We start from the raw sequence: 57671 nt of genomic DNA on the forward strand, positions 1-57671 counted from the left end.
CAGGTATAATATTGAAAATAGAAACCGATGATCACATGTTTTCTTTTTCAGCGACAAAAATTGAGTTTGTAGAGAATCCTCAGATTAAGATAGCGCCCAAGTATTTCAGCAATCAAATTCCATTTTGGGCCTATGTGAAGTTAGCCAAAAAAGAAATGGCAGAAAATTATAAACAGTTTTTGTCTACTCTGCCTCCAGATCAAAGGAATACAAAATTTGATGTGAAAATCGACAGGCTCGAAATGGTATTTTGAGCCGGAATAATATAACAAAGCTAAATTTTACAATTATGAAATGTCTTAAACAGGTGTTGTCGTTTTGCTTTATCCTTTTGTCGAATGTAGTGGTTGCGCAATCTTCTATCTCAGTTGAATACAAAGAATGGTGTCCGCTTCCTGACTATATTTCTGGTGGTACAAATATTCATAAATTGATTCTTTATCCTACTTATTCGGTTTATTTTCAATCTAAATTCATTAAAAATAATTCGCCCTATTTTGCGGCTTCGGAACCTGAGGATACATTCAAAAAGGCCAATGATTTATTGTTTAAGTTTTACCAAGGCAAGAAGATTCTGTTTCTTTCACCGAAAATCAATAAGGCCTATTTTGTGGTATCTGATTCGTTGAATTTGATGAAATGGAAAATTCAAAAATCAAAACCTATTCGGTATTTGGGATTAGATTGTTATGAAGCTAAAGCGCATTTTAGAGGAAGAAATTATACCGCCTATTTTGCTCCTAAAATAAAGAAATCGGATGGGCCATTTAAGTTTTCTGGACTTCCAGGTTTGATTATTAAAGTTGCTGCTGATGATAATTATACTATTTGGCAAGCGATCAAAATCAATTACAACGAAAAAGCTAATGTAGGAATAACTGAAAAATTCAAGGAAAAACCTGTACCGTTTCATACCTATGCTAGTTGGCAAAAAATGGAAGACAAAAGAGCGATTAAAGATTTGATAAAAAGGTATCCTGCGCCTCCAGGTGAAATACGTATTCATGAATTTCCGCACTTAGAAAAAAACCTTCAGCTTTAAGTTTTATTTATAGCAATTTAGAGGGTTCGATTTTCTATTTATGTAGGTAAGTTCTTTAGGGGAATATTATAAATCGTTTATACAATGACAAAAATTAAAATCATTTGCATTATTGAAAATTCGATTAGTCACTTAAACCCTGTTTTTAATTTATTCCATGCGCTTTTAAGAAGAGGCAATGATCTTGACCCTTATTTTATTTCTCATATTTCTTTTCAATCTAGCATCGAAGAAAATGGTTTTCATTTTATTGAGTGTAAATCATTGAATTTCGGTTTAGAAAATCACGAGATTTTTTGCCAAAACTATTTACAAAAACTTCATTTCTGCTTGAATGAAAATAATTTTGAAAATAGGAGAATTGATCTTTTGGAACATATCGAAAAAATAAGGCCTGATTATGTTTTTGTTGATTCGATGCTTTGGGGAGACCAAGTAGTTTTAGAAAAAATCAAATCTGCAAAACTTGATTTTAAGATTAAAGGAATCCAGACCCTATTTAACGCGGATTTTTCTACAAAAAACTTACCACTTCATTCTAGGTTTGTTCCCACTTCTTTTGACCTCGTAGGAAGGATGTCGATTACCTTAGTTTGGTTAAGGTATTGGATCATCAAATTTGTTAGAAATACTGTATATCAATTTAAGTTTTTGGGCTATACCGAATTTCGAAAAATTAAAACCCAATTAAAAGAAATAAATAAAACCCGAAAAGTTAAGTTGAAAATTAATAAATGGAACTCTTTTAGTCCTCGATTATCAACTATAGAAACCATACTATTACTTCCTAAATCTGTTGAGTTTTCAAGTGAAGGCAGTAGTTTAATTAAGCATTTAGGCTATTTCGAAAATACAGTGCTTAATTCAGATGAGGCAAACTTATTTTTAAAGAATTCCATAAAATATGAAAAAGTAATTTTACTAAGTCAAGGTACATTGCAACGGGAATTAAATTCAGATTTGAATTCATTTTATCAAAAGTTTTTAGAATTGGTAAAATGGTATCCCACGTATTATTTCATAGCTTCTTTTGATCAAACGTTTTTAGAATCGACTGATTTAAGTGCATATGCAAATTTATATGCTACTCATTTTTTACCTCAAAGGAGTTTACTGACTCAGGTAGATCTGTTTATTTCTCATGGTGGTGCGAATTCCATTTTAGAAAGCATCTTAGCCGAATGTCCTATTTTAATCACACTCAATAATTTTATTTTTGATCAAAATGGAAATGCCGCACGAATTAAATATCACGGATGTGGAGAATTTGTAGATTTTAATCAGCCCTTGAATGAATGGACAAATAGGATGGACCTGTTAATTCAACAAAGCAATTCTTATAAAATTAGAATTCAACATTTGAAGAAAAAGATACAGGAAGAAGTTTATGATTTAGAGAATTTACTATTTGCCTAGTTTTAAAATTCTGATTCATTTAATGTGTATTTCGAATATGTGGAAAAAACTTGGAGATTGACTAAGCAGCTTTTTACTTCTTTATCGTTTTGTGTAGTATTTTTTTGCTCATGGCAGGGAATGGCTCAAAATTCTATGTATCGATTTCAGCTTTTAGACGGTGCTACAGGAAAGCCTATTCACAGGGGCATAATTACCTACGAAGATACACTCGGGAATTTTGTCAAATTCACCAAAATAGATTCTAGTATTTCAAAAGATGAGGTTCCCAACAAGGTGCTCAAGCTGTCCATTAATTCAATAAATTATCATACTTATTCAGATGTAATCCATTTTCCTGTGCGCGAGACCCAGTATTTTTTCATGAAAAAAGATACGGCCTATCAGCTTACAGAAGTGATTGTTCGACCTAAAAATTATAATTATTTACCTGATACCGTATCTATCAAGGTGAAAGATTTACGAATCTCAACGGATAAAAAAATAGAAGATCTATTGAGGAGATTTCCAGGAGTCAAAGTGGAAGAAAGTGGTAGGATGACCTATCGAAATAAGCCGGTTGAAACAGTGCTTTTGGATGGAGATAACCTGATGGAATCTAATTACACAATGGCTACTAAAAATATCAATATAGATGAAATTGAAGAAATAGAAGCATATGACCATTTTTCCGAAAATTCCATTGTGGCAGGTTTAGGGTCATCGCAATCTGTTGCGCTTAATCTTAAGTTTGCTAGGAATTTTTCTTACACCCAATTTGGAGAAGCTAATATGGCCGTAGTGGAAGATCAACTGAATGGTTATTCCATTAAATCCAATTCTATAATCAATACAAAATATGTTAAGACCTTCGCCTTGCTTACCTCCAATAATGTAGGGGATAATCAATCATCTATTAATTATTCGGATTACCGGGATATGAGTCCGATGTATGAAAATCTTCCTAGTTTTCCTCTGAACTATGGAGGAAGCTTCCCAAATGAAGGGAAGCTAAAATTGAACAGGAATAAGCAGCTGAATGTGAATGTAAATAATATATTTAAAATCCATAGAAAACTTACCCTTAAATTATTTACTACTTATTTGAATGACGAATTCTCTAATCAAAATGCTAATCATACCGAAATCAAACTGCCAGGATATAGTTTTATTACCTCTGATGTGTATGATTTTCACACCTTACCTAAAAAATGGGGACAATCAGTTAATTTAAAATATCAACCTAATGGGTATGTCATAATGGAAGGAAAGTATTATTTGAATAGAGGTGAAATTCAATATGTCACTAATCAAACAATTAATACCGAATTAGGATTTGAGTCCAATCAAAAAAGTCTAATCAAGGATTATTATGTAGAAACATTGAGCACGATAAAGACTGGGGAAAATTCTGCATTTCAACTGTTGATTCAAAATTTAGCGAGTCAAAATGAGGTCGATTTGCGAATGGCTTACCAAAATCCACTTAACCTAAAAATCAATCAGAATTTGCTTCATCAATATCAAGAGAATAAAAGTACAGGAAAGTGGATAAAAGTATGGATTCCAAGAATTCTAATTGCTGAAACTTCCTATGAAAATTTTAGGCTCACACAAAGCTTACTAAGAGTTCAAAAAGAGGCCTCTAGATTTGAAGAGGAACGGTCTACTGTCCGCCAGGAGTTTAAGGGAAATTTGGATGGGTGGGTTTATCGAATGAGTGTAGAAAATGCTCGCATTAAAGTTTATAACAATAACTTAAGTGGTTCTTTTCAGCGATTTAATTTTGATGCAGCGATTAATTCCAAGTTATTTAAACAGAGCTTTAGTATTGATTACTCGCGCAGAATAAACCCTACTTATCGGAATTATTATTTAAACGACACCTTGTATATAGACAGTAGAAATCAACGGATTGATTCTATCCAAATTGGATTCCCAGTGGTAGAAAAATGGAATTTTAATTTGTCAAATTACTTTTTATCCAAGGTGCATTACGAATTATCGTATTCTGTGAATCATTCAGAAGGAGATTTTTTTAATAATAATTTGGTCTCTAATTTGTTTAGCCTACAGAAAAACCAATGGTTGCAAATTCAGTCGTCGCAACAATTACTTCAAGGCGAACTAGCATTTTACTCGAAAGAGCTAGGTATTACTTTTAAAACGAAAGGAGCGTATTCAATCTATAAATTTGCCAATTTAATTAATGATGGAATCTTACGAAATAATCTTTCTACTAACCAGTCATTAACCCTTAGTGTAAAATCTGGCTACATAAAAGCATTTAATTTTTATCAAGCTTTTACGATTGAGCAAAGTGATTTTCAAAATCAATTTACCGATTTCAAAAACACCTTGTATAGAAATGAAATGCAATTATATTTTGTAAAAAATAGAGTCAATAGTTTTCTACAATTAAACTCTTATCAATTTTATTCAGGGGGACCATTTTTGCATTTTTTAGGAATGGGTTTCGATTTGAAATCGAAAAACAGTCAATTGACTTATTCAATTAATTTGCACAATCTACTAGATGTACGAGAGCGTAATTTTTATGTGATTAACGATTATTCAAGATCTGAATTTAAAAACAATTTGGTAGGTAGAATGATTTCTTTAGGTATTCTCTTTTCATTATAACCTAGTTGAGTTGAATTTTCCAGAGCATAAATAAGTTAAGTTTAGTGGTTTGCAGTAAACGAAATTGTGGAACTAACTCACGAATATTTCAGTTTTATAACTAACTTCGGCATTCGATTTAAAACTAATTTTAATCAGTTAATTGATAATGCGCTAGGCGGTATTTACGCTACATTCACCATTTACCACTTACCATTCACCATTTAAATTATACTATTATGTCATTTACATTAGCCCCATTACCTTATGCAAACAATGCGTTAGAGCCGCATTTCGATGCATTAACCATGGAAATCCACCATGATCGTCACCACAATGCGTATGTGACTAACTTGAACGCAGCGGTAGCTGGAACGGAATTAGAAGGAAAGTCTTTAGAAGAATTATTCACTTCTATCTCTACCTTATCTCCGGCAGTTCGTAACAACGGTGGTGGTCACTTTAACCACGATTTATTCTGGAATATCTTATCGCCAAACGGTGGTGGAGCTCCAGTAGGCGCTTTAGCGAAAGCGATTGATGCGAAATTTGGTTCTTTTGATGCCTTTAAAGAAGAGTTTAAGAAAGCGGGTTTAACGCGTTTCGGTTCAGGCTGGGCGTGGTTAGTAGCGCAGAAAGATGGTTCAGTAGCGGTTTCAAGCACGCCTAACCAAGACAATCCATTGATGGATGTGGCTGATGTAAAAGGCTTCCCTGTGATTGGATTAGACGTTTGGGAGCATGCTTACTATTTGAAATTCCAAAACAAGCGTCCTGATTACATCGATGCATTCTGGAGTGTAGTGGATTGGAACAAAGCAGAAGCGCGTTACCAAGCGGCTCAGAAATAATACAATTGGACGGGAGGATGAAAATTCTCCCGTTTTTTTCGGCTTTCTTTTGCAATATTGGAAGCTTTGCGTATTTTTGCAGTCCCAAATGGCGGTTGTAGCTCACTCGGTTAGAGCACTGGTTTGTGGTACCAGGGGTAGTGGGTTCGAATCCCATCATCCGCCCAGAATGCCTCAGTAGAAATACTGGGGCATTTTTTGTGGTTTTTTTTCTTATATTAGAATGCTCTTAAAATAGTAAATGCCCCACCGAGGCGGGGCATCGGCCCAAAGATGCTATCTTTGGGGGAGCTCAACACAAAGATAAATTTAAGCACAGGCGAATGCAAGCAGATGAAAAGAAAAAATTACGAGTAATGGCCTATGTAGATGGGTCTAACTTGTATTTTGGGATGATTGAATCCGGCGCTCGCAAATGCAAGTGGTTAAATGTCTATCAATTGATGAAGAGCTTTGTTCGTTCGAATCAAGAACTAGTGGGGGTGAAGTTTTTTACCAGTCGAATTACCCATAATCCGCCCAAAGAGAAGCGTCAAACCACTTACCTAGAAGCGCTTGAATCGACAGGTGTAGAGCTGATTTATGGTTCTTATCACGCGAAATTCGAGGATTGCAGGGAATGCGGGCATCAATGGGTCGTACCTTCTGAGAAGATGACGGACGTGAATTTAGCGACTCACTTGATCATGGACGCGCATTTAGATGTGTACGATATAGCCATTGTTGTTTCTGGGGATAGTGACTTTGTCCCCTGCATCGAGGCCGTGAATACGACCTTTTTAGATAAGTCGGTGGTCGTATTTTTTCCTCCGGGACGGCACAATAATTCAGTGGCAGAGGTCGCTCGGGCAAATCAAATCATTGGCCGCCCTAAATTAGTTGAAAGTCAATTTCCCCCTAAAGTGGTGAAAGTAGATGGATATGTCTTAGAAAAGCCGGAAGGCTGGTAAATTAATCCTATGAATCCTGTATTTCTGAAACGTTTTTTGATTGTCTTGTATGCGGCCGGTTTAATCGGGATGCATTTACCTGCAACAGCGGCCTTGTTTACGTCACTCGTTCCATTGACCCTTTGGTTTACGGCCTTCATTTGTCTGGTGTATTTTCCCAAACCTTCGTTTCAAGCCTACCTTTTTCTAGGTGTATTGGCGATTGCGGCTTGGTATTTAGAGGTGCAAGGTGTGAGAACGGGTCAAATTTTTGGTCAGTACTCGTATGGTAAGACCTTAGGTTTTCAAGTATTGAATGTGCCTATTACAATTGGTTTGAATTGGTTAGTGCTGGTAGTAGCAACGAATGCGCTGGTAGAGGAGTGGAACATAGCCGGAAAAATCAGTAAAGCAGCTTTAGGCGCGGGATTAATGACGGCTTTGGATTTCTTAATTGAGCCAGTGGCTGTGCATTTTGACTTTTGGACCTGGGCTGGAGTCCAAGTGCCCACCCAAAATTTTATTGCCTGGTGGTTTGCTTCTTTTGTTTTTCATTTGGCCTATCAAAATACGCCCTTCCCGTCGAAATCTAGCCTATTTAGACTCATTGCTGCCCTGCAATTTTTGTTCTTTTTAGGACATTGGCTATTTTTGCAATTTAATTTCTAAACATTTTCATTAACCTGGTGTTACCACTATAATGAACGTATACTCCATAAAGGATTTAGAGAATTTCAGTGGTATCAAGGCCCATACCATACGTATTTGGGAGCAGCGCTACCATTTGCTGAGTCCTGTGCGTACTGAGACCGGCATACGGACCTATTCTGATGTAGAGTTAAAGCGAATTTTAAATATTGCAACCCTCCAAAATAAAGGAGGAATCAAGATTTCCAAGATTGCCGAATTATCCGAAGCGGAAATTTCCGAGAAAATTTTACAGCTTTCAGGGGGTGATTTAGATTATCCGGAGCACATTCAGGCCATTACGGTGGCCATGATGGATTTAGATGAGTACCGTTTCCAGGAATTGGCGAAGTCCATTACCGAGGCTTATGGTTTTGAGAACTTCATGCTAAAAGTGATTTACCCGTTTTTAACGCGACTAGGCACCTTGTGGCTTTCTGGTTCTGTGGGTCCAGCGCAAGAGCACTTCATTACGCATTTAATTCGCCAAAAAATCATCGCAGCCATCGATTCTCAAATGGCTAAGCCGAAGGCGAATGCCAAGAAATTCTTACTATACCTTCCAGAAGGGGAATTGCATGAAATTGGCTTGCTTTTTGCGAGTTATTTAATCCGTGCACGACAGCATTCAGCGGTTTATTTAGGACAATCTTTACCCTTCGATGAATTGTGTTTGGCCTACGAAATACATCAACCGGATTATGTATTCAGTGTTTTTACGACCGAACCTTCCCAAGATGTTTTGCCCACTTACGTGGCAGACCTAGATAAGCACCTACCAGAGGCTACGATTATGTTAACGGGATATAATGTGTTGCATTCACCTGAGCCCATTCCGGCTAGAATTCAATTGATAAGCGACTTTAATTCCCTGATTCAGTTGATTGAGTCCTAGCTGAAGTTCGGATCTAGCTTTGTCGCATCTTCCACGAATTGTTTCACTTGCTGCTCCTGATCTTTGGGACAAATCATCAACACATTTCCATGTTCCGCTACGATGTAATTCGATAAGCCGTGAATCACCACTAATTTATCCTTAGGCGCCTTGATGATGCAATCGGTCGTTTCATATAGCATCACTTGCGCATCTACAGCATTTTGCAACTCATCTTTTTCATTGATTTCGTGCAAGGATTTCCAGGTGCCTAAATCAGACCAACCGATGTCCGCTAAAATCACTTTCACCTCGCGTGCTTTCTCCATCACCCCGTTGTCCATCGAAATGCTCTTGCAAACGGCATAAACCTTCCGAATAAATTCAGGCTCTTGTTCGGTATAATAAAAGGCGCGACCCTCTTCGAATTGCTCTGCTAAGCGGGAAAGGTATTTTGTTAACTCGTGTTTAAAAGTAGGAATCGAGAAAACGAATAATCCAGCGTTCCATACGTAATCGCCGCTCTCTAAAAAAGCCTCAGCTAATTCTACGTTAGGTTTTTCCGTAAAGGTTTTCACCGTTTTCGCTGTTTCGTTCGACTCTTGGTATTGAATGTAGCCATAACCGGTGTCAGGTCGTGTAGGAACGATGCCCAAGGTCACTAAAACAGGTTCTTTCGCTGCCTCTAAAGCCTCGTTAACACGCGCCTTGAACGCCTCTTCTTTTAAAATGACGTGATCCGCTGGAGCTACGATTATTTTCGCTTTTGGATGCTTTTTGCTGATCTTATAAGCCGCATAGGCGATGCAAGGAGCCGTATTTTTGCGTTGCGGTTCTTTGAGGATTTGGTCTGGACTTAAGAAAGGCAATTGTTCTTGTACGATCCCCGCGAATTCCTCGCTGGTGACGACGTAGATGTTTTCTGGAGCGACAATTCCTTCAAAACGTTCTGCCGTTTGTTGCAGCATCGTTTTGCCCACGCCTAAGACGTCGTGGAATTGTTTAGGATAATTACTTCTGGAGATGGGCCAAAACCGGGTTCCGATTCCACCCGCCATAATGACAAGGCAAGTAGGCATAAGCTTATTTTTGACTGAGGAACGTGTTCACACGTAAGACAGCGTTTTCTCTAATGTTGTGGTAAAATAAATTAATGTCCGCTTTGTGCCAGTTTTTCAACTTAACAAATGCGCGACCGGGTACATAGGGGGTATTTGTCCAAAGAACCCCCAAATGATTCTGTGCATCCGCGAACTCTTTCACGTATTTAAAACCATAGGATACGCCACCGATGTTCTTTTCTTTCGAAACAAAATTCTCATCGGTAGACCACGTCAATGGATTAACGGAGGCTAATTCTGTCACCGTTCCTGGATGCCAAGGTGGTAAATAACCTTGCAAAAAGGTAGTATAAGCGACAAAACATCCAGTTTGTGTAGGTGAACTGCAAACAGGGATATTTTTAAACGTGTTGGTAGGCGTCGCTATCCCAATGATATAGGCCGCCACGAGTTGTTTTCCCAGGTCTTTTCCATCAAAATACTCTTTCAAAAGACGACTAGCATGGACCGTTCCTTGGCTATGGCTGGCGATGATAATGGGTCTGCCTTTATTCTCATGAGTTACATAATAGTCAAAGGCTCTTTTCACATCGGAATAAGCTACGTCTAATGCCGCGTCCTTATCCTCTTTATATTCCGTGACAAAAGCTTGGTAATGTGCCTGGCGGTACCGGGGAGCGAAAATGCGTCCAGCGGCATTAAAAGCGGTGGCCTGATTTAGGATGGTTGAACTATCTACGCTGGTGTTCAATGCCGCATCTGTCATGGAGGCATTCCAAACGTATTCGTTTTCCGGCTTATAAGTGAAAATGGTGGGGTGAATGAAGAAGACGTCCGCTTTCGCATCCGCTTGCCCATCCTGTAGTATTGATTTCCGGGGGACTAAATCTGCTGCATCGTATCGGGATGGCAAGGCAGCCCAAGCGGCTGGGTTTGCATAATCCATTTCAGCTGGCTGGGGAGCGTCTTTCCACCTGGTGCTCAGGACATAAGGCGTCTGGTTGCTTGCGCAAGCGCTCAGGAAAAGTAGACATAAAAAAGCAAGAGCTCTCATAGCAGGAAATTATACACAAAGCTACTAGTTTAATCCCCCTTTTTAAAATTAAATGATTGAGCGGTCGACTTTGTAGATAAGCGATTAAATTATTTTCTGAAAAACTAGTAATTTTTTAATACAAACATAGTGTTGAATACTGAAATCTTCTCTATTTTTGTTGTAATTCGAGTATCCAAAACAAATTGTGTCATTAAAAACACCCATTATGAAAAAAATTATACAACAGATTTTACCTAGCCTTGCGCTTATTCTGTTCTTAAGTGCATCCACTTTTGCTCAGACTAAAATAGGTGGTAAGGTAACGGATGCAGATTCTAAAGAGCCATTAATTGGTGTTAGTATCGGCGTAAAAGGAGCAGTAACGGGAACAATTTCAGATTCCAAAGGTAACTTCTCGCTATCAACGAACAAACCAGGAGCCTTAACGATCGTCGTTTCGATGGTAGGTTATGAGCGCCAAGAAATTCCCGTAAAAGGAAATAAGACCGATTTTCAAATCGCTTTAAAAGAGCAAGCGACTTTGGCTCAAGACGTAGTCGTTTCTGCGTCACGTGTAGAGGAAAGCGTTATGCAGTCACCTGTTTCAGTAGAGCGCTTAGACATTCGGGCGATTCGCGAAACTCCTGCTGCCTCTTTCTACGACGCAATGCGTAACATCAAAGGCGTAGAGGTAAGTGCACAATCGGTGTCTTTCTCGTCTATCGGTATGCGTGGATTTAACAGCAACGGTAACGTTCGTGTGGTTCAAATGATCGACGGTATGGATAACCAAGCGCCAGGTTTGAACTTCTCGGTAGGTAATATCGTAGGTATTTCAGAATTAGATTTACAATCAGTGGACTTATTGCCAGGAGCTGCGTCTGCTTTATACGGCCCTAACGCGATGAACGGTATTATCTTAATGGATTCGAAATCACCTTTCTTATTCCAAGGATTATCTGCTCAAGTGAAAACAGGAGCCATGTATGCTAGCAATCGTACGGAAACGACGACTCCTTATGGAGATATCTCGATTCGTTTTGCCAAAGCCTTTAACAACAAAGTAGCCTTCAAATTAAACTTCAACCAATTGACAGCGGATGACTGGCAGTCAACAGATACACGTGACCAATCTTTATTGAATGGAACGGTATTAGGAGCGGGTTCTCGTGGTACGAACTTAGCTTACAATGGCGTGAGTGTGTATGGTGATGAGACGAACGTGAATATGTTAACTTCATTGAAGCCATTATTAGGAGTTCCTACGAATCCATTAACGGCAGGTATCAATCAGATCTCTGCTGCTACCGGTGGTTTATTAACTCCATCTGCGATCTTAGGTTACATTGTTCCTAACGTAGCGATCTCTCGTGAAGGCTATGCTGAGCGTGATTTATCTTCTTATGCAAACCGCAACATCAAGTTCAACGCCGCTTTACACTATCGTTTTAACGACAAGGTGGAGTTGATCTTGCAAGGATCTTATGGTCAAGGTACAACCATGTACACAGGAGCGGATCGTTATTCGATCAAGAACTTCTCTATGGGACAATACAAGGCAGAATTAAAAGGTTCTAACTTCTTCGTTCGTGCGTATACAACGCAAGAGAATTCCGGTGATGCGTATGCAACAGGTACTTTAGGTCAATTAGTCAACGAAGCAGCTAAGCCATCAACAGCTTGGTATCCTCAATACTTCTCGACTTTCGCAGGTTTGGCATTGACAAACTTTGGAACCGTATTACAAACGAACTTATTGAAAGGTGTGGCACCTGCTTCAGCAGTAGGTTTAGCTGTAGCTAGTACACAATCTTCTTTCCCTTACTACCATGGAACTGCTCGTGCGGTTTCAGATGCAGGTCGTTTAGTGCCAGGTACAGCAGCGTTTAACGCGGCGGTGGATGCGATTAAAGCTAAACCACTTCCTCAAGGAGCTAAGTTTACAGATAAGTCAGCTTTATACCACTTAGAGGGTATGTATAACTTGACGGAGAAATTGAATAACAAACTAGAATTGATCGTAGGTGCAAACTTCCGTCAGTATGCCTTGAATTCAGAGGGAACGTTATTTGCTTTACAAGATGATGGAAGCGAGTTTTCTATCAACGAATATGGTGCGTATGCACAAGCATCTAAGAAATTATTTGCAGATCACTTGAAGGTAACGGGTTCACTTCGTTTTGATAAGAATGAGAATTTTGACGGAGTTTATAGTCCGCGTCTTTCTGGAGTGTATACTCAAGGAACGTCTAACTTCCGTGCTTCCGTGCAAACAGGTTTCCGTATCCCTACAACACAGGATCAATACATTAACTTGTTGACTCCATCTGCTCGTTTATTAGGTGGTTTAGCAGTCGTTCAAGATCGTTACAAATTATCGGGTAACTCTTACACGTTACAATCGATCTTAGCAAATCAAACAGATCCTACGAAGTGGGTAACTTACAAGTCGAAGGCTTGGAAGCCAGAGCAGGTTCAAACAGTGGAATTAGGTTACAAAGGAATGATCACACCACAAATGTTCGTGGATTTCTATGCTTACCAATCCAACTTCACGAACTTCTCAGCGGGTCAAGTGGTAGCGCAACCTAGCACGACTTTGGCAGGTTCATTAAACTACTTCTCTTTCCCATCTAACGTAGATAACGAAGTAGTGACTAACGGTTGGGGCTTAGGCATCGACTATGATTTAGGAAATCGTTGGGCATTAGGAACAAACGTTTCTTACAATGCAGTAAAAGACAATGGTGGATTAGCTGATTACCAATTAGGTTTCAACACACCGAACTACCGTACGAACGTTTCTTTAGGAAACCGTAACATCGGAAATTCAGGTTGGGGCTTCAATACGACTTGGAGATACCAAGATCAATTTGTTTGGCAATCCTCTTTCGTGAACCAAGTAGTGAATCAACAACAATTATCTGTGATTCCTGCGTTCTCAACGTTCGATATGCAAGTAAGCAAGAAAGTATCTGAGATTAAGTCGATCATCAAAGTGGGTGGTACGAACTTAGGCGGAGTTGCTTATACAACAGGATGGGGTAACCCATTAATCGGAAGCATGTACTATGTAAGTATCACTTTCGACGAATTGTTGAACAAATAAGATTTTTTGAAATTATGTTGAGGCTGCCCCTAAAAGGGCAGCCTCTTTTTTTGTACCTTTGTGGATCGATCTATTCCCTACCTATGGCTTCTAAAGCGTCTGATTCTACTGGATTTTCCCACATTCAAGTGCTGGGTGCACGCGAGCATAATTTAAAGAATATTGACGTTTCCATTCCGCGCAATCAGCTCGTGGTGGTGACGGGTATTTCCGGGTCGGGAAAATCGTCTTTAGCCTTTGATACGATTTATGCAGAGGGCCAAAGACGCTACATGGAATCGTTCTCCGCCTACGCTCGATCTTTCCTAGGAAACATGGAGCGCCCGGACGTAGACAAGATCGAAGGCCTTTCGCCGGTGATCTCTATCGAACAAAAGACGACCTCTAAAAACCCGCGCTCTACGGTAGGAACGACCACAGAAATCTATGATTTCTTGCGTCTGCTGTACGCCCGCGCAGGAGAGGCGTTCTCTTATCTTTCGGGGGAGAAAATGGTCAAGCAGTCCGTGGACCAAATCATCGAGACCTTATTAACCCAATTCAACAAAGGCAAAGTCGTTTTACTCGCGCCCGTAGTCAAAGGCCGGAAAGGACATTACCGCGAATTGTTCGTGCAAATCGCAAAGTGGGGATATACGAAGGTACGTATCGATGGCGAAATCATGGACATCGAGCCGAAGATGCAGGTCGATCGTTTTAAAGTGCACGATATTGAAATAGTGGTGGATCGTTTAGTGGTGGCAGAGGACGAACGATTACGTTTATCCCAAAGCCTACAAACCGCGATGAACCAAGGCAAAGGACAGGTTTACGTCCTAGATGCTAAGAATAAATTACATTACTTCTCCCAGACCTTAATGGATCCGGTGACCGGTTTGTCCTACGATGAACCCGCACCAAACACTTTTTCATTCAACAGTCCTTACGGCGCCTGCCCTTGTTGCAATGGCCTGGGCGTAGTAGAAGAAATTACCGAAGATTCGGTTATCCCAGATCGTTCGTTGAGTATCATCCGTGGTGCCATCGCGCCGATTGGGGAATACCGCGAACTTTGGATATTCAAGCAATTAGAGGTGCTCTTAAAGCCCTTCAAAGTGGGTCTTTCGACTCCCATCGCAAAATTCCCAGCGGAGGCTGTGGAGTTAATGCTATATGGTTCGGATGCGCCGGTTGCGGTGCCGTCTAAGAAATACGAAGGAACAGAATGGAATACGAAATACGATGGTATCGTGAATTTCCTGAAACGCCAGCAAGAGTCAGGTTCTGAAAAGACCCAAGACTGGTTAAAGGATTTTATGATGATCAAAAAATGCCCGGATTGTAATGGGTATCGCTTGAAGAAAGAATCCTTACACTTCCGTATCGCTGATAAACACATCGGGCAATTAGCCCAAATGGATATCAACGAACTCGAGGCTTGGTTCGCTGACGTGGAAACGCGGATGAGCGATCGCCAGCAGCAGATCGGGGTAGAAGTCTTGAAAGAAATTAGAAAACGGGTGGGCTTTTTAACCCAAATCGGCTTGACTTATCTCACGCTCGATCGACCAATGAAAAGTCTTTCTGGTGGTGAGGCGCAGCGGATTCGTTTAGCGACGCAGATAGGGACGCAACTTGTAGGCGTCCTGTACATTATGGATGAGCCGAGTATCGGTTTGCACCAGCGCGATAATGAGAAATTAATACATGCGTTAAAAGATTTAAGGGACTTAGGTAATTCGGTCTTAGTCGTGGAACACGACAAGGACATGATGCTGGAGTCCGATTATATTTTGGATATCGGTCCGGGTGCGGGTCGCCATGGAGGAAATGTGGTGGGTTCCGGTACACCAGCTGAGTTCTTGAAATTGAAGACGCCTACGGCGGCTTATTTGAATGGTGCGCTGGAGATTGCGGTGCCCGCTGTCCGCCGCAAAGGAAATGGTTTGACTATCGAATTGAAAGGGGCGACTGGGAATAATTTGAAGAACGTGTCGGTGAAGTTTCCGTTGGGGACTTTGACGGTCGTGACGGGGGTTTCTGGGTCCGGGAAATCGACTTTGATTCACGATACGTTGGTGTTAAAATTAAAGCAGCATTTCGATCGTACGAAGCGAGATGCGATGCCGTATAAGTCGATTGTTGGTTTGGAAAATATCGATAAAGTAATCGAAGTGGACCAAAGTCCCATCGGCCGCACCCCTCGTTCTAATCCAGCTACTTATACGAATATGTACAGCGATATTCGTACGCTGTATTGTGAATTGCCCGAATCGAAGATTCGAGGATACAAGGCGGGGCGATTCAGTTTCAATGTAAAAGGTGGCCGTTGTGAAGGTTGTGAGGGAGCGGGTCGTAAGAAGATTGAGATGGAGTTCTTGCCGGATGTATTAGTGGAATGCGAGACGTGTAAAGGAAAGCGTTTTAACCGTGAAACCTTAGAGGTTCGCTTTAAGGGAAAATCGATCTCTGACGTGCTCGACATGACGGTGGAGCAGGCTTTGGAATTCTTTGAGAATCAACCGCGTATTTTCCGTCGGGTACAGACCTTGGCTGAGGTAGGTTTAGGTTATATCACCTTAGGGCAACACGCAACCACCCTTTCAGGCGGCGAGGCGCAACGTGTAAAGCTGGCAGAAGAACTTTCTAAAAAGGATACAGGTAAGACGCTCTATGTCTTAGATGAGCCTACGACTGGTTTGCATTTTCAGGATGTACGTCTTCTTTTAGATGTGTTGCAGAAACTTGTGGACAAGGGAAATACGGTCTTAATCATCGAACACAACATGGACGTCATCAAGGTGGCTGATTACCTCATCGACATGGGTCCAGAGGGTGGAAATGCCGGAGGCCAATTGCTAGCCAGTGGAACGCCGGAGCAGATTGCGAAAGAGAAAAATAGTCACACAGGACGCTTTTTGAAAAAGGAATTATCGTAGATTTTTTTTACATTTGTGTACTTTCTACATCAACGATGACCTATTTGCCTCAGATACTATTTATCGCCCTTCTAGGGGGTATGTCTTACCTGATTTTTCAGCGATTTTCGCTTATCATACAGACGATTCGCCTAGCTCGTCCCGTGGAATTATCGGATCATCCGTCTGAACGTTTTAAACGAATGGCTTTATTAGCCTTCGGTCAAAAGAAGATGTTTTCCAAGCCTGTTGTCGGCTTTTTTCACTTCCTGATTTACATCGGATTTGTACTCATTAATATCGAAGTGCTTGAAATTATCTTAGATGGTATTTTAGGGACACATCGCCTTTTTGCTCCTTTTTTAGGCTCTTTCTATGCCGGATTGATGAACTTTTTTGAGATTTTAGCTGGGGGCGTTTTCTTGGCCTGTGTGTTCTTTTTTCTCCGTCGTGGGGTATTTCGCACCAGTCGTTTACAAGCCGCTAATCACAAAGAATTAACTGGCTTTCCTGTCAAGGATGCCTATCAAATTTTACTCATCGAAGTTATTCTAATGCTGGCCTTGTGGACGATGAACGGAGCGGATGCGGTGCTGCAAACGCGAGGGGTGGAACATTACCAGCCAGTAGGTTCTTTTGTGATTTCTGGTCAGTTAATCAGTATTTTTTTACAGCTTTCGACTTCCGCTTTAATTTTGCTTGAGCGCGCCGCCTGGTGGTTTCACATCTGCGGAATTTTAGCTTTTGCCTTGTACGTGACTTATTCAAAGCACTTGCATATCTTTTTTGCCTTCCCGTCCGCTTATTTCTCTAGTCTAGAATCGTCTGCGAAGATGTCCGCGATGCCAGCGGTAACACACGAGGTGAAGTTGATGTTAGGTCAGCCGGTGGAGGAGCAGCCGGTAACGAATGCGAAGTTTGGTGCCAAAGACGTGATGGATTTAACCTGGAAGAATGCTTTAGATGCATATTCTTGTACGGAATGTGGTCGTTGCACGGAGCAATGTCCGGCGAATCAAACCGGTCGCGCCTTGTCACCACGTAAAATTATGATGGATACCCGGGATCGATTAGAGGAAGTGGGTGGTATTTTAAAAGCGAATAAAGGGGCTTTTGTGGAGGATGGAAAATCATTATTCGATCGAATCTCTGCTGAAGAGTTACGCGCCTGCACGTCTTGTCAGGCCTGTGTAGAGGCCTGCCCGATGGAGCTTTCTCCTTTGAATATTATCTTAGAAATGCGTCGCTTCCAGATCATGGAGCTTTCGGATGCACCGGGGGCATGGAATGCCATGTTTGCGAATGTGGAGACGAACCAAAGTCCGTGGAAATTTAACCCTGCCGATCGTTTGAATTGGGCAAAAGAATAAGCTATGAAGAAAATACTTGGAGTCATTGTTCTACTGATCGCCGTCTATTTTTTAGGGCCTAAACCAGCGGCGCCTGTACTTACGCCTAGTGCGAGTTGGACGGATATTCCGGATTCTGTTAGTCAAATCGATGCTTACATTGCAGCTAAAGAATCGAAGACGGTGTTGAAGCCGGGGAATGAGGCGCGTGTTATTTGGGCAGATTCAGCGCAGCCTAAAAAGACCAAAATTGTCTTTATGTACGTGCACGGATTTTCTGCTTCACCTATGGAAGGTGATCCTTTGCACCGGGAGGTGGCGAAGAAATTTGGCGCGAACTTATTGCTAGCCCGTGTGGCGGGTCATGGGGTGCCAGATTCGGATTCCACTTATGCTACCGTGACAGCGGATGAATATTACCAAAGTGTCGAAAACTACTATGCAATCGCGAAGAAATTGGGTGATGAGGTAGTGGTTTTGGGAACGTCTTTTGGGGGAGCGATGTCGCTCGTTTTAGCGGCTAACCATCCGGAAATTAAGGCTTTAATGCTCTACGGACCTTGCATCGCGATCAAAGATCCCAATGCGACCTTATTGGATAATCCGTGGGGATTGCAAATGGCCCACCTGATAACGGGAAGTGATTACCGGGATATTCCAGTGATGGCGCCAGGACACGCGGAAAATTGGAGTTTGCATTATAGACTAGAGGGCGTGGTGGCAGTGCAGAACTTATTGACGCATGCGATGACAAAAGAAGTCTTTGAAAAGGTGAAAATCCCCGTATTTATGGGTTATTATTATAAAGATGAGGAACACCAGGACAACGTGGTTTCGGTGGATGCGATGAAGGAAATGTATGCCGCTTTAGGCACACCTGCTGCGTTGAAAAGGGAAGAGGCTTTTCCTAATTCGGGCAATCACGTGATTACGTCTAACCTACTCGGTAAATTAACGGATAAACCAATTGCATCGTCGGAGGATTTCTTGCGCGATGTGGTTAAACTAAACTAAGATGGGACCAACTTTAATTTTATACGCGGTACCCTTTTTCCTATTCACGGTTCTTTTAGAGTCGTATATCGTCTATAAGATGCACCGAGATTACGTGGAGGCAAAGGATTCGATGACGTCGATAGGCTTAGGTTTAGGGAATTTAGGGATTGGATTTGTGACGAAGGCGATTACGTTCGGTGCATCATTTTATGTATACAATAACTGGAAATTGTTTGATTTAGGCCAAACCTGGCCCATTTGGGTATTGGCCTTCTTCGGTGAAGACTTGACCTATTATTGGGTTCACCGCATCTCACATGAGATTCGTTTTTACTGGGCTTCCCACATGGTGCACCATTCGTCACCTCATTATAATTTAGCGGCGGCCTTGCGTCAAACCTGGACGGGGAATCTATCAGGTGGTTTTGTCTTTTGGCTTTGGTTGCCTTTGATTGGGGTGCATCCGTTTATTGTGATGTTCTTCCAGCAAACGAGTTTACTGTACCAATACTGGATTCACACGGAATTGATTAACAAGATGCCGCGCTGGTTTGAATATATTTTGAATACACCCTCGCACCACCGCGTGCACCACGGGACGGATTTGGATTATTTAGACACGAATTATGCGGGGGTGTTGATTATTTGGGATCGGATGTTTGGGTCCTTCGTGAGTGAAAATCAACGTCCACATTATGGCTTAACGAAGCAGATTGAGAGCTATAATCCGGCTAAAATTGCCTTCTATGAATGGGTTCAAATCGCCAAAGACGTGGCTAGCGCAAAAAGTATGAAAGCGGTATTTGGGTATATTTTTGGGCCTCCGGGCTGGAGTGACGATGGAAGTCGATTAACGGTGACGCAAATGCGCGAGCAACAAAAGAAATAATGGAGACGATTAAAACGATGGCTGAATTCGCCGCAGCGGGGGAGCAGCCGGAATTTCTTTTTTGGGTAGGATGTGCGGGTTCTTTTGATGACCGCCACAAGAAAGTGACCCGGGCCTTTGCGGAGATTTTGCAAAAGGTAGGGATCAGCTTTGCTGTCCTAGGCACGGAAGAATCGTGCACCGGAGATCCAGCACGCCGTGCGGGGAATGAGTTTTTATTCCAAATGCAGGCGATGTCTAACATCGAGGTTTTAAACCTCTATGCGGTAAAGAAAATAGTGACGGCTTGCCCGCATTGTTTTAATACTTTAAAAAATGAATACCCTACGTTGGGCGGGAATTATGAGGTGATTCACCATAGCCAGCTTTTGGCAGAATTAATCTCCTCAGGCAAGATTAAAGCCTCTGATGGCTCCTCTCTGGAACAAGTGGCCTACCACGATTCTTGCTATTTAGGCAGAGGAAATGGGGTCTATGAAGCACCGCGCGAGATCATTGCCGGATTGAAAAAGGAACTAATTGAGTTAAAAAGTTGTAGAACAAAAGGCCTCTGCTGTGGAGCAGGCGGCGCACAAGTATTCAAAGAACCGGAAGCGGGCGGCGAAGACGTGCAGGTGAAAAGAGTCCAAGAAATGGTCGATTCTGGAGTCAGTAAAGTGGCCTTAGCATGCCCCTTCTGCATGGTCATGGTCCAAGACGGCCTGAATAAAGTAGGCAAAGAAAAGCACATCCAAGTAGTAGATTTAGCTGAGTTAGTGCAGCAATCCATGTAATATATGTATTTACCCATCGAACAAATGCCTGATCATTCCCGCGTCTGGGTCTATCAAGCGAACCGACCTTTTACGGCACCCGAAAAGCAAGCCATTCAGGACTATTTAGCACCAGCCATAACCCAATGGGCGGCACACGGAGCAGGTTTAAACGCGTCTTTTGAGATTCGCTTTCAACAAGTGATCGTCATCGCGGTGGACGAAACCGTGAATGCAGCCTCCGGCTGTTCGATCGATGCGTCCACGCGCTGGTTTAAGGAGATGGGTGCAAACTTAGGAATTGACTTCTTCGATCGCAGTACGGCGGTAGTGGTGGGAGAAGAACTTACCTTGATCCCTCTGGCTGCTTTGAAAAACAATCCTTTGCTTTCGCCATCTACTCCAATTATTCCATTGCAAACGGAATCATTGGGCGCTTACCGAGCGGGCTGGTTACAAGCCGCAAATACCACTTGGTTACAACGTTATTTCGCATAAGATGGCAGAGGATCTAGTAAAAATCGAGGGAACCCGCGCAGAAAAATACGCGTCCTTATATCCCCAAATTCAATCTCTCTTAGCCGGAGAAACCGACAAATACGCGAACCTAGCGAATATCGCGGCGGCGGTGCACGAGGTATTCGGCTTTTTCTGGGTAGGTTTCTACCTCACAAAGGAGAATCAATTAGTCTTAGGGCCATTCCAGGGTCCTGTAGCTTGCACCCGAATTCCATTCCATAAGGGAGTTTGCGGGCATGCTTATACAACGAAAGAAACGGTTTTAGTGCCGGATGTAGAAGCATTCCCAGGTCACATTGCCTGCGCTTCGGCTTCGAAGTCAGAGATTGTTTTACCTGCGATCGTGAATGGAGAAGTCGTGCTGGTTTTTGATCTGGATTCAGACCAATTAGCAGATTTTTCTGAGGTGGATCAGCAAGGGCTAGAAAAAATAATTCGATTAATCGAGGAGTCTTGGACTTCTTGGGTCTAAGCTAATCGCGCAATCACCGTTTCGCCGCCTACTGGTTTGTCGTCGATGTTTACACAGATTTCTGCGTCTAAAGGCAGATAGATATCGATTCGGCTACCGAATTTGATAAAGCCAAATTCTGTTCCTTGAACAACCGCATCCCCTTCTTTCGCATACCAGCAAATACGCTTTGCAAGAGCTCCTGCAATTTGACGAAAAAGGACCTCTGTCCCATTTTCGTGCTTTACTACGTAGGTAGTGCGCTCGTTTTCGGTACTTGATTTAGGGTGCCAAGCGACTAAAAATTTGCCTGGATGGTATTTAAAATAAGAAACGATACCAGAGATTGGATTGAAATTCACGTGTACATTAAGGGGAGACATGAAGATCGAAACCTGGCGGCGTGGACCTTTAAAATATTCTGTCTCGACCGTTTCCTCGATCACTACTACCTTTCCATCTGCCGGAGCGATGATATTTTTAGGGTCCAGCACGGTCTGGCGCTTAGGAACACGGAAAAATTGTAGGATGATTAAGTAAAATAAGGAGGTGATCACCACGATGGCCTCTCTTACATAGACATTTTCTGGAAAGAAGTACGCAACCAGGCCATTAATACCTAATACGATGAGTAATGATGTCAATAATAAGGTTCGTCCTTCTCTATGTAATGTCATACGTGGAATGCTAAATAAACTTGTTAATTTGCAAAATTAGTTATTTTTGGGGACGCAACCACAATAACATGCTAAAAAAAGCGAGTCTGTTTCTTCTATTCCTCCTCTTAATAGGCTCTTCAGCGAGCGCACAGTTTATTAAATGGCAGGAGGAGAATTCCTCGAGTTTTTTAAGACTGAATTTAAATTCCCACGAAATTTCGCGTTTTAACCCTAAAACAGGTTGGATGCGCCTAGACACTCTTCATACGGAGGATGTCGATTTTAAAGATTTAATGCCCACATCTGAAGGGGTTGTTGAATTCAGAATTAACAAAACATCCACCTTCTATTTGACCATTCATTGTACGGGACAGGTCTATCTATTAGATAAGTCAAATTGGTCACTTAAGCGCTTAGATAAAACCTTTTACCGGGGGGCAAATTGCAAAAATAGCGTGTTCATGCGAGGGGATGAGTTGTTTTCTTTTGGCGGCTATGGGTTTTGGCATTCATCAAATATTTTAACCAAATATGATTTTATAGGGAAGGAATGGCTCTCCATCGCGGCGGATGGCGATATTCCAGCGTCTATTTTCGATGGCATAGTAGGTTATGCCCCTAAAAAAGACCGCTTCTATGTGTTAAGCACGGTGGAAATGAATGATACGGAGAAGAAAACGGCTTTCAATCGAGATTATGGGATGTATGAATATGATTTCTTTAATCAAAAGTTTTCGCGCATCGGGGAAGTTAAATTAAAAGAAGTGCGTGATTTTTTGAATACGAAATTGATTAAGCATTATCTCTTCACTGGGCGCTATTTTATAATTCCGGATAAGCCTAACCAAGAGTACCCTTACGATACGATGCTAATCATTGATGTGGAAGATGATTTTAAAGTTTATCAATGGACAAACCCGCACCGTATTTTCCTAAATACCCATGGTGGAGAAGAAGTAGAAACGTACATGCGGGTGAAAGGGGATAGTCTGCTTTGGTCTAGCCAAATCGAACGAACAGTGAACCGCGAATTGGCTTATTCTCATTTGCTCATCAGTCAAGTGCTGCGAGAGTCAGCTTATATTGGTACATTGGACGAAAGTCCTTGGTATGAGAAGTTTTCTGTTGTGTTAATTTCGCTTGTCTTTTTGGCTGTCCTAATCCTAGGAATCAGATTGTTCCGTCATCTTCAGCAATCTAAATTGAAGAAATCCATTCGCTTCATGTTAGGAGCAAATGAACGGTTATTTTTAGATTTTCTAGTTTTGAATTACGACCAGGGCTTTGTGAATGGTCATCAGATTATCGCCTTCTTTGGCAAACATAAAAGCTCTCCAGAATCTCAAAGGCAGTTTAGAGCCAAGTTAATCGAGAATTTTACCAAGACACTGGGTTTGATTTTTACGGATCAAGACATACTAGACGTACAATTAGACGAGCGTGACCAGCGGATGTTTACGTACCGTTTGCAACCAGAAATTTATAAAAAGCTGAAATCGCTTTAGTCTTTGAAAATAACGATGGGATCGGTTTCAATCGTATTACTTTGATTAAACGCATTATCCCGGATGAAAATCTTAAACTTTAGGGTGTCGTTCTTCGCTGTGAATTGCGGGCTGTATCCTTTGTAGAAGGCGTACACAAATTGGGTAGAATAATCGATGCTACCTTCGATGGGGCCTGCTTTTTGATTTGGTTTGAAGTTAAAATTCATCAAACCGCCTAAAGCTGGGGTGAACGTGATGGGAATAAAGACACCATTCTTTTGCAACATGACAGCCACCTCGAAATTGCGAAAATCCTTATACTTAGGGTCCGATTTTAATTGAGCTTCCGTAAGCCCTAAATCGCCTTCCGCATCTTGGAAGTTAATGCTCATAATAACCGAATCGATTTTCGTCGTGCCGCCAAAACCATCATTACTCGATTTTGTGATCTTTTGAATCGACTTAAATGAAATCGCAGGTGTAGAGCTAAAGCTAGGTTCTTGTACACAAGCACCCAGACTCAATAAGATAATCGCTACAACTCCAATTAATTTTCGCATTGATTCATTGAAATTTTCAACAGTAAAGTTAATGATTTGCGTTAATTTTGCGCTACATCAGGTAAAATCAAATGGATCAAGCGATCGCACAGGAAAGGGAGAGTTTAAAAAGCCGGGTCTTGCACATGCAGGTAGCTGATTTTGACGCGCTTTCTTTAGATGTCTTTCGTTTTCAGTATGCCTATAATCCACTCTACCAGCAGTATGTGCAGCTATCCGGTGTGTCGCCAGAAAAGGTGGAGCATTGGACGCAGATCCCTTTTTTGCCGATTGAATTATTCAAAAATCACCAAGTGTTAACCGGTTCTGAGCCCGTTTTATTCTCTTTTGAAAGTTCCGGAACGACTGGTCAGATTCCCTCCAAACACCCCGTTTGTGATCCCGGATTCTACCAAGAAATTTCGAAAATCGCCTTTGAGCGGGAATATGGATCACTCAGCGATTACCATATTTTCGCTTTATTACCTTCCTACTTAGAGCGCTCGACTTCTTCGCTGGTCTTCATGATGGATCATTTTATCAAAGCGTCGGGGTCAGACTTGTCTGGCTTTTATTTGAATCAGTATCAGGAGCTGGTGCAAGCTTTGCGGAAAGCCTTGGCGACAGATAAGAAAGTTTGGCTGATGGGCGTGACCTTTGGTTTGTTGGATTTAGTGGATTCGGGTATTGATTTGTCTTTCTTAAATGAGCACAAAGAGCGCTTGATTGTGATGGAGACGGGTGGGATGAAAGGTCGCCGCGAGGAGTGGATTCGCGATAAGGTACATGCTTATTTACAAGAGAAGATGGGGCTAGATTCTATCGCCTCGGAATATGGGATGACGGAGTTGTTTTCGCAGGGATATGCAAAATTTCAGGGAATATTTACGCCGGCTTACACGATGCGCGTTTGTTTGCGGGAGGTGGGCGATCCGTTTGCCTTAGTGACTCAGCCGCATAAAACGGGAGGGATTAAAGTCGCGGATTTGGGAAACATCGATTCCTGTTCCTTTATTGAAACAAAGGATTTAGGTTCCTTAGAAGACGATGGGATCCGATTTAAAGTACTTGGCCGTTTCGATAATTCCGAAATGCGCGGTTGCAGCCTGATGGTCTCAGGGATGGGGAACTAGCCACGATGAGCCGTCCTCGTAGAATTCATTTTTCCAAATTGGCACTTCTTGTTTCAAGGTATCAATCAACCATTCGCAGGCTTTGAAAGCTTCTGCTCGGTGTACGGAAGTCACTCCAATCAACACGGCAATATCTCCTATTTCTAAAGGACCCGTTCTGTGGACCAAAGCGATGCGCTCGATGGGCCATTTTTCAGCCGCTTGATCGCATAATAATTCGATTTGCTTCAAAGCCATGGGAGGGTATGCTTCCATCGTCAAAGCTTTGACCTCTTTTCCTTGGTTCTTATTTCTAATGGTTCCTATAAACAGACAAATGCCACCTGCCACCGGATCCTGCAAGAATTGGTAGTAGGGGTCGATCGAAATCGCTTCCGCGCTTAAGTCGATTTTGTGAATCATTTTCTGCTGTAGGTCAAATAGCTGTACTGGTAGGTATTTTTCTCATCGGTCACCCCGCGTTCTTTTTCCGTCACCGTCCATTGGTCTGCGGAAATTTCAGGGAAAAAGGCATCCCCCTCGAAAATGTCATGTAGTTGAGTGACTAAAATTTGATCCGCCACCGCTAAAGAAAGCGCATAAATTTCAGCACCACCCACGATGAAAATGTCTTCGCGGCTTAATGATTTTGCCTTTAAGATGGCCTCTTCGATGGAAGTCGTGCAGATGACGCCTTCGATTTGTAGGCCAGGCGTGCGTGAAATAACAATCGTGGTACGATTAGGAAGTGGCTTTCCAATGGAATCGTAGGTTTTGCGCCCCATGATGATCACATGACCCGTGGTTAAGGCCTTGAATCTTTTCAGATCCGCCGGCAAATGCCAAATCAGTTCATTGTTTTTTCCAATGACCCGGTTTTCATCAAAAGCAACGAGTATTTTTATCACGATTTCTACAATTTGTTGTCAAAAATAAGGGAAATTTTGGGTTCTGCCGAACCTTAACGAAAGTCTATTTTTTATTTTGCAAATCGACCTTAAAACGCTAACTTTGCACAATTTTGGAGCTTACCCAAGCAAGCCAAAAAACACATATCCTTTCAGAATTTAATTTATACCCCTGTGCCAAAAGATTCCTCGATTAAATCCGTCCTAATTATTGGTTCTGGTCCTATTGTGATCGGTCAAGCTTGTGAATTTGATTACTCTGGTTCCCAAGCCGCTCGTTCCCTGAGGGAAGAAGGCATCGAGGTGATCTTGATTAACTCGAATCCGGCGACCATTATGACGGATCCAATGAACGCGGATCACGTGTATTTGAAGCCTTTAGAGAAAGCGTCGATCATTCACATCTTAGAGAATCATAAAGTGGATGCCGTTTTGCCTACGATGGGAGGTCAAACAGCCTTGAACTTAGCGATCGACTGTGATGCGGCGGGGATTTGGGCCAAATACGGTGTGCGCATCATCGGGGTCGATATCAAAGCCATCGAAACGACGGAAGATCGCGAGAAATTTCGTTTGAAGATGTTAGAAATCGGGGTGGGCGTTTGTAAAGGACGTACGGCTCGTTCCTTTCTGGAAGGAAAAGAGATTGCACAAGAAACGGGATTCCCGTTAGTGATTCGCCCTTCGTTTACCTTAGGTGGAACGGGTGGAGGTTTCGTGCATGATCCTAAAGATTTTGATGCTGCCTTGAACAAAGGTTTGCATGCATCCCCTACACATGAGGTGTTAGTGGAGCAATCCATCATGGGTTGGCAAGAATACGAATTAGAACTTTTACGCGATAATTTAGGCAACGTGATCATCATCTGTTCGATCGAAAACTTCGATCCAATGGGTATTCACACGGGCGATTCGATCACGGTAGCGCCAGCAATGACGCTTCCAGATACGATCTACCAACGCATGCGTGACATGGCCATCAACATGATGAACGCCATCGGTCAGTTTGCGGGTGGTTGTAACGTACAGTTCTCGTTGAATCCGGAAACAGATGAAATTATCGCGATCGAGATTAACCCACGGGTGTCTCGCTCTTCGGCTTTGGCCTCTAAAGCAACCGGATATCCGATTGCGAAGATCGCTGCGAAAATGGCGATCGGTTATAATTTAGATGAATTAACGAATGCGATTACGGGGACGACGTCTGCTTATTTCGAGCCGGCTTTAGACTACGTGATTGTGAAAGTGCCGCGTTGGAATTTTGACAAATTCAAAGGGGCAGATCGTACCCTTGGATTGCAAATGAAATCCGTAGGAGAAACGATGGGTATCGGTCGTAATTTCCAAGAAGCCCTACAAAAAGCGTGTCAATCTCTTGAGATTAAGCGTAATGGAATGGGTGCAGATGGAAAAGAATTACGCGATCAAGATGCGATTTTGTACTCTTTGGCGAATCCATCTTGGAACCGTTTATTCCATATTTATGATGCCTTCAAAATGGGCATTTCGTTCAAAACGATTCAGCAATTAACGAAGATCAACAAATGGTTCTTGAACCAAATCGAGGATCTAGTGCGCGTGGAAAAAGAGATGGAGAAATACTCGATTCACACTATCCCGACGATTTTATTAGAAGAAGCGAAGCACAAAGGTTTCGCAGATCGCCAAATCGCCCACACCTTGCGTTGCCTAGAATCAGAGGTATACGACAAGCGTAATGCAGTAGGCATCAAGCGTATTTACAAATGTGTAGATACCTGTGCGGCAGAATTTGAAGCGAAGACTCCCTATTACTACTCGACATTCGGTCAAGAAGGAGCATCGGCGGTGTTAGATAACGAATCAGTTTCATCGACAAAGAAAAAAGTAGTCGTTTTAGGTTCAGGTCCTAACCGTATCGGTCAAGGGATTGAGTTTGACTACTCGTGTGTGCACGGCGTATTAGCCGCAAAAGAAGCGGGTTACGAGACGATTATGATCAACTCGAATCCAGAAACAGTTTCGACAGACTTTGACATAGCAGATAAATTATACTTCGAACCGGTATTCTGGGAACACGTATACGATATCATTCAACACGAAAAGCCAGAAGGCGTTATCGTTCAATTAGGAGGCCAAACAGCCTTGAAATTAGCCGAAAAGCTTTCTAAATATGGTATCAAAATCCTAGGAACGTCGTTCGAGGCCTTGGATTTAGCGGAAGATCGCGGTGCGTTCTCGAGTCTGTTGAAAGACTTGGATATTCCATACCCTAAATTCGGAGTATGTGAAGATGCGGATAATGCAGTGGTTTTAGGTCGCGAATTAGGTTACCCCTTATTAGTTCGTCCATCGTATGTATTAGGTGGTCAGTCGATGAAAATCGTGATCAACGAGCAAGAATTAGAGCAACACGTAGTGGATATCTTGCGCGATATCCCAGGAAATAAAATTTTATTAGATCACTTCTTAGAGAACGCGATCGAGGCGGAGGCAGATGCGATCTGCGATGGCGAAGACGTGTACATCATCGGAATGATGGAGCACATTGAGCCAGCGGGTATTCACTCAGGTGACTCTCACTCGGTCTTGCCTCCATTCGATTTATCGGAAAATGTAATGAAGCAAATCGAAGATCACACGCGTAAAATTGCGGTGGCTTTGAAGACCAAAGGTCTATTAAACATCCAGTTCGCCGTGAAAGACGAAGTGGTATACATTATTGAAGCGAACCCACGTGCTTCTCGTACCGTTCCATTCATTTGCAAAGCTTACCAAGAGCCTTATGTGAATTACGCGACGAAGGTAATGTTAGGTGACAAGAAGGTGAAAGATTTCAATTTCAAACCGGTCAAGAAAGGATACGCAATCAAGATTCCTGTCTTTTCTTTCAGTAAATTTCCGAACGTAAATATGGAATTAGGACCCGAAATGAAGTCGACGGGTGAAGCGATCTATTTCATTGATGATTTGAAGGATGATTTCTTCCGTAAAGTGTATGGTGAACGAAATTTATATCTAAGTAGATAAGATGTTAAAACTTATTGCGCTCGGTTTAGTTTTATACTATGTGGTGATTCCCTTACTTCGTTTTTTGATGAAGGGTTATGTCATTACGCAGGTGCATAAAAAGATGTCTGAGCAAGATATTCGTTCGAAGCAAGCTGCTTCGAAATCTCGCAAAGAGGGCACAATTGATGTGGATTATGTACCACCTAAAACGAAAGCTAAAACGGATGATGTGGGGGGCGATTATGTTCCCTACGAAGAAATTAAAGAGTAAGTAATGATCAGAGGAATACTTGTTTATTTCTTGTTAGTATGTTGTCTTTTAACGAAGGATGGACTTTCGTTAGCGCTAGATACATGGGTCGAAAAGAGTAGCCTCTCTCTAGAGATGTCATTCGAAGATTCTTTGGAAGAAGATGGATCGGATGATTTTTTTGCGAGTGAAGATTTTGGTCCAAAACTAGACCTAAATCAAAACGATAGTTATACTGATAAATCAATTAGTGATCAGTATAGTCAGTCCGCCTTACAAGTGCTTTTAGAGCAAGTGATTCCCCCTCCCCGCATCGCGTAATACGCGTGCCTTATTGAAACAAAATCATAAAATCTTCTTGTAACGTATGCTTTGCCGCATACAAAAATCGATATGAAAATATACGCCTTAGCGTCTATGTTCGTCTGTGTCGTTTTTATAGGAATGGCTCAGGGTAAGCACTATAAAAATCAGATAAACAGGACATTGAAAGATAATGTACAGATGGAGAAAAAGGTGGAAGTAAAAGAACAGAAACCTCGTAATCAAACCCCTAAGTACCAAGTAAATACGCCTAATATTGATTGGGTGGATACCTTTAAAACGAAACCGTCTTCCTACAAGCAACATGGAGGAAGACCAAACTAAGTAGTTATGACAAGATACCTTTTGGGATTATTGCTTTTAGCAGCCTGCACGGCTAAAAAAGACGAGACAGTGGAAATACAAACGTTAGAAGTGTCTTCTCCCATCTCATTAGATACCACGATTCGCCAGGAATTTGTGGCGGACATTCATGCGGTCCAAAACGTAGAAATACGAGCCCGCGTCAAGGGGTATTTAGACCGCATATTAGTGGATGAGGGGAAGCAGGTTAAAAAAGGTCAGATCATGTTCACGATTAATAGCCAGGAATACGTGGCTGACTTAGCTCGGGCGAAAGCGGTTTTGAGCCAAGCTTCGGCAGAGTTAAAAGCAGAAGAATTGACACTAGTCAACACGCGCTTACTAGTCGATAAAAATGTGATCTCGAAAAACCAATTAGCTATTTCACTGGCGAAAGTGGATGGTCTTAAAGCGAAACGAGAGGAGGCTTTAGCCCATGTGAGTGCAGCAGAATTAAAAGTAGAACACTCGAATATTCGAGCGCCTTTTGATGGAATCGTGGATCGATTGCCCTTCAAGCGGGGTAGCTTAGTAGATGAAGGCACCTTGTTAACGACGCTTTCCGATAATCAAAACGTATACGCTTATTTCAATGTTTCGGAACAGGAATACTTGGCGTTTAGTGAGCAAGGCGGGGTAAATAAAGCGGCGAGCGTGGACCTGGTATTAGCGAATGGTGAGCACTATCCGCAAAAGGGCATAGTGGAAACAATCGAAGGAGAATTCGATAAGAATACGGGAAATATCGCATTTCGTGCCCGTTTTACTAATCCGACTAAACTCCTACGCCATGGGGCTTCAGGAAAAGTGCAATTACCTAAGAAGGTCGCTGGCTATTGGGCCATTCCCCAAAAATCAGTTTTCGAAATTCAGGAGAAGAGTTATGTTTTCGTGAAAGATGCAGCAGGAATAGTCAAGATGAAAAGTATCGTTCCAGACTTACGCATTCCGCATTTCTACTTAGTTAAAACGGGATTTTCAGCAAAGGATACGGTATTGATTGAGGGAATTCAATTGGTGAAGCAGGGGCAAAAAATCAAGTCAACTTTCAAGCCAATGCGCCAATTATTAACGGATTATAAAGCACTGTAACATGGTACAACAATTCATCACTAGACCGGTATTGTCGATCGTCGTATCGATTTTTATCGTGATTTTAGGGGTTATTGCCATGAAGCAATTGCCCATTACTCAGTTCCCAGATATTGTTCCTCCGGCGGTAACCGTAACGACAAAGTACACCGGTGCTAATGCGGAAGTATGTGCAAAGGCCGTGGTGACGCCCCTCGAGCGCGCCATCAACGGTGTAGCCGGTATGACCTACATGACGTCCGTTTCAGGTAACGATGGAACCAGTATTATTCAGGTCTATTTCGAAGTAGGAACTGATCCCGATGTGGCAGCGGTAAACGTTCAAACGCGGGTTCAGACCGTATTAGATGAATTACCCGAAGAGGTCATTAAAGCGGGGGTAATTACGGAGAAAGAGGTAAATAGTATGTTGCTGTATGTGAATTTGTTGAGCGAGGATTCGGATATCGACGAGAAGTTTATTTACAATTTCGCGGATATCAATGTGCTTCCCGAGTTAAAACGAATTGATGGGGTAGGTTTCGCAGATATTATGGGCCAAAGAGAGTACGCCATGCGTATTTGGTTACATCCAGATCGCTTGTTCGCCTATAAATTATCAGCTGAAGATGTGATTCAGGCTTTGCGTAATCAAAACGTGGAAGCGGCCCCGGGAAAAATAGGAGAGAGTTCCGGAAAGCACCCGCAGGCATTGCAGTATGTCATGCGTTACACGGGGAAGTTTACGCAGGTAGCAGAATATGAGAATTTAGTGATTAAAGCGACGGAGACGGGACAGATTTTGCGCTTGAAAGATGTGGCAGAAGTCGAGTTTGGATCCTTGGATTACGATGTACTTTCGAAAGAAAATGGTCGACCTTCTGCGGCGATCTTATTGAAGCAACGTCCCGGTTCGAATGCAGCAGAAGTAATCGAGAATGTGAAGAATCGCTTAGCCGAATTGAAGACGACGACCTTCCCCCCAGGAATGGGCTTTACAATCTCCTATGACGTATCTCGTTTCTTGGATGCTTCGATTCACGAGGTGATCAAGACCTTGCTTGAGGCCTTTTTATTAGTCGCTCTCGTCGTGTTTATTTTCTTGCAAGATTGGCGGGCGACTTTAGTCCCGATTATTGCAGTGCCTGTTTCTTTAGTAGGAACGTTCACGTTCATGTTAGCTTTCGGGTTCTCCATTAACTTGTTGACCCTGTTCTCTTTAGTTTTAGCCATCGGTATTGTGGTGGATAATGCCATTGTCGTGGTGGAAGCGGTCCATGCCAAAATGGAGGAAAAAGACATGCCCGTTCTCGCCGCCACGCAAGAGGCAATGCAGGAGATTTCAGGCGCAATTTTAGCGATAACGCTCGTGATGGGTGCGGTGTTTGTGCCGGTGGCCTTTCTTTCTGGTCCGATTGGTGTTTTCTTCCGGCAGTTTTCAGTCACGATGGCGATATCGATTGCCTTATCGGGCTTAACGGCCTTGACTTTGACTCCCGCACTTTGTGTGTTATTGTTGAAAAAGCCAGAGCACAATCAAAATAACGTGCTTGGAAAATTCTTCCATGCCTTTAATCAGCGTTACGATCAAATCGCTCAAAAATACCTCGTATGGGTAGGGGCTTTGATCAGCAAGCGATTGCTGATGTGGCTGATTTTACTCGGTTCTGTTGTAGGAACGGTGATTTTGTCTGGGATTGTACCTAGTGGATTTATTCCTTCAGAAGACCAAGGAACGCTTTATGTGAATGCAACAACTCCAGCAGGGGCTACTTTAGAGCGGACGGAAGGGGTGATGGATCAGGTATTTAAATCCATTAAAGGGGTGGATGCCATTGAGTCCTTTTCCACCTTAGCAGGGTTTAGTTTATTGACGGATGGTTCTGGAGCCTCCTATGGCACGGGTATTATTACCTTGAAACCTTGGGAGGAGCGAAAGGAGACGATTGATGAATTAACGGAGATTATTCGGTCGAAAACCAGTGGAATTAAGGATGCGAGTATTCAGTTTTTCCCTCCGCCGGCCGTTCCTGGTTTTGGAAATGCCTCTGGTTTTGAATTTAGAATTCAGGATCGAAGTGGTTCTGGAGATCTTCAAAAGTTGGCTACGGTTTCGAATGATTTTGCCAAAAAACTCAACGAGACCCCAGCGATTCAAAATACCTTCTCCAGTTTCGATCCTAGTTTTCCGCAGTATATGTTAGAAGTGGATCAAGAGGCTGCTGCCCAAAAAGGGGTGAATGTCCTCCCTGCCATGGATAACTTGCAAACGCTGCTAGGTAGTTTTTATGCGACGAACTTTATTCGCTTTGGCCAAATGTACAAAGTGATGGTCCAAGTGGATCCGCGTTACCGCGCGCATCCAGATGATGTGCTGAAGTTTTATGCGAAAAACAAATCTGGAGAAATGGTTCCTTATTCCTCTTTCGTCAAGATGAAGCGGGTGTATGGACCGGAGCAATTTACGCGCTATAACATGTTTACTTCAGCGATGGTCAATGGCGAACCTGCCCCTGGATTTTCTTCTGGAGCCGTGTTAGACATCATTCGGGCGGAGGCCTTAAAGAGTTTGCCTCGAGGTTTTACGCTCGAATGGTCTGGGATGACACGGGAAGAGGATTTAGCTGGAAACCAGGCCATTTTCATCTTTGCCATCTGCTTGCTTTTTGTCTATTTATTGCTGGCAGCACAATACGAATCCTTTCTGTTGCCCTTCCCCGTTTTGCTTTTCCTTCCCATGGGGGCGATGGGAACCTATGCGTTCTTGTATGTATTTGGCCTACAAAATAACATTTACGCGCAAGTGGCGCTGGTCATGCTCATCGGTTTATTAGGAAAGAACGCGATCTTGATTGTGGAGTTTGCGATTGCGAAACAAAAGGAAGGGGCTTCCATTATTGAGGCAGCAAAAGAGGGTGCTTTCTCTCGTTTGCGTCCCATTTTGATGACCTCTTTTGCCTTTGTGGCTGGATTAATTCCGTTGATGATTGCCTCCGGTGCGGGAGCCATTGGAAACCGGACGATTGGTACGGCGTCTGCTGGGGGTATGATTTTAGGAACAGTAGGAGGTTTGTTGGTTATTCCGGGGTTATATGTGGTGTTCGCATCACTCTCGGCTAAATGGTCTAAAAATGAAAAATAGCATATTCGTCATTGGTTTTTGGCTGGCGCTAGCCTCCTGCACAAATGGGCTGATGAGAGAGCAGCGTAAGATAAGCGCTGAATTAGATACGTATCGGTCTGAAAAGGAGCAATCCTCCGTGTCAGGTGTTCAGGAATGTTGGAAGCGAGACTCGCTCTTAGTTCAACTAATTGATTCGGTTTTAGTCCGAAGTAATGACATCAAGCAGGGCTTTTTGCAGGTAGCCATGGCGAAGTCAGAATTTGGTTACCAAAGAGGACTGCGTAAACCAACCGTCAGCGGGCTAGTTCAGCCCAGTTTGAGACGTTTTGGAAAATACACCATGGATGGAGTGGGAAATTACGATACGCAATTCTCTACGAATATTACCCGGGATCAGATTATTCCGGAGCATTTGCCAGACCTGCAAATAGGGGTGCAGACGGCATGGGAATTAGATATTTGGGGTAAGTTAGCCAAACGAAAAAAGGCCAGCGCCCTCCGGTATTTAGCTACCGAGTCTGGTCAGCAATGGCTCATAACGTCGCTGGTCGCAGAAGTGGCGGGCGCTTATGGGCAGTTAATTGCGCTTGATAAGGAACTCGATATTTTGAAAACCAATATTGAAATTCAACGCAAAGCCTTCGAACTTGTCCAAGTACAGAAAGAAGCCGGCGCGGTGAATGAGTCCGCGGTGCAACAATTAGAGGCTCAGTTGTTAAATTCCCGTGCACAAGAAGGAGGTGTTTTGCAGCAAATGACGAGTTTAGAGAATGAGATTCGCTTGTTATTAAATAAACCGAACGCGCCCATATTTCGGTCGAAATTCCCTTTTCAATGTGCATTGGACAGTAGCTTGTTTGCGCGAGTGAAGATTGATCAATTAGAGCGCAGACCAGACATTAAACAAGCAAAGTTAAATCTGATGGCTGCGTTGGAGACGAAAGAAAGTGCCTCTTTGGCACTAAAACCGTCCATTGTTCTGTCAGGGATTCTAGGCGTTCAGGGATTTCAGCCTGCCTATCTGTTTCAATTGCCGGCCTCTATGGCGTATCAGTTGTTAGGAGGAATTACGATGCCTTGGTTAAATCGTTCGGCGATTACGGCGGAGATGTTGCGATCTGAATCCCAATGGAAATGGCAAGATATTGCGTATCAAAATGCGCTGGTGAAAGGCTATTTAGAGTGGGATACGCAGGTAAAATCTTTGGCCTATTTACAAAAACAACAGCAGCTAAAACAACGAGAGGTGCTCTTAACGAAAGGGGCTATCAATACGGTGGGAACGCTCTTTTTGACCGCGAATGCAAGCTATTTAGAAGTGCTAACAGCACAACAAAACGCCTTGCGATCCGAGTTAGAGCTCTTAGAAATTTCGAGAAATCAATGGATGCGCGCGATTAATTTATACCGCGTGTTAGGAGGTGGCTGGTAAAACAAGCGATTCGATCACCTTAGGGAAATCCCGGTGCTCTAATACCTGGCCTTTTTTAGCGACATCTTCTGGAGTATCACTCGGTAAAACCGGGAATGAACTCTGGAAGATAGTTGCTCCCTCATCATAATGCTCATTCACGTAATGAATCGTAATCCCTGATTCTTTTTCGCCAGCAGCCACCACCGCTTCGTGTACAAAATGGCCATACATGCCTTTTCCGCCAAATTTAGGCAGTAAAGCTGGGTGAATATTCACAATACGTTGAGGGAAAGCTTTCACAAAATCAGCCGGGATTAACCATAAAAAACCCGCCAAAATAATCCAATCTGTCCTGAGCGATTGAACTTCTTTTAACACCGTTCCGTTCTTGTAGGATTCTCTGTCAAACACGCGACACGGTATGCCTAATCGCTCAGCTCGCTGAATAATCCCCGCTGACGGGTTATTGCAGTAAATATGAGTGATGCGAACCTGATCGGATCCTTTGAAATGTTCGATGATTTTTTCGGCATTAGAACCCGAACCAGACGCAAATAAGACGAGATTTTTCAAAGGTTATCGATTGTTTAGGACAAATTTACATTCTTTCAGTTAAATTTAAGGCATGAAAATAGGGATCGTTTGTTATCCGACGTATGGCGGAAGTGGTGTGGTGGCGACCGAATTAGGTAAAGCTTTGGCCTTAGCGGGTCACCAGGTGCACTTTATCACGTACACGCAACCCCCTCGTTTAGATATTTTCTCGGAAAATATCTTCTATCACGAGGTTTCTGTCGCGTCCTATCCCTTATTCGAATACCTTCCATATGAGTCTGCCTTAGCCAGTAAAATGGTGGATGTGACAGTAAATGAGAAGTTGGATTTAATCCACGTACATTATGCGATTCCACACGCTTCTGCAGCCTATTTAGCGAAGCAAATTCTAAAATACAAAGGTATTCACGTACCAGTTATTACCACGCTTCACGGAACCGATATCACGCTTGTGGGTCGCGATCCGTCTTTCGAGCCAGTAGTTACCTTTTCCATCAATGAATCGGATGGCGTAACGGCGGTGTCTGAGAGTTTGAAAAATGATACCTATGAGGAGTTCGAGATCTTGAGTCATATCGAGGTAATTCCTAACTTCATTGATTTAAATCGTTTCCAAAAACGCCCGCACGAGCACTTCAAAAAGTCCCTTTGTCCTAATGGCGAGAAGCTATTAATGCACACCTCTAATTTTCGAAAAGTTAAGCGAATTGAAGATATAGTACGCGTTTTTGCCTTAGTGCGCAAGAAGATTCCAGCTAAATTAGTGTTGATAGGTGATGGTCCTGAACGTTCCGGTATCGAAGCATTGTGCCGCGAGTTAGAAGTACAATGCGATGTCCGTTTCTTAGGAAAGATGGATGGGATTGAGGAGGCATTGTCTTTAGCGGATTTGTTTTTATTAACCTCTGAAAAAGAGAGTTTTGGTTTAGCTGCTTTAGAGGCAATGGCTTGCGAAGTGCCGGTGATTTCATCCAATGCCGGGGGAATTCCAGAAGTAAATATTCACGGCGTGACGGGTTATGTGAGCGAAATAGGCGATGTGAAAGACATGGCGGCGAATGCCATTAAGATGTTATCTGATCCTATTTTGCACGACCAGATGAAGGCGAATGCGCTAGCTCGGGCACAGGAATTTGACATCGTTAAAATTCTGCCTTTGTACGAAAAGTATTACGAGCGGATTACCTCCAAAAGCTGGAAATTCCCTAAACAGAACGATTAACCTGGCTTTCGTCAGCGCAAGCCGCTAATAGAGCCGTCATTGATTTACGTGATGTCGGATCTTCAAATAAGGGCGCTATCTCTGCTAATGGCGTCAAGATAAATTTGCGTTCCGCGATGCGTGGATGTGGGATACTTAAATCAGGTGCTGCGATAATTACATCACCGTAAAACAGTATGTCTAGGTCTAGTGTTCGCGGCCCCCAGCGTTCTTTGCGTTCCCTTCCAAATTGCCGTTCAATTTCGAGTAGTTCCGTTAAACAGGCCTCTGGTTTCAGTGTGGTAGTCACGAGTACTACTTGGTTTAAGAAGTCTTCTTGTGGGATGGGGCCCCAGGCTTCTGTTTGGTATATCGACGAGTAAACCGCAATTTTTCCTATTTTTTTTTCAATATGCGGGTAGGCCCCCTCGAATATTTCCCGGGTATTTCCTAGATTGCCGCCTAAAGAGAGGAACAGGTGTTGAGTCATTCCTTAAAATTACGAAAAAAGCGCGATGCAATGAGTTATACCGCAGATGATTTACAGCCAGGGATGCTTTTGCTGGCGGAACCTTTTCTAGAGGATCCGTCTTTTCATCGCTCGGTGATCTTACTTTGCGAGCATACAACGGCGCATTCATTTGGCTTAGTGTTGAATAACAAACAAGAAATTGTCTTTGATTCCTTTGTCGACGAAAAAGTCTTAGAGGACGTGCCCCTGTTTTCTGGCGGCCCGGTGGATCCCACGATTATGCAGTTTGTGCATCGCAGGCCTGATTTAATTCCGGATGGCGTGTTGATCGGCCCCGGGATATATTGGTCAGGGAGTTTCGAAGTCGCTATTGACAAGGTGGTGGCTGGCGAGATCGGATTCGATGAAATCAAATTCTTTATTGGGTATTCGGGTTGGGGAGCTGGGCAGCTGGAGCGCGAGGTGCGTTCGAATGCTTGGATTCTACATCCGGGGAATGATAAATTAGTATTTGACGAGCCTCACGAGCGTTTGTGGAGGAAGATTTTACATGCCAAAGGAGGGGATTTCAGAGTCCTTTCCACTTATCCAGACGACCCTAATTTGAATTAAGAGATGCGGGCCCAGTTGGTCGTGTCTTTGCGCTGGGTTCTGACTTGTTCGCGAATCATCGCATATTCGGATTTTTCGAGGTTCGGATCTTCTTCTAAGATTTTTTGAGCCGTTTCTCGGGCTACTTTTAATATTTCACCGTCTTTAGCGAGGTCAGCGATCATGAGGTCGATGGCGCCACTTTGGCGAGTGCCGGAAATATCACCCGGTCCACGCAATTGCAAATCCACTTCGGCGATTTCGAATCCATTATTGGTTTTCACCATCGTTTCGATCCGTTTTTTGGTGTCTGCGCTTATTTTGAATCCGGTCATCAAAATACAATAACTCTGTTCTGCTCCTCGGCCTACGCGACCGCGTAATTGGTGTAATTGCGATAAACCGAATCGTTCTGCGCTTTCGATCACCATAATGGAGGCATTAGGCACGTTTACGCCTACCTCGATCACGGTGGTGGCTACCATGATTTTTGTCTCGTTTTTCACGAAACGAGCCATCTCGATGTCTTTGTCTGCAGGTTTCATTTTGCCGTGTAAGATTCCCAAAGGTACCTCTGGGAACGCCCGCGAAATACTTTCGTAGCCATCCATCAAGTCTTTGAAGTCCATTTTCTCGGATTCTTCGATTAAAGGATAGACAATATAAATTTGGCGGCCTTTGCTGAGCTCGCTTTGGATGAAGGCAAAGACTTGCAGGCGATGGGTGTCGTAGCGATGGGTAGTCTGGATGGGCTTGCGGCCCACGGGTAATTCGTTAATTATCGAAATATCTAAATCTCCATAGAGCGTCATCGCTAAAGTCCTTGGAATCGGCGTCGCCGTCATGACTAAAATGTGGGGATGGAACGTTTTGTTTTTGTCCCAAAGCTTAGCCCGTTGTGCCACCCCAAACCGGTGTTGCTCATCGATGATGCACATCCCTAGGTTCTTGAATTGAACAGAATCCTCGAATAAAGCATGTGTTCCCACTAAAATCTGTAATTTCCCGGACTGCAAATCCTCATGTAAGCCCACGCGGTCTTTCTTCTTAACAGACCCGGTCAGCTTCGCGATCGTGATGCCTAATAAATCCGCAAATTGTTTTAAACCTTGGTAATGCTGATCTGCCAAAATCTCTGTAGGCGCCATCAAACACGCCTGAGCCCCATTATCAATCGCTAAAAGCATCGAAATAAAGGCCACAATCGTCTTACCTGATCCCACATCTCCTTGCAACAAGCGATTCATTTGCTTGCCTGACCGCATATCGGCAAATATCTCCCGAATCACCTGCTTCTGGGCATTGGTTAATTCGAAAGGCATATGCTCTTGGTAGAACGTCGTTAATAAGGCGGCTGAAGAAAACACCTGCCCCGGGAAGGCTACTTTTCGAATCAAATTCTGCTTGATCAAGCGCAATTGATTGTAAAATAATTCCTCAAATTTCAATCGGCGACGGGCCTGGTGAAGCCACGTTTCGCTTTGGGGTAAATGAATATGGTATAAAGCCTCCTGCTTGGAAATCAACTTAAACTGAGCGGTAACATCCCCCGGCAAAGTCTCTCTGATGTAAGGAAACGCAATTTCTAATAGGTTTTTTTGTAAGGTGGCGATCGCCTTGCTATCGATGTATTTCTTCCGAAGCTTCTCTGTCAAAGGATAAACGGGTTGAAAATACTTGCCCGATGCTTGCTCCCCTTTGTAGACCTCCATCTCTGGGTGGGTCATCTGAATCGTGCCATTGAAGCTGGTGGGCTTGCCATAAAACAGGTAGTCTACGCCGGTATTCAAAGACTTTTCGAGCCATTTCACTCCTTGAAACCAAACGATTTCAATGCAGCCGGTTGCATCACAGACCTGTGCCACGATGCGCTGCCGGTGTCCAGCCCCTATTTTTTCTTTGAAGCGGATTCTTCCTACGAACTGTGCATGATCCATTTCGTCCGTGATGGAGGCGATGGGATGAACCACCGTACGGTCCTCGTAGCGGAACGGAAAATATTGAATCAAGTCACCGTAGGTAAACATCCCTAGTTCGGTCTGTAGCAACGTAAGCTTCGCAGGGGTCATCCCACGAAGTTTGGCTAAATCAGTATCGAAAAAAGGTACGAGTGACATGCACGAAAAATTTTGTGAATTTAGGTATATTTACAGAACGATTGCGAAAATAACCCCAAACATGAAGAGTTTTTTAGACCAAGAATTTGAATCCGACGGCTTTGTGCTCAGCAATGTCGAAGATTTATTTAATTGGGCGAGGGCGAGTTCGCTTTGGCCAATGAGCTTTGGTTTAGCGTGTTGCGCGATCGAAATGATGCAATCCTTTGCGTCAGGTTACGATTTAGATCGTTTTGGGGTATTTCCTCGGCCTTCCCCGCGTCAGTCTGACGTGATGATTGTGGCTGGAACCGTGACATTTAAAATGGCAGATCGCATTCGCCGTCTATATGAACAAATGCCAGAACCGCGGTATGTGATTTCCATGGGTTCTTGTGCGAATTGTGGCGGTCCTTATTGGGAACACGGCTACCATGTGGTGAAAGGAGTGGATAAAATTATTCCCGTGGACGTTTATGTTCCGGGTTGCCCACCGCGTCCAGAAGCACTTTTAGGAGGCATCATTAAATTACAACAAAAGATCAGTCAGGAGACCCTTGTAGCTCCTAAACGTATATTAGAAGCTTTAAACAAATAGGATGGAACTGTCAGCAATTCAAGCATTCTTGCAAGCAGAATTTGGTTTTGAATCCCAGTGGGAGGAGGAATTAAGTCGTTTGACTTTGCCTGCGGAGCAGATTTTGCCGGTTTGTGATTTTCTCTGGAAAAATCCAGCTACCTATTTTGATTCCCTTTCCTGCATCACGGCTATCGATCAAGGGCCAGAAGCGGATAAAATGGAAGTTGTTTATACGCTTTATTCCATCCCGAATCATATCACCTTGCATTTGCGGGTAATTTTAGAACGCTCGGCACCCGTGGTTTCTTCTGTATCTTCTGTCTGGAGAACGGCGGATTGGCACGAGAGAGAGGCGTTCGATTTCTTTGGCATTGAATTTACCAATCATCCTGATTTACGCAGAATATTGCTTCCAGAAGACTGGGAGGGACATCCATTGCGGAAAGATTACGTGGAACAAACGAAATACCACGGTATTCAAGTGAAATACGATCGATGAAAATAGCCGGATTTACCTTTATTCGGAATGCGGTGAAGAACGATTATGCCATCGTAGAAGCCATCACGTCTATTTTACCCATCTGCGACGAGTTCGTGGTGGCGGTAGGGGCGTCGGAAGATGAGACTTTGGCCTTAATTCAATCGATTCCGTCGGATAAAATCAAAATCGTGGAGACGGTTTGGGATGATGCTAAACGAGAAGGCGGCGCCACATTTGCCTTAGAAACAGATAAAGCGCTTCAGGCGATTTCCAAAGATATCGATTGGGCTTTCTATATCCAGGGTGACGAATGCGTGCATGAAGCTGATTTGCCTGTCGTGAAAGCGGCGATGGAGGCGAATTTGGCTGATTCAAACGTGGAAGGTTTGCTCTTTCATTACCGACATTTTTACGGTTCTTATGGCCACGTGGCAGTGTCACGGCGTTGGTATAGAAGAGAAATTCGGGTCGTAAAAATGCATCCAGGTGTTCATTCCTACAAGGACGCGCAGGGTTTTAGAAAAGACGGCAAGAAGCTGAAAGTGAAATTAATTCCGGCTTATATTAACCATTATGGCTGGGTAAAACCGCCAGAGGGTTTGAATAATAAGGTGCGTAACTTTACGCAATTCTACCACGATGACGCTTGGTTAGCCGAAAATGTGCCGGCAGATTACCAATTTGATTACGGTAATGCGGAACGATTGTTCCGATTTGAAGGCACACATCCAGCCGTGATGGCAGACCGCGTGGCGCGATCGAACTGGCCATTCTATTTTGATCCGGTCGAATTAGAAAAGAAAATGACTTTCCGCCGCAAGATTTTGCAGAAGATCGAAGACCTCACGGGGTACCGCGTGGGTGAATACAAAAACTACCGCATGCTATAATGGAAGAGTCGATTCAATTTTTCCCGGCATCTAAGGCGCCCGCTAATCCCTATTTCTCCATCCTCATTCCGAGTTGGAATAATTTGGCCTACTTGCAATTATGTATTGCGGCCATCCGAAAACATTCGACGACCTCTTTTGAAATCATCTTGCATTTGAATGAGGCGAATGACGGCTCAAAAGAATGGGTCGAATCACAAAAGGATATCGCTTTTTCCTATAGCCCGATCAACGTGGGCGTTTGTTACGCGATGAATGCAATGGTCAAGCTAGCGCGTGCAGATTATTTCTTGTATTTGAACGACGATATGTACGTGCTGCCTCATTGGGATGGTTTTCTGAAAGAGGAGATTGAGAGCATCGGCCATACGGAATTTTTTTTATCGGCCACGGCCATCGAGCCTAAAGCTCAAAGTGCTTGTTCCATTCAGGCCGATTTTGGCCGTTCGCTAGCCACTTTCGAGGAAGCGAGATTACTTGAAACCTATGACTCTTTACCTTTTGCTGACTGGCAAGGAGCGACTTGGCCGCCTAATGTGGTGCACCGGTCGCTTTGGGATAAAGTAGGAGGTTATTCGAATGAATTTACGCCGGGAATGTATTCAGATCCCGATTTCTCTATGAAATGCTGGCAGGCGGGCGTTCGCTTGTTTAAAGGGATTTCGCGGAGTAGGGTTTATCATTTTGGGTCCATTTCCGTGAAGCGTGTGAAGCAGAACAAGGGATATTACCAGTTTATTCGCAAATGGGGGATGACCTCGTCTACCTTGTCGAAATACTACCTGCATCGCGGGGATACATTTGATGGACCGTTGGTTCAGCGCCCGATTCCGTTTACAGTGCATTTGAAGAATCTGTATTACCGATTAAGTCTTCCGTTTAGAAAATAGAAAATAGAAGTTTGAAGCTGTAAAGGAAACTACCTAACGCCGATTTTCCTTTGTAGGCTAACATCGCTCGGTGGTGTGTAGCGACGGTGAGAAATCTACGTATACGTGCTGCGATGTCAGTTGACGCAAAATCCTGAGCTAATGCCTGCAAAATTTCCCGTTCATCGCTGGCAGGACAACGATCTGCGAGTAAATTAAGTCGCTTCACAATCCGAGCATTTCGCTCCTCTCTCGTGTTATAATTTTTCTTTCCTTTACTCAAATCCGCCCCCATCGTGTTACTGCTGTGTTGGCGGTAATTCACTAAGGTCGTAGGGAAATAGGCAACGCCGTTTAGGGCTGCTGCGGCAAAACCCAGGATATAATCGTGTCCCACATAATCTGGGAAAGGTAAGGCGATGTCGATAATTTCGCGCTTGAAGAGCATCGCATGCCCCATGGCTTTGGTCCCAAAAACATAGTGCAGCGCAGTCGGATAATCACATAAATGATTCCGATCGGAGAATTTTCCAGTGACAGTACCGGCCGCATTGGTCAAAGCAGAGTCTGCATAGATCATAGAATGCGAACCAATGGCACCTGCTAACAAGCTGATTTTATCCAACATCCACACATCATCCTGGTCCGCTAGCGCCATTATTTCGCCTTTTGCTGCCTTGATTCCGGTTTCGAAAGTGGATAATAAGCCTTGATTGACAGTGTTTGCGACTATATGAATGCGAGAATCAGTAAGGGCATATTTCCGCAAAATCGCAAGTGATGAATCAGAAGAAGCATCATCCACAAATACAAATTCCAAAGACGGATAGCTTTGAGCTAACAAGCTGTCCACTTGCTCTCGGAGGTATTTCTCCCCGTTATAGGTGGCCATCACTATGGAAATTAAGGGCGACATTCGGATATTGTTTCTGAAAATTGTCGTAATTTGACCAAAATTTCGATAAAAAGCCGCATTGAAAACATATTTTCGCTTATTAAGCTACGCCGTTTCGATCCGCAAGTATGTATTTCCATACTTCGGGTTTTCCTTGCTAGCGAGTTTGTTCGGCATTCTTAATTTTACTTTGCTGATTCCTTTGTTGAACGTCTTGTTCAATCAATCGGCTCCGGAGAATATTCAGATTTACCGCGTTTTACCCGCTTTTTCGTTAACTCCCTCTTATTTCTCGTTCTTGTTTAACCACTATTTCTATGGTGCTTTGGAGGATTTTGGACGGATTGGAGCGCTGAAATATGCCTGTGGGGCGATTATGGTTTCGGTGATTTTGTCGAATTTCTTTCGGTATTTTTCCCAAAGAGTCCTCAAAACAGTCGAAGCAGACACCATTGCTTCCTTGCGTCAAGCGGTTTTTGAACGGGCGATTCGCCTAGACCTTAGTTATTTCACAGAGCAGAAAAAGGGCAACCTGATGTCCCGTTTAACGACAGACGTTCAGGAAGTGGAGAATAGTATTGGCCGCGCCTTCACGGCAACTTTTAAAGAGATTTTTACGCTGGTTTTATTCTTCGTTTTTCTGGCGAGTATGTCAGTGAAGCTGACTTTGTTTTCGTTGATCATATTGCCCCTTTCGGGTTCAGTGATTGCGACGATTACGAGACGTTTACGCCGTGCAGCCGGAGAAGTGCAACAGCATTTGAGTGGAATTATCAGTTTGTTGGATGAGACCTTTGGGGCCATGCGAGTGGTGAAAGCCTTTCGGGCTGAGAAGATGATGGATGCACGGTTTCAAGCGGGGAATGATCGCTACCGAAATTCCTTGCTAAAGATGGTATTCCGCCAAGAACTAACATCCCCCACCTCTGAAAGTCTAGGCGTTTTAGTGGTAACAGGTATCTTATTATATGGCGGTAGTTTAGTTATTAGTGGAGAAGGTGAATTATCCGCTTCGACGTTTATCGCGTTTATTGCGACTTTTTCGCAGGTAATGCGTCCGGCGAAAGCCATCGCGGATGCGTTCAGTGGCATTCAGCGTGGGGTGGCTTCGGCTGATCGTATTATTGAAATATTGGATACGCAATCTGAAATTGTAGCAGAGGATCCGATTACGCAGGTGGATGAATTTACAGATAAAATTAGCTTCCAAAAAGTCGGTTTCGAATATGTGAAGGGGCGCTCTGTGTTGAAAGAAGTGAGTTTCGATATTCCTAAAGGAAAGACGATTGCCCTGGTGGGCGCCTCCGGTGGCGGGAAGTCTACGCTAGCGGATTTATTGCCGCGTTTTTACGATCCATCGTCGGGTATGATTACCTTGGATGGAGTGCCGTTGAAAAACATTCCTTTGGACGACTTAAGAGGCTTGATGGGAATTGTGACCCAAGAATCGGTCTTGTTTAATGATACGATATTCAATAACATCGCTTTTGGGACGGAGGCTACCTTAGCGGAGGTTCAGGCCGCGGCGAAGATTGCGAATGCACACGATTTCATTTCGGCGAATCCGGAAGGTTACGAAACGGTGATCGGGGATAGGGGTTCTAAATTATCAGGGGGCCAAAGACAACGCATCTCCATCGCCCGCGCCGTTCTCAAAAATCCACCCATTTTGATTCTAGACGAGGCCACAAGTGCGTTAGATAACGAATCCGAAAAGTTAGTACAAGAGGCTTTGAGCCATTTAATGGAGAATCGCACGGTTCTAGTTATTGCTCACCGTTTGTCTACGATTCAACACGCTGACCAAATTTTAGTCGTACAACAAGGCGAAATCATCGAACGTGGTACGCACGAAGAATTGATGAAGATCGAGAAAGGGGCCTATGCGGTTTTGGCACAAGGTATTACAGCCTAATTTTTACACATTTTATTAGCTTATCCGTCTGCAAAAAAGTAATTTTGCAGTCGATTTTATATACAAATATTCGTTTCTAGATACCATGTCACAAGCACAATTAGCCCAAAGAATTCAAGCATTAGAAGAATCCTCTACGTTAGGGATGACGAAAAAAGCGCGCGAATTAGCAGCTCAAGGTCACAAAGTAATCAGTCTTTCTGTAGGGGAGCCGGATTTTAAAACACCTGCTCACATCTGTGAGGCGGCTAAAAAGGCGATTGATGATGGTTTTCACGGGTATTCGCCTGTTGCAGGTTATCCAGATTTGCGTATGGCGATCGCCAATAAATTAAAGCGTGATAATAACTTAGAGTGGGGTTCAGAAAATATCGTGGTGAGCACGGGTGCAAAACACTCGCTAGCAAACGCGATTGCTGCCTTAATTAACCCAGGCGACGAAGTGATCATCTTCTCTCCTTATTGGGTTTCTTACTCGGAGATGGTGAAATTAGCCGAAGGAACTTCGGTAATTGTTCAAGGTGCTTTTGATAATAACTTCAAAGTGACTCCAGAGCAATTCGAAGCTGCAATCACGCCTAAAACGAAAATGGTGATGTTCGCATCCCCTAACAATCCTACAGGATCGGTTTACACAGAATCAGAATTACGTGATATCGCAAATGTGGTAGCACGTCACGAAAATATCTTTGTCCTAGCGGATGAAATCTACGAATACATCAACTTCACACAAGGTGGTCACTTCTCGATCGGATCTATTCCAGAAATCAAAGAACGTGTGATCACGGTGAATGGGGTGGCAAAAGGTCACGCGATGACAGGTTGGAGAATTGGATTTATCGCTGCGGCTAAATGGATCGCAGATGGAATCGAAAAATTACAAGGTCAAGTGACTTCAGGTACGAACTCGATCGCTCAAAAAGCGGCAGTCGCAGCCTTCAATGGTAGCTTAGATCACGCTTACGAAATGAAAGCGGCCTACGATCGCCGTCGCAAGTTAGTGGTAGAAAAATTACGTGATATCCCAGGTTTCAAGGTAAATATGCCAGATGGTGCATTCTATGCGTTCCCAGATATTTCGTATTATTTCGGTAAAACAGATGGTACTACGATGATCAAAGATTCAGATGATTTCTGTTCTTGGTTATTAGCAGATGCTTTTGTAGCAACAGTGGCTGGTTCAGGTTTCGGAGCACCGGATTGTATGCGTATTTCTACAGCAGCAGCAGACGAACAATTAGTAGAAGCTTGCGATCGCATTAAGGCGGCCGTGGCTAAATTAAAATAACATGGGAATCGCGTCCATTATTGTCTTTATTTTAGGGTATTTAGCCATTACCTTAGAGCACCCCTTAAAAATTAATAAAACGGCTACAGCCTTAGTTACGGGTGTACTTGTTTGGACAATTTATGCGATTTCTACAGGAGATGCCTCTGAATTAGGTCATCACTTAGCGTCTACTTCGGAGATCTTATTCTTCTTGTTAGGAGCGATGACGCTAGTGGAATTAGTGGATGCCCACCAGGGGTTTTACTTCGTCTCTCGATTAATTAAAACAGATAAGGTGATTAAACTGCTTTGGATAGTGGGTTTAATCACCTTTTTCATGTCTGCGGTTTTAGACAATTTGACGAGCTCGATTGTGATGGTCACCTTGCTTCGGAAGTTGATCAGCAATAAAGAAACCCGGAAGTATTTTGTGGGAATCGTGGTCATTGCCGCGAATGCAGGCGGTGCTTGGTCGCCCATTGGAGACGTAACGACGACGATGTTGTGGATAGGAGGTCAAATTTCGGCTACCGGTATTATTCAAAGTTTATTGTTGCCTTCTTTAGTAGCTTTACTTGTGCCTTTGATTGTTGCTTCTTATGTCTTGAAAAACCAAGCCATTGGTCAGGCAGCCGCTTCAGTTGCCTTAAGTTCGACTGAAGAACGCGATGGAAAGATCATGCTTTTTGCAGGCGCCGGTTCTTTGATAGGCGTTCCTATTTTCAAAACGTTGACACATTTACCTCCCTACATGGGTATTTTATTAGCCTTGGGCATCGTTTGGATTTTGTCAGAACTCTTGCATTCAGAGAAAGACGAGGAGGCGAAGAAACACTTGAGTGTGGGCTATGCGTTGACCAAAATCGATACGTCCAGCATTCTCTTTTTCTTAGGGATCCTGTTAGCCATTGGAGGATTAGAGTCCTTCGGTTATTTACACGCACTCTCGGATCAATTAGCACACGCATTAGGCAATCAAAACATAATCGTCACCATCATTGGTTTAGCATCAGCGGTTGTGGATAATGTGCCATTAGTGGCAGCTACGATGGGAATGTATTCGCTAACAGACTTTCCGATGGATCATGTCATGTGGGAATACCTCGCCTTCTGTGCGGGTACGGGTGGAAGTATCCTGATTATAGGATCTGCCGCTGGAGTGGCCGTGATGGGAATGGAGAAGATTGAATTCGGCTGGTACCTGAAAAAAATAGGCTTTCTTGCCTTGCTGGGTTATTTCGCTGGCGCCGGTTTGTATTTGTTATTGCACTAAAATCCAATCGACATACTCGCGCCGTAATACGCTGGGGCCACTTGAGGAGTCAAGGTGAAACGATTCAGTTTTTGCCACTGATGACGCACTTTAGGATATAAAAGATAGGCTAATTCTGCCGAAGCGATACCTATCGCCGAACCCATTAACACATCCGTTACCCAATGTTTGTTATTTGCGATTCGTAGCGCACCTGTAGCGGTAGCTAACGCATAACCTGCTATCACGAACTCGGGATGGGAATCGCGGTATTCATGCGCTAAAACAGTCGCTCCGAAAAAGGCCGTGGCTGTATGGCCAGAAGAGAACGTTTTTTCCGTTCCGTCTGGTCTAGCCTCTGTGATCGCTGCTTTTAATCCCTGTGTAGTCGCTACATAGATTCCAGTGCCTAGAAGAAAAACTCCAGCCTGATCGAAAGCCTCCTCTTTGCTCTTGAATTCAGCGATATTCAAGCCCACATACATCGCTGCAGGTCCATATTGAAGGTAATCATCTAAGTGAGTGATACGTCCAGGAGCGACGATTTTCGTTTGAATTTGCTTGGCAAATGGATTGTACGTTAATCCACTGGCAATACCTAAAGCTAAAGGCATCTTCCACTTTTTAAAAGACGGTTTCTCTGCCTGTACAGAAAAAGTAAGTAGGCAAATAAGGGCGATGATTCTCATTATTTTTCGGCTAAAAGGCTCTGAATCGTATGTTCAAAATCGGTGATCCAATCGGCATAGTATTTTCCCGTTCCGGGGCCAGAGAATCCCGTGTGAATTTCTCTCACAATCCCTTTTTTGTCGATGATGAAGGTGGTAGGGTATCCGTTCATTTTACTTAGCATCGGTAATACTTTCTCGATGGTTTTATCTTCCGCCGTTCCGGCAAAAAGTAAAGGATAGCTGATGCCTATTTTCTTTTGAAAATTATTAATCTTAGGCCCTGCAACCGCGATGTCAGCTGAATTCTCAAAAGCAATGCCGATCACTTCCACGCCTTTGTCTTTGTATTTTGTATAGAAGGGAGCTAAATAACGAGATTCATCTAGGCAGTTTGGACACCAAGATCCCATTAATTCAATCACAACGACTTTGTTTTTATAGCGATCATCTTGTAGGCTAATTTGTTCGCCTGAGGTAGTAGGAAGAGTAAAATTGATGCGATCGAATCCGGGTTTTAGAAAGCTTAGCTTCTTTAAATCTGGCAAGGCGGCTGCAGGATCAAATTTGGCTTCAACGGTTCTAACTCCGCTTAAACCCGAAGTAAATCTTCCCGTCAATTGCGTGCCCTTCACCTTCGCACGTAACATGTTTATGCCACTGCCGTCGAAGTAACTTAGAAACAAACTATCCCCGCTCACGTTGCCTTGCAAATAGCGGTAGTCACCAGATGTGCGTAGAAAAGTTCCAGTAACTTGGTTTCCTTCTTGTTCGAAAACACCTACGCCAGGGCTATGGTTCGTGGCATCACTAAAGAAGTCAGCCATCCACTTTCCGCTCACGTTTACGGTAGCAGGTTGTAGGTTAAGAAATCTATCTGCAGGGCCTGCAAGTGCTGAAACGGGTAAGCGATAGGCGGTTTTTCCATTTCTTTTCTTGACGAAATAGCCTTTCATTTCAGTGGCTTTTGTCACTAGAAAAACGAGCTCAGCTTCGTAGAGGTCGAATGGGACAACTAATGAATCCGCTCTAAAATAGGATTCTCCTAACGTGGATTTCTCCGCACCATTTACCAGTTTGATATCTAAATTTGCTGATTTTGAACCAGGGTTAATTTCAAATTGAATGGGTAATTCGCCGCCATGTGTAGCAAGAGAAGCCCGCCAAAGTCCCGTAACAGGTGCTTGGGCTAAGCTCAATAAAGGAGCAAATAGGAGAGCAAATAAGGTCTTTTTCATCGTTGAATCCCGTAGGCGTTTGAACAAAGATACGGGTTCGAAACTTGTCACAAAAAAATCATATACAAATTCGTGAATTGATGGCATAGCCGAGGGATAATTTGTATTTTTGTTTTCATCCAAAATTATGCCAGAAAACACCTACCATACCTCCGTCATGTTGCACGAATGCATCGATGGTTTGCACATTGATCCAGCGGGAACCTATGTGGATGTGACCTTTGGTGGAGGAGGCCATTCGAAGGCGATTTTAGCTAAACTCGGTCCAAAAGGCCGGTTGTTTTCCTTTGATCAGGATCCAGATGCTTGGGAGCAAGCAGAGAAAATTGATGATGAGCGTTTAACGCTGATTACGGCTAATTTTCGTCACTTAGAGAAGTATTTGCGTTTGCATCGCGTGAAGCAGGTAGATGGTATTTTGGCGGACTTCGGAGTATCTTCCTTTCAGTTAGATGCGCCGGAACGTGGATTCTCCATTCGTTTTGATGGTCCTTTGGACATGCGGATGGGACCTTCTGCCTCGATGACGGCCGCTGAGTTATTGAACAGCTATTCGGCAGATGAATTGCAGCGCATTTTAGGGATGTATGGGGAGGTGAAGAATGCACGGACTTTGGCCCAAGCAATCATTCAGGCCCGTACCAGAAAAGCTCTTGAAACGACGCAAGAATTCAAAGAAATTTTGAATAAATTAGCTCCTAAACACCGGGAGTTTAAATACTTCGCACAAGTCTTTCAGGCGATTCGCATAGAGGTGAATCAGGAGCTAGCGGTGATTGAAGAATTTTTAGCTCAAGCACCAGCGGTTTTGAAGCCAGAAGGTAGGCTTGTCATTATGTCTTTCCATTCGTTAGAGGATCGCTTGGTAAAGAATTTTATCAAAGCGGGGAATGTGCAGGGGAAAGAAGATAAAGATTTATTTGGGGTGGTGCATCGACCGTTTGAGTCGGTGATTCGCAAGCCGATTACGGCCTCAGAAGAAGAATTGAAATTGAACCCGCGCTCTCGAAGTGCAAAATTAAGAATAGCGTCTAAATTATAACATGGCAACACCCATCGAACCTAAAGAAGCAGGGCCTAAGCGAATCTCCTCTCCTAAGAAGGAAGGGATTTTTGATTCCATTTTCAATATCGATAATTTCACAGGAGGGGAACTTCCGGTCATGTGGGTGAAAAGAATCGCCTTCGTTGCTTTTTTGACCCTCATCAATATCTATTATTCGATGCTAGCTGATGGTAAATTGCATCAAATTCAGAAAGAAAAAAGTGCTTTAGAGGAGGATCGTGCTGATTATACCACGCAGAAGGCGGAGTATATGAAGGTGAGCAAGCAAACGAATTTGGAAGAGACACTGAAGCGTTATCAAATCGGGGTGAGTACGCTTCCTCCCACTAAAATCATCATTCAAGTCAATAAAGAGCAATAATGGCGAAGGAGAAAAGACCTAATATTCGGGGCTTAATTACGAGACGTTTCTACACGTTTTTTATCATCATTTTGGCTGTCTTCTTGTACCTACTGTTTAGTTTGTACAAAGTGGTCGTACTAAAAGGGCCCAAGTTTCGCTCAGAGGCAATGGCCACTTATGTGAAAAAGCGGAAGATAGAAGCTACGCGTGGTAATATCTATTCGGATGATGGAAGTCTGTTGTCGACCACTTTGCCTAAATACCGCTTAGGGATGGATCCATCTGTTTTGACGGGGAATGCGAAGGCAGATGAATTCTATAAACAGCATATTGATGGATTAGCTGCGGCATTAGCGAACTTCTTTAAGGATCGCACGGCGGATGAATACAAGGAAAAGATTGCGGCAGCCAGACGCAGTGGTCGGACCTATTTGTTGTTGAATAATCGCTTGTTAGACTTCCAAGAAAAGAAAAAGGTGTTGAGTTTTCCGTTGTTTAAAGAAGCGAAAAATTCCAATAAATCAGGCGTTGTTTTTGATAAGATTAATGTGCGCTATGCACCCTTTGGCCAAATGGCCTATCGTACCGTAGGGTATCTCAAGGATCTGCGAGATAAAGGACGTGTGGGGATTGAGAATAGTTTTGATAAAGAGTTGCGTGGAGAGTTTGGAGAGGGGATGTACGAGAAAATGGATAATAATACTTGGCGTCCAGAGCCCGGCGATGAGCCTAAGTTGCCGGTAGCGGGTGTGGATTTGCACTCTACTTTGGACATCAATATCCAAGAGATTGTGGAATCTGCCCTACTAAATGGGATGAAGAAATTTAAAGGTAATTACGCGGTAGCCATTGTGATGGAGGTTTCGACCGGTAAGATTAAGGCCTTGTCGAATATTGCGGCGAATCCGCTTTCGCCCACTGGCTATTCTGAAACCTATAATTATGCCTTACTTGAGGCGCGTGATCCGGGTTCAGTTTTCAAGTTGCCATCCATTATGGCCGTATTAGAAGAGAAAAACTATCCATTGACGAAGATGGTGAATACGGGAGATGGTAAATTCCGATTGTATAACGGTGTAATGTCGGATTCACATCCATTAGGTACGATTTCATTAGAGCAGGTGATTGAAAGTTCCTCGAACGTGGGGACGATGAAGCTGGTTCAAGAGGCTTTTGGGACTACTAACAATGAGAAGTTTTATAATTACCTGAAGAAGTATCACTTAATTGAATCTTTGGATTTTCAATTGAAACCGAGTAGAAAACCCGTTTTCCCGGTGCCTTCTAAATGGGATGGTTTGCAGTTATTGTGGTCTTCTGTGGGTTATTCGACGCAGTATACGCCATTGCAGATTTTGGCCTTCTATAATGCGATCGCAAACAATGGCTACTGGATTCAGCCCATTATTGTCAGTAAGGCAACGCGTGGGGATGAAGTAGTAACAGATTATATGGCTACACAGATGCGTGATTCGAAGCCATTATGTTCTCCTGAAACGTTGAAAAAATTACAAATCATGCTGGAGGGCGTGGTCACCAAAGGAACCGCGAATAACATTAAAGGATCTGTTTATGGCATTGCCGGTAAAACAGGTACTGCTCAACGTACGGTAACTGGAGCAAAAGGCTATCGTAAGGGAAATTACTACACAACATTTGCGGGGTATTTTCCTGTTAAGAACCCCAAATACTCGATCATTATCGCAGTAGATGAACCGAAGGGTAATTCGGAAGGAACGTACGCTCGTCAAGTAACAGCCCCCGTTTTCAAGGAAATTGCGGATCGAATTTATTTGCGCGATATGAAATTGCAACAAACCTTACGAGGTTATTTGCCAGACTCGTTGAACAAGAATAAGTTGTCGAGTACACTTCATCCAGCAGACCAAAATATTCTATTCTCGCATTTAGGTTTGCCTAAAGTGGAGGAAAATGGCCAATGGTTGAACTTCAATTTAGAAAAGAAGACCATAAGAAATCAAGCCATCACCATGACCCCTAAAACGGTACCTAATGTGGTAGGCATGAATTTGCGCGATGCCTTGTTTGCTTTAGAAAATAAAGGATTGAAGGTGCGGGCGAATGGGTTTGGGACGGTGACAAATCAATCCATCCCAGCTGGTACAGCTGCCGCGAAAAATAGTTTAGTCTTTATTCAACTGCATTAAGATGGCGCAAATCACGTTATTTCCAGGAATTGAAATTCAACAGTTGTGCTTTGACTCGCGTCAGGCCAAAGCCGGTTCTGTCTTTTTTGCCATTCCGGGTACACAAGTGGATGGGCATTCGTTTTTGCCTCAAGTGTACGAGCAAGGTTGTAAACTTTGGGTGGTGGAAAAGGCCCCGCTAGAGCTTCCAGCCGATGTAACTTATGTACAGGTATCTGATTCGAATCAAGCCTTAGCGGAGGCTGCAGCGGAATTCTATGGACATCCTTCTAAGAAATTGAAATTAGTTGGGATCACCGGGACGAATGGAAAAACGACGACCGTTACTTTACTTTTTGAATTATTCAAACGATTAGGTCATCGCTGTGGATTGATTTCGACGGTGGTGAACAAGATTGAAGACAAAATTATTCCATCGACACATACAACGCCTGACGCGCTCAGCTTGAATGCTTTGTTAGCGGATATGGTTTCGGCGGGTTGTAGTCATGCCTTTATGGAGGTGAGTTCACATGCTGTCGTCCAAAAACGGATTCACGCTTTGCAATTTTCCGGTGCTATCTTCTCTAATATCACCCGCGATCACCTAGATTTTCATGAAACCTTTGACGAATACATTAAGGCCAAAAAAGGTTTCTTCGACGCCCTCCCCGCAACTGCTTTCGCGTTAACAAACGTAGATGACAAGCGCGGAATGGTGATGTTGCAAAATACAGCGGCAAAGAAATATGGTTTTGGTTTATTGAACGCGGCAGATTTTAAAGCGAAGATTATCAGCAACGGCGTAGGCGGATTACAATTAGAGATCGATCACCAGCAAGTACACGCGCAATTAATCGGGACTTTTAATGCTTATAATTTATTGGGAATCTACGGAGCCGCTTTGTTGCTTGGAGAAGAGTCACACGAAGTATTAGTGCAGATTTCGGCTCTTAAGACAGCTCCTGGTCGTTTCGAGCAATTAGCTGGGTCTAATCATAAGATGGGGATTGTGGATTATGCCCACACGCCGGATGCTTTGGAAAATGTGCTGAAGACGATTCAGGCGATTCGAGATAAATCACAGCGTATCATTACGGTGGTGGGTTGTGGTGGGAATCGCGATTCAGGGAAGCGTCCGATTATGGCGGAATTAGCGGCTAAATACAGTGATTCTGTTGTGTTGACTTCAGACAATCCGCGGAAGGAAGATCCAGAATTGATTTTAGATCAGATGGAAGCGGGTGTGCCGGCTGCCTTAAAGTCAAAGGTGCACCGCGTATCAGACCGAAAGGAAGGGATTTTTTACGCCGTTCGAGAATTAGCTGCGTCAGGTGACATTATTTTAGTGGCAGGCAAAGGCCACGAAAATTACCAAGATATTCAAGGCGTGAAATACGACTTTGATGATAAACTAGTCCTGGGAGAGGCGTTTAGCTGAGTTTGAATTCCCCTCGATTTTTTGCAATTTTATAAATTAAAACCCATTTAGATGCTTTATTACCTCTTCGAATACCTAGACAAGACCTTGAATATTCCGGGCGCCGGTGTTTTTCAATACATCACTTTCCGTGCATTTGCGGCCATCATTACGTCTTTGGGTATTGCAGCGATTTGGGGTAAATCGGTGATTTACCGTTTGCAACGTTTGCAAATTGGGGAGGAAATTCGGGATTTAGGTTTAGAAGGCCAAATGGCTAAAAAAGGCACTCCTACGATGGGAGGCTTCATTATTTTATTGTCTTTATTGATCCCAACCCTTCTTTTTTCGAAGGTGACGAACGTTTATATTGTGCTTTTAGTGACCTCTGCGATTTGGTTAGGCGCTGTGGGTTTTGCCGATGATTATATCAAGGTATTTAAGAAGAACAAAGAAGGTTTATCAGGTAAATTTAAGGTCGTAGGCCAAATAGGCCTAGGCATCATCGTGGGTCTAACCATGTACTTTAACCAGCATATCAAGGTGCGAGAATTTGCGGCTGATGGGACCTTCGTAGACCACAAATCGTTATTGACGACTGTGCCTTTTATGAAGGATAACCAGTTCGATTACAATATGTTGCTGCCTAGTTTCATTCCGGACGAATACGTGTGGATTGTCTATGTTTTAGTGGTGATTTTCATCATTACGGCGGTGTCTAATGGCGCGAATATCACGGATGGAATTGATGGATTGGCAGCCGGAACATCGGTGATAATTGGTATCGCTTTGGCCATCTTAGCCTATGTTTCTGGTAACAAGGTTATTTCACAATACTTGAACGTGATGTTTATTCCTAATTCAGGGGAGCTTGCGGTCTTTTGCGCGGCCTTCGTGGGAGCTTGTATCGGTTTCCTTTGGTATAACGCCTATCCTGCCCAGGTATTTATGGGCGATACGGGAAGTTTGATGCTGGGGGGAGTAATCGCCACCTTAGCGATTGTAATCCGCAAGGAAATGTTGATTCCGGTTTTGTGTGGAATCTTCTTAATCGAAAATTTATCGGTCATCATTCAGGTGGCCTATTTTAAATATACAAAACGCAAATATGGAGAGGGGCGTCGCGTCTTTTTGATGTCGCCATTGCACCACCATTTCCAAAAGAAAAACTACCACGAATCGAAGATCGTTATTCGTTTCTTAATCGTGGGAATCATCTTAGCCGTTTTATCATTAGTCACTTTAAAATTGCGTTAATCGCAAACCTGTTTTGAGTCAAATTACTTTATTTCCTCGTACGACGTCCTTTTCTGAGATTATCCCTTTGCCAGCCTCTAAATCAGAGAGCAATCGAGCTTTAGTGATTAATGCCTTAGCGAATGGATCGATTGACAATCTGTCTAATCTAGCTGAAGCGCGTGATACGCAAACGATGATTCGCTTGTTGTCTGAAAGCGGTCCAGAGGCAGATGTCCTAGATGCAGGAACGAACATGCGTTTTTTGACTGCTTATTATGCGGTCACGGGTGCCGTTAAAAAGATGACGGGAACACCACGTATGTGTGAGCGCCCGATCGGTATTTTAGTGGATGCCTTGCGTGCCTTAGGTGCTGACATTACGTATTTGAACAAGGATGGTTATCCTCCAATGCAATTAAATGGTTTCACCTTTAAAGGGAACCGGGAGATTTCCATCCGTGGCGACGTAAGTTCGCAGTTTATTTCAGCCATTTTGATGGTAGCACCTTTGCTGCCAGAAGGTTTAAAATTGCAAATTACGGGGGCGCTTGGTTCGAAGCCTTACATCGAGATGACCTTGGCTCAAATGAAGCATTTTGGTATTCAGGCTACAGCAGATTGGTCCAAAGGAAGCATTGAGATCCCTGCCCAAAAATACACATTACAGCCTTTTGCTGTAGAATCGGATTGGTCCGGAGCCAGCTATTGGTATTCGATGGTGGCCTTGTCGCCATTTGAAGATAGTTCATTGGAATTATTAGGCTTAAAGGAAGATTCCTTGCAAGGAGATTCTGCCATTAAAG

At 43.3% G+C, this 57671-nt stretch carries 52 protein-coding genes and 1 tRNA gene (2 of these 53 only partly in view); 41 read left to right on the forward strand and 12 right to left on the reverse strand.

The genetic code is table 11. The features are described 5' to 3' along the window. From EWU21_RS00590 to EWU21_RS00630, 9 genes are all read left to right on the forward strand, one after another. Nucleotides 1–254, forward strand: the final stretch of a protein-coding gene (locus EWU21_RS00590) for a GLPGLI family protein (RefSeq protein ID WP_130894851.1). 478 nt of this gene lie to the left of the window's left edge; the window shows 254 of its 732 coding nt (coding positions 479–732); the start codon falls outside the window, past its left edge; the stop codon is at nucleotides 252–254. Next, the gene (locus EWU21_RS00595) at nucleotides 251–1042 is read left to right on the forward strand and encodes a GLPGLI family protein (protein WP_130894852.1); all 792 of its coding nucleotides are present in this window, start codon (nucleotides 251–253) and stop codon (nucleotides 1040–1042) included. The genes EWU21_RS00590 and EWU21_RS00595 overlap by 4 nt, the downstream gene beginning before the upstream one ends. A gap of 84 nt (nucleotides 1043–1126) precedes the next feature. Further along, nucleotides 1127–2458, forward strand: a complete 1332-nt coding sequence (locus EWU21_RS00600) for a glycosyltransferase (protein WP_130894853.1) — start codon at nucleotides 1127–1129, stop codon at nucleotides 2456–2458. Nucleotides 2459–2497: 39 nt separating this feature from the next. Then, nucleotides 2498–5080 carry a hypothetical protein gene (locus EWU21_RS00605; protein WP_130894854.1) on the forward strand — a complete coding sequence of 861 codons (2583 nt, stop codon included), beginning with the start codon at nucleotides 2498–2500 and terminating at the stop codon, nucleotides 5078–5080. A 218-nt stretch (nucleotides 5081–5298) separates the two neighbouring features. Beyond that, nucleotides 5299–5910 (forward strand): superoxide dismutase, encoded by a 612-nt coding sequence (locus EWU21_RS00610; protein WP_130894855.1) that lies wholly within the window; start codon nucleotides 5299–5301, stop codon nucleotides 5908–5910. A 91-nt stretch (nucleotides 5911–6001) separates the two neighbouring features. Then, a tRNA-His gene (locus tag EWU21_RS00615) sits at nucleotides 6002–6075 on the forward strand. Nucleotides 6076–6233: 158 nt separating this feature from the next. Then, entirely contained in the window at nucleotides 6234–6860 is a 627-nt protein-coding gene (locus tag EWU21_RS00620) for an NYN domain-containing protein (protein WP_130894856.1), read from the forward strand. Between the two features lie 9 nt (nucleotides 6861–6869). Then, nucleotides 6870–7508, forward strand: coding sequence for a carotenoid biosynthesis protein (locus EWU21_RS00625; RefSeq protein WP_130894857.1), 639 nt, complete (start codon nucleotides 6870–6872; stop codon nucleotides 7506–7508). A 31-nt stretch (nucleotides 7509–7539) separates the two neighbouring features. Continuing rightward, the gene (locus EWU21_RS00630) at nucleotides 7540–8421 is read left to right on the forward strand and encodes a MerR family transcriptional regulator (RefSeq protein ID WP_130894858.1); all 882 of its coding nucleotides are present in this window, start codon (nucleotides 7540–7542) and stop codon (nucleotides 8419–8421) included. Here EWU21_RS00630 and EWU21_RS00635 read toward each other — a convergent pair. Further along, complete coding sequence (locus EWU21_RS00635; RefSeq protein ID WP_236633156.1) at nucleotides 8418–9479, reverse strand: mannose-1-phosphate guanylyltransferase; 1062 nt, start codon at nucleotides 9477–9479, stop codon at nucleotides 8418–8420. The two genes, EWU21_RS00630 and EWU21_RS00635, sit on opposite strands and share 4 nt — an antisense overlap. Before the next feature lie 4 nt (nucleotides 9480–9483). Next, nucleotides 9484–10515: a DUF3089 domain-containing protein gene (locus EWU21_RS00640; protein WP_130894859.1), complete on the reverse strand. Its 1032-nt coding sequence runs from the start codon at nucleotides 10513–10515 to the stop codon at nucleotides 9484–9486. 208 nt (nucleotides 10516–10723) lie between these two features. On the opposite strand from EWU21_RS00640, the gene EWU21_RS00645 reads away from it, so the two are divergent. The 8 genes from EWU21_RS00645 (at nucleotide 10724) to EWU21_RS00680 (ending at nucleotide 21480) form a co-directional block, all read left to right on the forward strand. Next, entirely contained in the window at nucleotides 10724–13606 is a 2883-nt protein-coding gene (locus EWU21_RS00645; protein ID WP_130894860.1) for a TonB-dependent receptor, read from the forward strand. Nucleotides 13607–13689: 83 nt separating this feature from the next. Continuing rightward, a complete protein-coding gene (uvrA, locus tag EWU21_RS00650; protein ID WP_130894861.1) occupies nucleotides 13690–16524 on the forward strand; it encodes an excinuclease ABC subunit UvrA in 2835 nt (944 codons plus the stop codon). A gap of 80 nt (nucleotides 16525–16604) precedes the next feature. Further along, nucleotides 16605–17873, forward strand: coding sequence for a (Fe-S)-binding protein (locus tag EWU21_RS00655; RefSeq protein ID WP_317127209.1), 1269 nt, complete (start codon nucleotides 16605–16607; stop codon nucleotides 17871–17873). 3 nt (nucleotides 17874–17876) lie between these two features. Continuing rightward, nucleotides 17877–18866: an alpha/beta hydrolase gene (locus EWU21_RS00660; RefSeq protein ID WP_130894863.1), complete on the forward strand. Its 990-nt coding sequence runs from the start codon at nucleotides 17877–17879 to the stop codon at nucleotides 18864–18866. 1 nt (nucleotide 18867) lies between these two features. Then, entirely contained in the window at nucleotides 18868–19737 is an 870-nt protein-coding gene (locus EWU21_RS00665; protein ID WP_130894864.1) for a sterol desaturase family protein, read from the forward strand. Then, entirely contained in the window at nucleotides 19737–20510 is a 774-nt protein-coding gene (locus EWU21_RS00670) for a (Fe-S)-binding protein (RefSeq protein WP_130894865.1), read from the forward strand. The genes EWU21_RS00665 and EWU21_RS00670 overlap by 1 nt, the downstream gene beginning before the upstream one ends. 3 nt (nucleotides 20511–20513) lie before the next feature. Then, entirely contained in the window at nucleotides 20514–20987 is a 474-nt protein-coding gene (locus EWU21_RS00675) for a hypothetical protein (RefSeq protein WP_130894866.1), read from the forward strand. A gap of 1 nt (nucleotide 20988) precedes the next feature. Next, the gene (locus tag EWU21_RS00680) at nucleotides 20989–21480 is read left to right on the forward strand and encodes a GAF domain-containing protein (protein WP_130894867.1); all 492 of its coding nucleotides are present in this window, start codon (nucleotides 20989–20991) and stop codon (nucleotides 21478–21480) included. Here EWU21_RS00680 and EWU21_RS00685 read toward each other — a convergent pair. Next, the gene (locus EWU21_RS00685; protein WP_130894868.1) at nucleotides 21477–22136 is read right to left on the reverse strand and encodes a phosphatidylserine decarboxylase family protein; all 660 of its coding nucleotides are present in this window, start codon (nucleotides 22134–22136) and stop codon (nucleotides 21477–21479) included. The genes EWU21_RS00680 and EWU21_RS00685 overlap by 4 nt on opposite strands. Nucleotides 22137–22363: 227 nt before the next feature. Between EWU21_RS00685 and EWU21_RS00690 the strand changes: the two genes are divergently transcribed. Next, nucleotides 22364–23623, forward strand: a complete 1260-nt coding sequence (locus EWU21_RS00690; RefSeq protein ID WP_161566453.1) for a hypothetical protein — start codon at nucleotides 22364–22366, stop codon at nucleotides 23621–23623. Here EWU21_RS00690 and EWU21_RS00695 read toward each other — a convergent pair. Next, nucleotides 23620–24165, reverse strand: a complete 546-nt coding sequence (locus EWU21_RS00695; protein WP_130894870.1) for a hypothetical protein — start codon at nucleotides 24163–24165, stop codon at nucleotides 23620–23622. The genes EWU21_RS00690 and EWU21_RS00695 overlap by 4 nt on opposite strands. Before the next feature lie 71 nt (nucleotides 24166–24236). Here EWU21_RS00695 and EWU21_RS00700 point away from each other — a divergent pair, with 71 nt between their 5' ends. After that, nucleotides 24237–25277, forward strand: coding sequence for a long-chain-fatty-acid--protein ligase (locus EWU21_RS00700; RefSeq protein WP_130894871.1), 1041 nt, complete (start codon nucleotides 24237–24239; stop codon nucleotides 25275–25277). On the opposite strand, the gene EWU21_RS00705 is transcribed toward EWU21_RS00700, so the two are convergent. Together EWU21_RS00705 and EWU21_RS00710 are read right to left on the reverse strand one after the other, a co-directional pair. Continuing rightward, entirely contained in the window at nucleotides 25260–25679 is a 420-nt protein-coding gene (locus EWU21_RS00705; protein ID WP_201738080.1) for a molybdenum cofactor biosynthesis protein MoaE, read from the reverse strand. The genes EWU21_RS00700 and EWU21_RS00705 overlap by 18 nt on opposite strands. Continuing rightward, nucleotides 25676–26164, reverse strand: coding sequence for a dihydrofolate reductase (locus tag EWU21_RS00710; RefSeq protein ID WP_130894872.1), 489 nt, complete (start codon nucleotides 26162–26164; stop codon nucleotides 25676–25678). The genes EWU21_RS00705 and EWU21_RS00710 overlap by 4 nt, the downstream gene beginning before the upstream one ends. A gap of 174 nt (nucleotides 26165–26338) precedes the next feature. Here EWU21_RS00710 and carB point away from each other — a divergent pair, with 174 nt between their 5' ends. The 7 genes from carB to EWU21_RS00745 all read left to right on the forward strand — a co-directional run bounded on the left by carB (nucleotide 26339) and on the right by EWU21_RS00745 (nucleotide 35698). Next, complete coding sequence (carB, locus tag EWU21_RS00715) at nucleotides 26339–29173, forward strand: carbamoyl-phosphate synthase large subunit (RefSeq protein WP_130894873.1); 2835 nt, start codon at nucleotides 26339–26341, stop codon at nucleotides 29171–29173. A 1-nt stretch (nucleotide 29174) separates the two neighbouring features. Next, nucleotides 29175–29426, forward strand: coding sequence for a hypothetical protein (locus tag EWU21_RS00720; protein ID WP_130894874.1), 252 nt, complete (start codon nucleotides 29175–29177; stop codon nucleotides 29424–29426). A gap of 3 nt (nucleotides 29427–29429) precedes the next feature. After that, the gene (locus EWU21_RS00725; protein ID WP_130894875.1) at nucleotides 29430–29726 is read left to right on the forward strand and encodes a hypothetical protein; all 297 of its coding nucleotides are present in this window, start codon (nucleotides 29430–29432) and stop codon (nucleotides 29724–29726) included. Nucleotides 29727–29798: 72 nt separating this feature from the next. After that, nucleotides 29799–30053, forward strand: a complete 255-nt coding sequence (locus EWU21_RS00730; RefSeq protein ID WP_130894876.1) for a hypothetical protein — start codon at nucleotides 29799–29801, stop codon at nucleotides 30051–30053. A gap of 6 nt (nucleotides 30054–30059) precedes the next feature. After that, the gene (locus EWU21_RS00735) at nucleotides 30060–31163 is read left to right on the forward strand and encodes an efflux RND transporter periplasmic adaptor subunit (RefSeq protein ID WP_130894877.1); all 1104 of its coding nucleotides are present in this window, start codon (nucleotides 30060–30062) and stop codon (nucleotides 31161–31163) included. A gap of 1 nt (nucleotide 31164) precedes the next feature. Continuing rightward, on the forward strand, nucleotides 31165–34284 hold the full coding sequence (locus EWU21_RS00740) for an efflux RND transporter permease subunit (RefSeq protein ID WP_130894878.1): 3120 nt from the start codon (nucleotides 31165–31167) through the stop codon (nucleotides 34282–34284). Then, a complete protein-coding gene (locus tag EWU21_RS00745) occupies nucleotides 34274–35698 on the forward strand; it encodes a TolC family protein (protein WP_161566454.1) in 1425 nt (474 codons plus the stop codon). The genes EWU21_RS00740 and EWU21_RS00745 overlap by 11 nt, the downstream gene beginning before the upstream one ends. Here the strand turns inward: EWU21_RS00745 and purN are convergent. Further along, nucleotides 35681–36253 (reverse strand): phosphoribosylglycinamide formyltransferase, encoded by a 573-nt coding sequence (purN, locus tag EWU21_RS00750; protein WP_130894880.1) that lies wholly within the window; start codon nucleotides 36251–36253, stop codon nucleotides 35681–35683. The two genes, EWU21_RS00745 and purN, sit on opposite strands and share 18 nt — an antisense overlap. Before the next feature lie 52 nt (nucleotides 36254–36305). On the opposite strand from purN, the gene bshA reads away from it, so the two are divergent. Then, nucleotides 36306–37457, forward strand: a complete 1152-nt coding sequence (gene bshA, locus EWU21_RS00755) for an N-acetyl-alpha-D-glucosaminyl L-malate synthase BshA (RefSeq protein WP_130894881.1) — start codon at nucleotides 36306–36308, stop codon at nucleotides 37455–37457. On the opposite strand, the gene folK is transcribed toward bshA, so the two are convergent. Beyond that, complete coding sequence (gene folK / locus EWU21_RS00760) at nucleotides 37441–37926, reverse strand: 2-amino-4-hydroxy-6-hydroxymethyldihydropteridine diphosphokinase (protein ID WP_130894882.1); 486 nt, start codon at nucleotides 37924–37926, stop codon at nucleotides 37441–37443. The genes bshA and folK overlap by 17 nt on opposite strands. A 30-nt stretch (nucleotides 37927–37956) precedes the next feature. Between folK and EWU21_RS00765 the strand changes: the two genes are divergently transcribed. Then, the gene (locus EWU21_RS00765) at nucleotides 37957–38520 is read left to right on the forward strand and encodes a YqgE/AlgH family protein (protein WP_130894883.1); all 564 of its coding nucleotides are present in this window, start codon (nucleotides 37957–37959) and stop codon (nucleotides 38518–38520) included. On the opposite strand, the gene recG is transcribed toward EWU21_RS00765, so the two are convergent. Then, nucleotides 38517–40616 carry an ATP-dependent DNA helicase RecG gene (gene recG / locus EWU21_RS00770; RefSeq protein ID WP_130894884.1) on the reverse strand — a complete coding sequence of 700 codons (2100 nt, stop codon included), beginning with the start codon at nucleotides 40614–40616 and terminating at the stop codon, nucleotides 38517–38519. The genes EWU21_RS00765 and recG overlap by 4 nt on opposite strands. Nucleotides 40617–40677: 61 nt before the next feature. On the opposite strand from recG, the gene EWU21_RS00775 reads away from it, so the two are divergent. From EWU21_RS00775 to EWU21_RS00790, 4 genes are read left to right on the forward strand one after another with little or no spacing between them, the layout of a single operon-like run. Next, entirely contained in the window at nucleotides 40678–41193 is a 516-nt protein-coding gene (locus tag EWU21_RS00775; RefSeq protein WP_130894885.1) for an NADH-quinone oxidoreductase subunit B, read from the forward strand. Nucleotide 41194: 1 nt separating this feature from the next. After that, entirely contained in the window at nucleotides 41195–41674 is a 480-nt protein-coding gene (locus EWU21_RS00780; protein WP_130894886.1) for an NADH-quinone oxidoreductase subunit C, read from the forward strand. Next, nucleotides 41671–42546: a glycosyltransferase family protein gene (locus EWU21_RS00785; protein WP_130894887.1), complete on the forward strand. Its 876-nt coding sequence runs from the start codon at nucleotides 41671–41673 to the stop codon at nucleotides 42544–42546. The genes EWU21_RS00780 and EWU21_RS00785 overlap by 4 nt, the downstream gene beginning before the upstream one ends. After that, on the forward strand, nucleotides 42546–43436 hold the full coding sequence (locus EWU21_RS00790) for a glycosyltransferase family 2 protein (protein WP_130894888.1): 891 nt from the start codon (nucleotides 42546–42548) through the stop codon (nucleotides 43434–43436). The genes EWU21_RS00785 and EWU21_RS00790 overlap by 1 nt, the downstream gene beginning before the upstream one ends. On the opposite strand, the gene EWU21_RS00795 is transcribed toward EWU21_RS00790, so the two are convergent. After that, nucleotides 43426–44331, reverse strand: coding sequence for a glycosyltransferase (locus EWU21_RS00795; protein ID WP_130894889.1), 906 nt, complete (start codon nucleotides 44329–44331; stop codon nucleotides 43426–43428). The two genes, EWU21_RS00790 and EWU21_RS00795, sit on opposite strands and share 11 nt — an antisense overlap. A 58-nt stretch (nucleotides 44332–44389) precedes the next feature. Here EWU21_RS00795 and EWU21_RS00800 point away from each other — a divergent pair, with 58 nt between their 5' ends. The 3 genes from EWU21_RS00800 (at nucleotide 44390) to nhaD (ending at nucleotide 48768) form a co-directional block, all read left to right on the forward strand. Continuing rightward, nucleotides 44390–46225, forward strand: a complete 1836-nt coding sequence (locus EWU21_RS00800) for an ABC transporter ATP-binding protein (protein WP_130894890.1) — start codon at nucleotides 44390–44392, stop codon at nucleotides 46223–46225. A gap of 85 nt (nucleotides 46226–46310) precedes the next feature. Continuing rightward, entirely contained in the window at nucleotides 46311–47513 is a 1203-nt protein-coding gene (locus EWU21_RS00805) for a pyridoxal phosphate-dependent aminotransferase (RefSeq protein WP_130894891.1), read from the forward strand. A 1-nt stretch (nucleotide 47514) separates the two neighbouring features. Then, a complete protein-coding gene (gene nhaD / locus EWU21_RS00810; protein WP_130894892.1) occupies nucleotides 47515–48768 on the forward strand; it encodes a sodium:proton antiporter NhaD in 1254 nt (417 codons plus the stop codon). Here nhaD and EWU21_RS00815 read toward each other — a convergent pair. Both EWU21_RS00815 and EWU21_RS00820 read right to left on the reverse strand, forming a co-directional pair. Then, nucleotides 48765–49436 (reverse strand): phosphatase PAP2 family protein, encoded by a 672-nt coding sequence (locus EWU21_RS00815; RefSeq protein ID WP_130894893.1) that lies wholly within the window; start codon nucleotides 49434–49436, stop codon nucleotides 48765–48767. The genes nhaD and EWU21_RS00815 overlap by 4 nt on opposite strands. Continuing rightward, nucleotides 49436–50740, reverse strand: coding sequence for a peroxiredoxin family protein (locus EWU21_RS00820; protein ID WP_130894894.1), 1305 nt, complete (start codon nucleotides 50738–50740; stop codon nucleotides 49436–49438). Before EWU21_RS00820 ends, EWU21_RS00815 begins: the two co-directional genes overlap by 1 nt. A gap of 40 nt (nucleotides 50741–50780) precedes the next feature. On the opposite strand from EWU21_RS00820, the gene rsmH reads away from it, so the two are divergent. The 6 genes in view from rsmH to EWU21_RS00850 are tightly spaced (at most 51 nt apart) and all read left to right on the forward strand, a layout consistent with a single transcriptional unit that may run on beyond the window. Beyond that, nucleotides 50781–51695 carry a 16S rRNA (cytosine(1402)-N(4))-methyltransferase RsmH gene (rsmH, locus tag EWU21_RS00825; protein ID WP_130894895.1) on the forward strand — a complete coding sequence of 305 codons (915 nt, stop codon included), beginning with the start codon at nucleotides 50781–50783 and terminating at the stop codon, nucleotides 51693–51695. A gap of 1 nt (nucleotide 51696) precedes the next feature. Then, the gene (locus EWU21_RS00830) at nucleotides 51697–52080 is read left to right on the forward strand and encodes an FtsL-like putative cell division protein (protein WP_130894896.1); all 384 of its coding nucleotides are present in this window, start codon (nucleotides 51697–51699) and stop codon (nucleotides 52078–52080) included. Beyond that, nucleotides 52080–54230: a penicillin-binding protein gene (locus EWU21_RS00835; protein ID WP_130894897.1), complete on the forward strand. Its 2151-nt coding sequence runs from the start codon at nucleotides 52080–52082 to the stop codon at nucleotides 54228–54230. The genes EWU21_RS00830 and EWU21_RS00835 overlap by 1 nt, the downstream gene beginning before the upstream one ends. Nucleotide 54231: 1 nt before the next feature. Next, entirely contained in the window at nucleotides 54232–55650 is a 1419-nt protein-coding gene (locus EWU21_RS00840; protein WP_130894898.1) for a UDP-N-acetylmuramoyl-L-alanyl-D-glutamate--2,6-diaminopimelate ligase, read from the forward strand. A 51-nt stretch (nucleotides 55651–55701) separates the two neighbouring features. Beyond that, nucleotides 55702–56886, forward strand: a complete 1185-nt coding sequence (gene mraY, locus EWU21_RS00845; RefSeq protein WP_130894899.1) for a phospho-N-acetylmuramoyl-pentapeptide-transferase — start codon at nucleotides 55702–55704, stop codon at nucleotides 56884–56886. A gap of 13 nt (nucleotides 56887–56899) precedes the next feature. Next, on the forward strand, nucleotides 56900–57671 hold the 5' portion of the coding sequence (locus EWU21_RS00850) for a 3-phosphoshikimate 1-carboxyvinyltransferase (RefSeq protein ID WP_130894900.1). The gene runs 467 nt beyond the window's last position; the window shows 772 of its 1239 coding nt (coding positions 1–772); the start codon lies at nucleotides 56900–56902; its stop codon lies off the right edge, out of view.

The sequence above is a fragment of the Aquirufa antheringensis genome, assembly GCF_004307425.1.
Lineage (GTDB): Bacteria > Bacteroidota > Bacteroidia > Cytophagales > Spirosomataceae > Aquirufa > Aquirufa antheringensis.

Excerpts from the sequence above, each read along its gene's own strand:
- EWU21_RS00805 (WP_130894891.1), top strand. The coding sequence starts at position 46,311 with ATGTCACAAGCACAATTAGCCCAAAGAATTCAAGCATTAGAAGAATCC.
- EWU21_RS00745 (WP_161566454.1), top strand. The coding sequence starts at position 34,274 with ATGAAAAATAGCATATTCGTCATTGGTTTTTGGCTGGCGCTAGCCTCC.
- EWU21_RS00815 (WP_130894893.1), bottom strand. The coding sequence starts at position 49,436 with ATGAGAATCATCGCCCTTATTTGCCTACTTACTTTTTCTGTACAGGCA.
- EWU21_RS00625 (WP_130894857.1), top strand. The coding sequence starts at position 6,870 with ATGAATCCTGTATTTCTGAAACGTTTTTTGATTGTCTTGTATGCGGCC.
- mraY (WP_130894899.1), top strand. The coding sequence starts at position 55,702 with ATGCTTTATTACCTCTTCGAATACCTAGACAAGACCTTGAATATTCCG.
- EWU21_RS00620 (WP_130894856.1), top strand. The coding sequence starts at position 6,234 with ATGCAAGCAGATGAAAAGAAAAAATTACGAGTAATGGCCTATGTAGAT.
- EWU21_RS00700 (WP_130894871.1), top strand. The coding sequence starts at position 24,237 with ATGGATCAAGCGATCGCACAGGAAAGGGAGAGTTTAAAAAGCCGGGTC.
- EWU21_RS00780 (WP_130894886.1), top strand. The coding sequence starts at position 41,195 with ATGGAACTGTCAGCAATTCAAGCATTCTTGCAAGCAGAATTTGGTTTT.
- EWU21_RS00685 (WP_130894868.1), bottom strand. The coding sequence starts at position 22,136 with ATGACATTACATAGAGAAGGACGAACCTTATTATTGACATCATTACTC.
- EWU21_RS00600 (WP_130894853.1), top strand. The coding sequence starts at position 1,127 with ATGACAAAAATTAAAATCATTTGCATTATTGAAAATTCGATTAGTCAC.
- EWU21_RS00655 (WP_317127209.1), top strand. The coding sequence starts at position 16,605 with ATGTCTTACCTGATTTTTCAGCGATTTTCGCTTATCATACAGACGATT.
- EWU21_RS00720 (WP_130894874.1), top strand. The coding sequence starts at position 29,175 with ATGTTAAAACTTATTGCGCTCGGTTTAGTTTTATACTATGTGGTGATT.
- EWU21_RS00675 (WP_130894866.1), top strand. The coding sequence starts at position 20,514 with ATGTATTTACCCATCGAACAAATGCCTGATCATTCCCGCGTCTGGGTC.
- EWU21_RS00630 (WP_130894858.1), top strand. The coding sequence starts at position 7,540 with ATGAACGTATACTCCATAAAGGATTTAGAGAATTTCAGTGGTATCAAG.
- EWU21_RS00730 (WP_130894876.1), top strand. The coding sequence starts at position 29,799 with ATGAAAATATACGCCTTAGCGTCTATGTTCGTCTGTGTCGTTTTTATA.
- folK (WP_130894882.1), bottom strand. The coding sequence starts at position 37,926 with ATGACTCAACACCTGTTCCTCTCTTTAGGCGGCAATCTAGGAAATACC.
- EWU21_RS00645 (WP_130894860.1), top strand. The coding sequence starts at position 10,724 with ATGAAAAAAATTATACAACAGATTTTACCTAGCCTTGCGCTTATTCTG.
- EWU21_RS00785 (WP_130894887.1), top strand. The coding sequence starts at position 41,671 with ATGAAAATAGCCGGATTTACCTTTATTCGGAATGCGGTGAAGAACGAT.
- EWU21_RS00660 (WP_130894863.1), top strand. The coding sequence starts at position 17,877 with ATGAAGAAAATACTTGGAGTCATTGTTCTACTGATCGCCGTCTATTTT.
- uvrA (WP_130894861.1), top strand. The coding sequence starts at position 13,690 with ATGGCTTCTAAAGCGTCTGATTCTACTGGATTTTCCCACATTCAAGTG.
- EWU21_RS00820 (WP_130894894.1), bottom strand. The coding sequence starts at position 50,740 with ATGCCATCAATTCACGAATTTGTATATGATTTTTTTGTGACAAGTTTC.
- EWU21_RS00795 (WP_130894889.1), bottom strand. The coding sequence starts at position 44,331 with ATGTCGCCCTTAATTTCCATAGTGATGGCCACCTATAACGGGGAGAAA.
- bshA (WP_130894881.1), top strand. The coding sequence starts at position 36,306 with ATGAAAATAGGGATCGTTTGTTATCCGACGTATGGCGGAAGTGGTGTG.
- EWU21_RS00665 (WP_130894864.1), top strand. The coding sequence starts at position 18,868 with ATGGGACCAACTTTAATTTTATACGCGGTACCCTTTTTCCTATTCACG.
- EWU21_RS00725 (WP_130894875.1), top strand. The coding sequence starts at position 29,430 with ATGATCAGAGGAATACTTGTTTATTTCTTGTTAGTATGTTGTCTTTTA.
- EWU21_RS00790 (WP_130894888.1), top strand. The coding sequence starts at position 42,546 with ATGGAAGAGTCGATTCAATTTTTCCCGGCATCTAAGGCGCCCGCTAAT.
- EWU21_RS00690 (WP_161566453.1), top strand. The coding sequence starts at position 22,364 with ATGCGCCTAGACACTCTTCATACGGAGGATGTCGATTTTAAAGATTTA.
- EWU21_RS00640 (WP_130894859.1), bottom strand. The coding sequence starts at position 10,515 with ATGAGAGCTCTTGCTTTTTTATGTCTACTTTTCCTGAGCGCTTGCGCA.
- EWU21_RS00705 (WP_201738080.1), bottom strand. The coding sequence starts at position 25,679 with ATGATTCACAAAATCGACTTAAGCGCGGAAGCGATTTCGATCGACCCC.
- EWU21_RS00765 (WP_130894883.1), top strand. The coding sequence starts at position 37,957 with ATGAGTTATACCGCAGATGATTTACAGCCAGGGATGCTTTTGCTGGCG.
- EWU21_RS00835 (WP_130894897.1), top strand. The coding sequence starts at position 52,080 with ATGGCGAAGGAGAAAAGACCTAATATTCGGGGCTTAATTACGAGACGT.
- recG (WP_130894884.1), bottom strand. The coding sequence starts at position 40,616 with ATGTCACTCGTACCTTTTTTCGATACTGATTTAGCCAAACTTCGTGGG.
- rsmH (WP_130894895.1), top strand. The coding sequence starts at position 50,781 with ATGCCAGAAAACACCTACCATACCTCCGTCATGTTGCACGAATGCATC.
- EWU21_RS00695 (WP_130894870.1), bottom strand. The coding sequence starts at position 24,165 with ATGCGAAAATTAATTGGAGTTGTAGCGATTATCTTATTGAGTCTGGGT.
- EWU21_RS00735 (WP_130894877.1), top strand. The coding sequence starts at position 30,060 with ATGACAAGATACCTTTTGGGATTATTGCTTTTAGCAGCCTGCACGGCT.
- EWU21_RS00610 (WP_130894855.1), top strand. The coding sequence starts at position 5,299 with ATGTCATTTACATTAGCCCCATTACCTTATGCAAACAATGCGTTAGAG.
- EWU21_RS00680 (WP_130894867.1), top strand. The coding sequence starts at position 20,989 with ATGGCAGAGGATCTAGTAAAAATCGAGGGAACCCGCGCAGAAAAATAC.
- nhaD (WP_130894892.1), top strand. The coding sequence starts at position 47,515 with ATGGGAATCGCGTCCATTATTGTCTTTATTTTAGGGTATTTAGCCATT.
- EWU21_RS00830 (WP_130894896.1), top strand. The coding sequence starts at position 51,697 with ATGGCAACACCCATCGAACCTAAAGAAGCAGGGCCTAAGCGAATCTCC.
- EWU21_RS00840 (WP_130894898.1), top strand. The coding sequence starts at position 54,232 with ATGGCGCAAATCACGTTATTTCCAGGAATTGAAATTCAACAGTTGTGC.
- EWU21_RS00775 (WP_130894885.1), top strand. The coding sequence starts at position 40,678 with ATGAAGAGTTTTTTAGACCAAGAATTTGAATCCGACGGCTTTGTGCTC.
- EWU21_RS00635 (WP_236633156.1), bottom strand. The coding sequence starts at position 9,479 with ATGCCTACTTGCCTTGTCATTATGGCGGGTGGAATCGGAACCCGGTTT.
- EWU21_RS00740 (WP_130894878.1), top strand. The coding sequence starts at position 31,165 with ATGGTACAACAATTCATCACTAGACCGGTATTGTCGATCGTCGTATCG.
- EWU21_RS00670 (WP_130894865.1), top strand. The coding sequence starts at position 19,737 with ATGGAGACGATTAAAACGATGGCTGAATTCGCCGCAGCGGGGGAGCAG.